This is a genomic window from Glaciimonas sp. GG7 (genome assembly GCF_052976905.1).
The window spans coordinates 57,672-115,342 of record NZ_JBRIIQ010000001.1; the positions used below are offsets into that span (position 1 = coordinate 57,672).

Annotated in this window: 49 protein-coding genes (2 of these 49 cut by a window edge); 18 read left to right on the forward strand and 31 right to left on the reverse strand. The window is 51.2% G+C overall.

Features of this window, described 5'->3' with window-relative positions; genetic code table 11:
- From ACVBEF_RS00245 to purL, 3 genes are all read right to left on the reverse strand, one after another.
- Positions 1–297 carry the 5' end (the start) of an rRNA pseudouridine synthase gene (locus ACVBEF_RS00245; protein ID WP_447121931.1) on the reverse strand. 441 nt of this gene lie to the left of the window's left edge, so 297 of the gene's 738 nt are visible here — the first part of the coding sequence; it begins with the start codon at positions 295–297; its stop codon lies beyond the left edge, outside the window.
- 5 nt (positions 298–302) lie between these two features.
- Positions 303–560, reverse strand: a complete 258-nt coding sequence (locus tag ACVBEF_RS00250) for a hypothetical protein (protein ID WP_447121932.1) — start codon at positions 558–560, stop codon at positions 303–305.
- Positions 561–689: 129 nt separating this feature from the next.
- A complete protein-coding gene (gene purL, locus ACVBEF_RS00255) occupies positions 690–4,712 on the reverse strand; it encodes a phosphoribosylformylglycinamidine synthase (protein WP_447122087.1) in 4,023 nt (1,340 codons plus the stop codon).
- A gap of 292 nt (positions 4,713–5,004) precedes the next feature.
- Between purL and ACVBEF_RS00260 the strand changes: the two genes are divergently transcribed.
- Positions 5,005–6,090 (forward strand): hypothetical protein, encoded by a 1,086-nt coding sequence (locus ACVBEF_RS00260; protein ID WP_447121933.1) that lies wholly within the window; start codon positions 5,005–5,007, stop codon positions 6,088–6,090.
- 295 nt (positions 6,091–6,385) lie between these two features.
- A complete protein-coding gene (locus tag ACVBEF_RS00265) occupies positions 6,386–7,342 on the forward strand; it encodes a hypothetical protein (RefSeq protein WP_447121934.1) in 957 nt (318 codons plus the stop codon).
- Between the two features lie 220 nt (positions 7,343–7,562).
- Here the strand turns inward: ACVBEF_RS00265 and ACVBEF_RS00270 are convergent, their stop codons facing one another.
- The gene (locus tag ACVBEF_RS00270) at positions 7,563–8,417 is read right to left on the reverse strand and encodes a helix-turn-helix domain-containing protein (protein ID WP_447121935.1); all 855 of its coding nucleotides are present in this window, start codon (positions 8,415–8,417) and stop codon (positions 7,563–7,565) included.
- Positions 8,418–8,549: 132 nt separating this feature from the next.
- Here ACVBEF_RS00270 and ACVBEF_RS00275 point away from each other — a divergent pair, with 132 nt between their 5' ends.
- A complete protein-coding gene (locus ACVBEF_RS00275) occupies positions 8,550–9,500 on the forward strand; it encodes a phytanoyl-CoA dioxygenase family protein (RefSeq protein ID WP_447121936.1) in 951 nt (316 codons plus the stop codon).
- Positions 9,501–9,548: 48 nt separating this feature from the next.
- Here the strand turns inward: ACVBEF_RS00275 and ACVBEF_RS00280 are convergent, their stop codons facing one another.
- The 3 genes from ACVBEF_RS00280 to ACVBEF_RS00290 form a co-directional block, all read right to left on the reverse strand.
- On the reverse strand, positions 9,549–10,568 hold the full coding sequence (locus ACVBEF_RS00280) for a zinc-binding alcohol dehydrogenase family protein (protein ID WP_447121937.1): 1,020 nt from the start codon (positions 10,566–10,568) through the stop codon (positions 9,549–9,551).
- Positions 10,569–10,769: 201 nt separating this feature from the next.
- Complete coding sequence (locus tag ACVBEF_RS00285) at positions 10,770–11,327, reverse strand: NADPH-dependent FMN reductase (RefSeq protein WP_447121938.1); 558 nt, start codon at positions 11,325–11,327, stop codon at positions 10,770–10,772.
- A 50-nt stretch (positions 11,328–11,377) separates the two neighbouring features.
- Positions 11,378–12,538, reverse strand: coding sequence for an AI-2E family transporter (locus tag ACVBEF_RS00290; protein WP_447121939.1), 1,161 nt, complete (start codon positions 12,536–12,538; stop codon positions 11,378–11,380).
- A gap of 224 nt (positions 12,539–12,762) precedes the next feature.
- Between ACVBEF_RS00290 and ACVBEF_RS00295 the strand changes: the two genes are divergently transcribed.
- Together ACVBEF_RS00295 and ACVBEF_RS00300 are read left to right on the forward strand one after the other, a co-directional pair.
- Complete coding sequence (locus ACVBEF_RS00295; protein WP_447121940.1) at positions 12,763–14,079, forward strand: FAD-dependent oxidoreductase; 1,317 nt, start codon at positions 12,763–12,765, stop codon at positions 14,077–14,079.
- A gap of 32 nt (positions 14,080–14,111) precedes the next feature.
- Positions 14,112–15,629, forward strand: coding sequence for an NAD(P)H-hydrate dehydratase (locus ACVBEF_RS00300; protein WP_447121941.1), 1,518 nt, complete (start codon positions 14,112–14,114; stop codon positions 15,627–15,629).
- Between the two features lie 85 nt (positions 15,630–15,714).
- On the opposite strand, the gene ACVBEF_RS00305 is transcribed toward ACVBEF_RS00300, so the two are convergent.
- Genes ACVBEF_RS00305 through ACVBEF_RS00315 form a run of 3 tightly spaced genes read right to left on the reverse strand, consistent with a single transcriptional unit; the run spans position 15,715 to position 18,360 of the window.
- Positions 15,715–16,773, reverse strand: coding sequence for an alkene reductase (locus ACVBEF_RS00305; RefSeq protein ID WP_447121942.1), 1,059 nt, complete (start codon positions 16,771–16,773; stop codon positions 15,715–15,717).
- A gap of 43 nt (positions 16,774–16,816) precedes the next feature.
- On the reverse strand, positions 16,817–18,010 hold the full coding sequence (locus ACVBEF_RS00310; RefSeq protein WP_447121943.1) for an MFS transporter: 1,194 nt from the start codon (positions 18,008–18,010) through the stop codon (positions 16,817–16,819).
- A gap of 53 nt (positions 18,011–18,063) precedes the next feature.
- Entirely contained in the window at positions 18,064–18,360 is a 297-nt protein-coding gene (locus tag ACVBEF_RS00315) for an ArsR/SmtB family transcription factor (protein WP_447121944.1), read from the reverse strand.
- A gap of 126 nt (positions 18,361–18,486) precedes the next feature.
- On the opposite strand from ACVBEF_RS00315, the gene ACVBEF_RS00320 reads away from it, so the two are divergent.
- A complete protein-coding gene (locus ACVBEF_RS00320; protein ID WP_447121945.1) occupies positions 18,487–18,624 on the forward strand; it encodes a hypothetical protein in 138 nt (45 codons plus the stop codon).
- On the opposite strand, the gene ACVBEF_RS00325 is transcribed toward ACVBEF_RS00320, so the two are convergent.
- A complete protein-coding gene (locus ACVBEF_RS00325) occupies positions 18,614–18,895 on the reverse strand; it encodes a DUF427 domain-containing protein (RefSeq protein ID WP_447121946.1) in 282 nt (93 codons plus the stop codon). The genes ACVBEF_RS00320 and ACVBEF_RS00325 overlap by 11 nt on opposite strands.
- 246 nt (positions 18,896–19,141) lie before the next feature.
- Here ACVBEF_RS00325 and ACVBEF_RS00330 point away from each other — a divergent pair, with 246 nt between their 5' ends.
- From ACVBEF_RS00330 to ACVBEF_RS00340, 3 genes are all read left to right on the forward strand, one after another.
- Positions 19,142–20,875, forward strand: a complete 1,734-nt coding sequence (locus ACVBEF_RS00330; RefSeq protein ID WP_447121947.1) for an ABC transporter permease — start codon at positions 19,142–19,144, stop codon at positions 20,873–20,875.
- A 10-nt stretch (positions 20,876–20,885) separates the two neighbouring features.
- A complete protein-coding gene (locus tag ACVBEF_RS00335; RefSeq protein WP_447121948.1) occupies positions 20,886–22,187 on the forward strand; it encodes an ABC transporter ATP-binding protein in 1,302 nt (433 codons plus the stop codon).
- 180 nt (positions 22,188–22,367) lie between these two features.
- Positions 22,368–23,678, forward strand: a complete 1,311-nt coding sequence (locus ACVBEF_RS00340) for a CitMHS family transporter (RefSeq protein ID WP_447121949.1) — start codon at positions 22,368–22,370, stop codon at positions 23,676–23,678.
- A gap of 46 nt (positions 23,679–23,724) precedes the next feature.
- Here the strand turns inward: ACVBEF_RS00340 and ACVBEF_RS00345 are convergent, their stop codons facing one another.
- The 4 genes from ACVBEF_RS00345 to ACVBEF_RS00360 form a co-directional block, all read right to left on the reverse strand.
- Positions 23,725–27,057 carry a bifunctional diguanylate cyclase/phosphodiesterase gene (locus ACVBEF_RS00345; RefSeq protein ID WP_447121950.1) on the reverse strand — a complete coding sequence of 1,111 codons (3,333 nt, stop codon included), beginning with the start codon at positions 27,055–27,057 and terminating at the stop codon, positions 23,725–23,727.
- Positions 27,058–27,796: 739 nt separating this feature from the next.
- The gene (locus tag ACVBEF_RS00350) at positions 27,797–28,234 is read right to left on the reverse strand and encodes a universal stress protein (protein ID WP_447121951.1); all 438 of its coding nucleotides are present in this window, start codon (positions 28,232–28,234) and stop codon (positions 27,797–27,799) included.
- Positions 28,235–28,304: 70 nt separating this feature from the next.
- Positions 28,305–29,027, reverse strand: a complete 723-nt coding sequence (locus tag ACVBEF_RS00355; protein ID WP_447121952.1) for a c-type cytochrome — start codon at positions 29,025–29,027, stop codon at positions 28,305–28,307.
- A complete protein-coding gene (locus ACVBEF_RS00360; protein ID WP_447121953.1) occupies positions 29,027–30,361 on the reverse strand; it encodes a cytochrome C in 1,335 nt (444 codons plus the stop codon). The genes ACVBEF_RS00355 and ACVBEF_RS00360 overlap by 1 nt, the downstream gene beginning before the upstream one ends.
- A gap of 531 nt (positions 30,362–30,892) precedes the next feature.
- On the opposite strand from ACVBEF_RS00360, the gene ACVBEF_RS00365 reads away from it, so the two are divergent.
- The 4 genes from ACVBEF_RS00365 to nadB all read left to right on the forward strand — a co-directional run bounded on the left by ACVBEF_RS00365 (position 30,893) and on the right by nadB (position 37,330).
- Positions 30,893–31,732: a universal stress protein gene (locus ACVBEF_RS00365; protein ID WP_447121954.1), complete on the forward strand. Its 840-nt coding sequence runs from the start codon at positions 30,893–30,895 to the stop codon at positions 31,730–31,732.
- Positions 31,733–32,336: 604 nt separating this feature from the next.
- A complete protein-coding gene (locus ACVBEF_RS00370; protein WP_447121955.1) occupies positions 32,337–34,013 on the forward strand; it encodes an MFS transporter in 1,677 nt (558 codons plus the stop codon).
- A 288-nt stretch (positions 34,014–34,301) separates the two neighbouring features.
- Entirely contained in the window at positions 34,302–35,513 is a 1,212-nt protein-coding gene (purT, locus tag ACVBEF_RS00375; RefSeq protein ID WP_447121956.1) for a formate-dependent phosphoribosylglycinamide formyltransferase, read from the forward strand.
- Positions 35,514–35,728: 215 nt separating this feature from the next.
- Positions 35,729–37,330 (forward strand): L-aspartate oxidase, encoded by a 1,602-nt coding sequence (gene nadB, locus ACVBEF_RS00380; protein ID WP_447121957.1) that lies wholly within the window; start codon positions 35,729–35,731, stop codon positions 37,328–37,330.
- A gap of 48 nt (positions 37,331–37,378) precedes the next feature.
- On the opposite strand, the gene nadC is transcribed toward nadB, so the two are convergent.
- On the reverse strand, positions 37,379–38,269 hold the full coding sequence (gene nadC / locus ACVBEF_RS00385) for a carboxylating nicotinate-nucleotide diphosphorylase (RefSeq protein ID WP_447121958.1): 891 nt from the start codon (positions 38,267–38,269) through the stop codon (positions 37,379–37,381).
- Entirely contained in the window at positions 38,266–39,405 is a 1,140-nt protein-coding gene (gene nadA, locus ACVBEF_RS00390; protein ID WP_447121959.1) for a quinolinate synthase NadA, read from the reverse strand. Before nadA ends, nadC begins: the two co-directional genes overlap by 4 nt.
- 224 nt (positions 39,406–39,629) lie before the next feature.
- Here nadA and ACVBEF_RS00395 point away from each other — a divergent pair, with 224 nt between their 5' ends.
- Complete coding sequence (locus tag ACVBEF_RS00395) at positions 39,630–40,184, forward strand: hypothetical protein (RefSeq protein ID WP_447121960.1); 555 nt, start codon at positions 39,630–39,632, stop codon at positions 40,182–40,184.
- Positions 40,185–40,265: 81 nt separating this feature from the next.
- On the opposite strand, the gene ACVBEF_RS00400 is transcribed toward ACVBEF_RS00395, so the two are convergent.
- Entirely contained in the window at positions 40,266–41,867 is a 1,602-nt protein-coding gene (locus ACVBEF_RS00400; RefSeq protein ID WP_447121961.1) for an ABC-F family ATPase, read from the reverse strand.
- A 198-nt stretch (positions 41,868–42,065) separates the two neighbouring features.
- Here ACVBEF_RS00400 and ACVBEF_RS00405 point away from each other — a divergent pair, with 198 nt between their 5' ends.
- A complete protein-coding gene (locus ACVBEF_RS00405) occupies positions 42,066–42,986 on the forward strand; it encodes an aldose 1-epimerase (protein WP_447121962.1) in 921 nt (306 codons plus the stop codon).
- Here ACVBEF_RS00405 and ldcA read toward each other — a convergent pair.
- From ldcA to guaB, 6 genes are all read right to left on the reverse strand, one after another.
- Positions 42,973–43,917, reverse strand: a complete 945-nt coding sequence (gene ldcA, locus ACVBEF_RS00410; protein WP_447121963.1) for a muramoyltetrapeptide carboxypeptidase — start codon at positions 43,915–43,917, stop codon at positions 42,973–42,975. The genes ACVBEF_RS00405 and ldcA overlap by 14 nt on opposite strands.
- A gap of 21 nt (positions 43,918–43,938) precedes the next feature.
- On the reverse strand, positions 43,939–44,442 hold the full coding sequence (tadA, locus tag ACVBEF_RS00415) for a tRNA adenosine(34) deaminase TadA (RefSeq protein WP_447121964.1): 504 nt from the start codon (positions 44,440–44,442) through the stop codon (positions 43,939–43,941).
- Between the two features lie 12 nt (positions 44,443–44,454).
- Positions 44,455–44,904: a 6-carboxytetrahydropterin synthase QueD gene (gene queD, locus ACVBEF_RS00420; protein ID WP_447121965.1), complete on the reverse strand. Its 450-nt coding sequence runs from the start codon at positions 44,902–44,904 to the stop codon at positions 44,455–44,457.
- 65 nt (positions 44,905–44,969) lie between these two features.
- A complete protein-coding gene (gene queE / locus ACVBEF_RS00425) occupies positions 44,970–45,605 on the reverse strand; it encodes a 7-carboxy-7-deazaguanine synthase (RefSeq protein WP_447121966.1) in 636 nt (211 codons plus the stop codon).
- A 327-nt stretch (positions 45,606–45,932) separates the two neighbouring features.
- Positions 45,933–47,510 (reverse strand): glutamine-hydrolyzing GMP synthase, encoded by a 1,578-nt coding sequence (gene guaA / locus ACVBEF_RS00430; RefSeq protein ID WP_447121967.1) that lies wholly within the window; start codon positions 47,508–47,510, stop codon positions 45,933–45,935.
- Positions 47,511–47,713: 203 nt separating this feature from the next.
- On the reverse strand, positions 47,714–49,174 hold the full coding sequence (gene guaB / locus ACVBEF_RS00435; RefSeq protein ID WP_447121968.1) for an IMP dehydrogenase: 1,461 nt from the start codon (positions 49,172–49,174) through the stop codon (positions 47,714–47,716).
- Between the two features lie 324 nt (positions 49,175–49,498).
- Between guaB and ACVBEF_RS00440 the strand changes: the two genes are divergently transcribed.
- Positions 49,499–49,999, forward strand: a complete 501-nt coding sequence (locus tag ACVBEF_RS00440; RefSeq protein WP_447121969.1) for a DUF4124 domain-containing protein — start codon at positions 49,499–49,501, stop codon at positions 49,997–49,999.
- A 44-nt stretch (positions 50,000–50,043) separates the two neighbouring features.
- Here the strand turns inward: ACVBEF_RS00440 and ACVBEF_RS00445 are convergent, their stop codons facing one another.
- Together ACVBEF_RS00445 and ACVBEF_RS00450 are read right to left on the reverse strand one after the other, a co-directional pair.
- Positions 50,044–50,403, reverse strand: a complete 360-nt coding sequence (locus ACVBEF_RS00445; protein WP_447121970.1) for an RnfH family protein — start codon at positions 50,401–50,403, stop codon at positions 50,044–50,046.
- Positions 50,403–50,852: a type II toxin-antitoxin system RatA family toxin gene (locus ACVBEF_RS00450; protein WP_447121971.1), complete on the reverse strand. Its 450-nt coding sequence runs from the start codon at positions 50,850–50,852 to the stop codon at positions 50,403–50,405. Before ACVBEF_RS00450 ends, ACVBEF_RS00445 begins: the two co-directional genes overlap by 1 nt.
- A gap of 66 nt (positions 50,853–50,918) precedes the next feature.
- Between ACVBEF_RS00450 and smpB the strand changes: the two genes are divergently transcribed.
- Positions 50,919–51,368 carry an SsrA-binding protein SmpB gene (smpB, locus tag ACVBEF_RS00455; RefSeq protein ID WP_447121972.1) on the forward strand — a complete coding sequence of 150 codons (450 nt, stop codon included), beginning with the start codon at positions 50,919–50,921 and terminating at the stop codon, positions 51,366–51,368.
- Positions 51,369–51,454: 86 nt separating this feature from the next.
- On the opposite strand, the gene ACVBEF_RS00460 is transcribed toward smpB, so the two are convergent.
- The 3 genes from ACVBEF_RS00460 to ppsA all read right to left on the reverse strand — a co-directional run bounded on the left by ACVBEF_RS00460 (position 51,455) and on the right by ppsA (position 55,372).
- On the reverse strand, positions 51,455–52,381 hold the full coding sequence (locus ACVBEF_RS00460) for an SPFH domain-containing protein (protein WP_447121973.1): 927 nt from the start codon (positions 52,379–52,381) through the stop codon (positions 51,455–51,457).
- A gap of 27 nt (positions 52,382–52,408) precedes the next feature.
- Positions 52,409–52,876, reverse strand: coding sequence for an NfeD family protein (locus ACVBEF_RS00465; RefSeq protein WP_447121974.1), 468 nt, complete (start codon positions 52,874–52,876; stop codon positions 52,409–52,411).
- 138 nt (positions 52,877–53,014) lie between these two features.
- Positions 53,015–55,372, reverse strand: coding sequence for a phosphoenolpyruvate synthase (gene ppsA / locus ACVBEF_RS00470; RefSeq protein WP_447122088.1), 2,358 nt, complete (start codon positions 55,370–55,372; stop codon positions 53,015–53,017).
- Positions 55,373–55,720: 348 nt separating this feature from the next.
- Here ppsA and ppsR point away from each other — a divergent pair, with 348 nt between their 5' ends.
- Positions 55,721–56,560, forward strand: coding sequence for a posphoenolpyruvate synthetase regulatory kinase/phosphorylase PpsR (gene ppsR, locus ACVBEF_RS00475; RefSeq protein ID WP_447121975.1), 840 nt, complete (start codon positions 55,721–55,723; stop codon positions 56,558–56,560).
- A gap of 7 nt (positions 56,561–56,567) precedes the next feature.
- On the opposite strand, the gene ACVBEF_RS00480 is transcribed toward ppsR, so the two are convergent.
- Complete coding sequence (locus ACVBEF_RS00480) at positions 56,568–57,353, reverse strand: TrmH family RNA methyltransferase (RefSeq protein ID WP_447121976.1); 786 nt, start codon at positions 57,351–57,353, stop codon at positions 56,568–56,570.
- A 128-nt stretch (positions 57,354–57,481) separates the two neighbouring features.
- Positions 57,482–57,671: the final stretch of a ribonuclease HII gene (gene rnhB / locus ACVBEF_RS00485; RefSeq protein ID WP_447121977.1), read on the reverse strand. The gene runs 452 nt beyond the window's last position; 190 of the gene's 642 nt are visible here — the last part of the coding sequence; its start codon lies beyond the right edge, outside the window; it ends in the stop codon at positions 57,482–57,484.

Here is a 57,671-nt window from a genome sequence, read left to right on the forward strand (position 1 = left end):
TGGCAAGCGCTTATCGGGGCTCAGCAATTGGGCAATGACCGAGGCGGCATCAAGCGCATCGGGCACCAACTCAATACCGGCAGGCAAATGCAACAAAATGGTGACAGGATCGACCGGTTGCAGCACGGCATTGGGCAGCAACGCCACTTGCTGTTGCGGCAGGACGCGGTAACCGGCCTCCTCAATGACGACGCCGTCCACTGTGACCCAGCCGCCCTGGATATATTGCTCGGCCTCGGTGCGGGAACAAGGGACTGCGTCAGCGAGATGTTTAGCGAGGCGAACGGATTCGGTCATCGAGATTACTTATTACCGTAAGGCGATTTAGCACGACCATGAAACTCTTCTGGCCGCGATTTGTTCTTGGTCTCGAAAATTTTCTTGGCGTCCAGCACGGCGTTCTCTTGCGTGCGCAGTTCGGGATGATCGTCGTGTAGGGTGAAGAAATCAGCGGCTTGTGCGCGCATGACGTGCTTGATGGCGGCGGTGTCGGTCTGTTCGTATTTTTCAGTTAACAGGGTGGTGACTTCGTCCAGATATTCTTCGTAGGTCATTGTCATGATGTAACTCCAATCAGTTGCTTAATTATTTCTTGAATCAAATAGGGCGGAAAAGCATTTTGCTCCCCCGCCCTACTGTATGCCTATTTTATCGCTGTGTTTTGCAGCTAGAAAATACAGCCCATCCACTTAACCAACCCAAGTCCGCGCATTACGGAACATCCGCATCCACGGCGAATCTTCGCCCCAGCCTTCAGGATGCCAGGATTGCTGCACGCTACGGAATACCCGCTCGGCGTGCGGCATGAGGGCGTTGAAGCGACCGTCTGCGGTGGTGACTGCGGTAATCCCTTGCGGCGAACCGTTAGGGTTGTACGGATAAGCTTCGCTGACCGTACCTTTGTTATCGACAAAACGCATGCCGACTATGGCCTTCTCGATATCGCCGGTTTGCGAGAAATCAGCAAAGCCTTCACCGTGCGCAATCGCAATCGGCGTTTGCGTACCGGCCATGCCTTGCCAGAAGATCGAAGGCGATTCTTCGATTTGCACCATCGAGAAACGGCCTTCGAATTTCTCCGATTTATTGCGGGTGAATTTCGGCCATGCTTGAGCGCCGGGAATGATGCCTTTTAAATTGGCAATCATCTGGCAGCCGTTGCAAATGCCCAGCGCAAATGTGTCGCTGCGGTTGAAGAAGGTTGAGAACTGTTCAGCCAGTGCCGCGTTGAACAAAATAGTCTTGGCCCAGCCTTCACCTGCACCCAATACGTCGCCGTAAGAAAATCCGCCGACCGCAATAAAGGCTTTGAAATCATCCAAGCGCGCACGTCCGGCGATCAAATCGCTCATGTGCACATCAACGGCGGTAAAGCCGGATTGATGCATAACGTAGGCGGTTTCAACGTGGGAATTGACGCCTTGCTCACGCAGAATCGCAACCCGTGGTTTAGCGCCGACATTAATAAACGGCGCTGCCACGTCTTGCTGCATATCGAAGGTTATTTTTGGTGTGATACCCGGGTCAAGCGTGTCGAGAATACGGTCGTATTCCGCATCCGCGCTGGCTGGATTGTCACGCAAACGGGCGATGCGCCAGCTGGTTTCGCTCCACAGACGTTGCAGCGCAATACGCGGCTGGTTATAAATGGCTTTAGCGTCGCGGGTGAATTCGATCACGTCGCGTTTATCCGGCTTGCCGATGATGTGGCTGCACGCGCCGAGGTTGTAGCTGCGCAGCACGTTCATGACGTCCGATTTTTGTTCGGCACGGACTTGAATGACGGCGCCGAGTTCTTCGTTGAACAAGGCGCGCAAGGTCATTTCATTGCGGCGTTCCGAGATTTGACCGACCCAGTTTTTAGAGTCGCCCCAATCTGCGGCGTGCTCGCTTTCCATCGTCAGGATGTCGAGATTGACGGAGAAGCCGACGTGACCGGCAAAGGCCATTTCGCACAATGTTGTGAACAAGCCGCCGTCCGAACGATCGTGATACGCGAGTAATTTATCTTCGGTATTGAGTTGTTGAATGGCGTGGAAGAACCCTTTGAGGTCTTCGGCGCTATCAACGTCGGGCGTTTCATTACCAATCTGCTGCATCACTTGCGTCAGAGCGGATGCACCCATGCGGCCCTTGCCACGTCCGAGGTCGATCAAAATCAATGCTGTATCGCCAGCATCGGTACGCAATTGCGGCGTCAGCGTGCGGCGGACATCGGTGACCGGCGCGAAGGCGGAGACGATGAGCGAGACCGGCGAGGTGACCGATTTATCGGACCCGTCATCCCTCCAGGTAGTGCGCATCGAGAGCGAATCCTTACCGACCGGAATACTGATGCCTAGCGCTGGACACAATTCCATACCGACGGCTTTGACGGTATCAAACAAGGCCGCATCCTGCCCCGGTTGACCGCAAGCGGCCATCCAGTTGGCCGACAATTTGATATCCGACATATCTGCGATCGGAGCGGCGGCGATGTTGGTCAGCGCTTCACCGACGGCCATGCGGCCTGACGCTGCGGCGTTAATGACGGCTAGCGGCGTGCGCTCACCCATCGCCATCGCTTCGCCCAGATAACCCTCAAAACTCATCGTCGTGACAGCGCAATCGGCTACTGGAATTTGCCACGGCCCGACCATTTGATCGCGCACCGAAGTCGCGCCTACAGTGCGGTCGCCTATCGTAATCAAGAACGATTTATCCGCCACCGTTGGCAATTTCAAGACGCGCTGTGAGACTTCGAGCAAATCCATGCCGGTGAGATCAACGGCGGGCAAGTTGGCGGCCACGCGCTGTACATCGCGGTGCATTTTTGGCGGTTTGCCAAGCAATACATCCATCGGCATATCGACCGGATTGTTGTTGTGTTGCGGATCGATGACCTTTAATTGACGCTCTTCGGTTGCCGTGCCGACGACGGCAAACAAGCAGCGTTCACGCTGGCAGAAGTATTCAAACAGCGGCAGGCTCTCAGGCGCAATCGCCATGACATAGCGCTCTTGCGATTCATTGCTCCAGATTTCTTTCGGGGCCATGCCGCTTTCTTCCAGTGGTATCTGGCGCAAATCGAAAATCGCGCCGCGCTTGGCGTCGTTGGTGATCTCCGGGAACGCGTTCGACAAACCACCGGCGCCGACGTCATGGATCGACAAAATCAGATTGGCGTCGCCCATTGCCCAGCAAGCATTAATGACTTCTTGTGCGCGGCGTTCCATTTCGGGGTTGCCGCGTTGGACTGAATCAAAATCCAGATCCGCCGTATTCGTGCCGGTGGCCATCGAAGAGGCTGCACTACCGCCCATGCCGATGCGCATACCGGGGCCACCCAATTGAATGAGCAAACTGCCAACCGGCAAGGCATTTTTAAACGTGTGTTTGTCTGAAATACTGCCGATGCCACCAGCAATCATGATCGGCTTGTGATAGCCGTGAACTGTACCGGCAACGTTTTGCTCGTAGGTACGGAAATAGCCGCCTAAGATCGGGCGACCAAATTCATTGTTAAACGCAGCTCCGCCCAGCGGTCCGTCGATCATAATTTGTAACGGTGAAGCGATACGGTCTGGTTTGCCGTAAATGGCTGTACCGTCTTTATCGGCAGCCGTCACAGAAATTGTCACGTCAGCCATGTTTTCCCATGCTTGCTGCGCCTCTGGCAGCAACAGATTGGAGACGGTAAAGCCGGTTAAACCTGCCTTAGGTTTGGCTCCGCGCCCGGTTGCGCCTTCGTCGCGGATTTCACCGCCGGCTCCGGTTGATGCGCCGGGGAAAGGCGAGATGGCGGTTGGGTGATTGTGGGTTTCAACCTTCATCAAAATATGCGTCAACTCTTCTGAGGCTGCATACACATTCCCTTCGGCAGCACCGCGTGCATAAAAGCGCGACACCGTTGCGCCTTCGATGATGGACGAATTATCGCTATACGCCACGACTGTGCCTTGCGGGTGCAATTCATGGGTATTTTTAATCATCGCGAACAAAGATTTGTCCTGCGCCTGACCATCAATGGTCCAGTCCGCATTAAAAATCTTGTGACGGCAATGTTCGCTATTGGCTTGCGCAAACATCATCAACTCAACATCGGTCGGATTACGCTCGGCGCGGGTGAAGGCGGCCATCAGATAATCGATTTCGTCGTCCGACAATGCCAGGCCAAGCTCCGTATTGGCGCTCTCCAACGCGGCTTTACCGCCTGCCAGCACATCAATCGACGCCAATGGGGTGGCTTGTAATTCTCGGAATAAGTCGCCAGCCGCTTCGGCGCTGCGTAATACGGTTTCGGTCATGCGGTCATGCAGCAAAGCGCTAATGGCCGCAATGCTGGCGTCGCTGAGTTTTTTGACGCCGCCCAGTCCCAACAAACCGGTTTTCAGATGAATTTGATACGCAATCCCGCGCTCGATGCGCTTGATCTGCGACATGCCGCAGTTACGGGCGATGTCGGTGGCCTTGCTGGCCCACGGAGAAATCGTGCCAAAACGGGGAATGACAATGAACTCCTCGCCACCGGCTGCGCCGTCAAATGGATCGCCGTAAGTCAGCAATGCTTGCAAGCGGGCTACATCGTCAGGACCCAATGCGACAGATGCATCGACAAAATGATCGTAACGACCGGTAACGCCGGTGATATTAGGATCAATTGCGTGCAATTGCGATAAAAGACGTTGGGAGCGAAAAGCAGGAAGGGCATTAGAACCCGGCAAAATCAACATGGCGATATGGAGGGGGTGGTGCAGCCAGAAGCTGCGGGTTAAATCAGAAGCCGCATTATACAGCGTAGGGAAGGCGCTGGCGCGTGGGTTGCGCAAGCAAACGCATCCGCAAAAAACTGTCCAAATGAACGTTTGCCCTGTGATCGCCAAGAGCCTGCTCAAGAGAATACCTGCACATTGCAAGCGTTAAACCAAATAATTTATAGGCATTTTGTGGAAGAAACAGACGGAGATTGTTTGTAGACTTCGGCGCTCAGTTTTTGACCACCTAACGAACTTAAAAAATATTCTTATGAATCCGATCCCTAACAGCCCAGCAATTCCACGTGGCCAGCATGAGATTGTCACGCCAGAGACACGAACAAGCATCGTAACGGACAACGCCTCGTCAATTGCTTCGAGCCTCGCCAATGTAAGCAATCCTCCTCCGACAGAAACCGTCAACGGGCAGCCACCTGACAATGCACTATTTCAGGATCTTTTCGCACCAGTTCGCGAACCTGCTGAAAGCGTTGCAAACTACGCGACCTCCACACCGCAATTCAATATCAATTTAGCGAAGGCGAACAATGCAGCCCCGCAAAATAGCGGCACATTTCCTACATCAGGTCGGGGGAAAGTAATGCCTAAGATACCCGAGCCTACGGGACATATCAGAGACTTCAGGATTAATCCAGGAGCAGGATTCCAACACCAATATAGCTCCCATAAAGAGCCCACCCCAATAATCGCTCTTAAAAAAGAGTTTAATCCAGCTCCTGGAAGCACTATCAGCATGGAACAACTGCAAGATAATTTCCATGTTGATCCCACCCAAGAGCATCAGTGCGATCGTTTTGGGCATTACAAAACCAAACCAGTTTTTGAAAATATCGAAACTCTACTTAATCCGTTTATACAAAAAAATTCTGCTCAATTAATTAATATAGATAATAAGAAATCTGCAGTAACCGCTGAACATGCTTTTCAATATTGCAAACTAAATGGGTATTGTGGAGAAGTACGCACGTTTGTAAATTTTGAATGGGGGCATGGCACCCCGGCTGAACGGGTACAAGAGTACATACAAGATTGCACTAAAAAAAATCCGAATTACTTACTAAAACTACCTTTATTATTTGTTAAAAATGGCGTCGGACATATTGCTAAAATTACCTCATGGGTGGAAAAAAATCCTAAAACAGGTATTTCAAGTGATCATCACCAAATAACTACTTATAAAAAAGACGGCAGCATCGACAACAAGGCGTCTACCAATCTAACCAGTCTTAATGATTGCGACGAAATGTGGTTATACGAAACTAGAAAACGGTTTCCAATAAAACAGGAAATGCAAAAACCATCTATGCTTGACAGAATCAAGAAATTTTTGGATTAATATTATATTAAAAACAACCTCAACCAGAAAACTAATGAATTTCGATGAAAAATATTAAAATTCATCTTTTAATTAATTATCAACATTAAAATAATGGGGGCGATATGAGAAATAGTATATCAGCGCTATTTTTTATGCCGCCTCTATTTCATTTTATAATTTTAAATTTTCTAAAATTATATTCAAGTAAATTAGTAATTACTATCAATTATTTAGGTATTAAATGAAAGAAAATACTCTCAATAGCTAGTAAAGTCCACAACGGATACTTTAACAAACTAATGGAGTTTTAAATATGTTCTCTGCAACAAGACCCAACACCCTCCCAATACCGTCACGCCAATGTAATACCGTTACATCTTCGACAGGTCCGATAGGTCCGACAACAAGGGAAGCATCAACCTTAGCTGCCGGATTAGCGAACGCAAGCAATACTTTTTTGATAGCCCAAACCAACAAATCATACCAATTCGATGTGGAAAAAGACGCCACATCTGACGCTAATAAACAAGCACCCTCTCTTAATTTTTGCCTTAAACATACTGATCTGGCTGAAAAACCAGACAATGCAGACAATACAGTGCATTTCGACGATCTAATACGTCATAAAGCAATTAGTTTAGAAACGTTACAACGCACTCCGACTGTTAAACCTGCATATTATCAGGATGATCCTTATTCAGAAAAAGCTTTACAACAGTTTGAGAAAAATAAAGTTTTTAAAGTTCCGATGGCCACATTAGCCTTTTTGACGGGAAAAGAAACTGATGAATTAAATAGTATAAGCGATCTAACACAGAATTCTAAATTAACTGCAGACGATATTGTTAAATTTCTAAAATATAATCAATACTATGGGAAACCAATTCCGTTTGTGGTGCATAAATCGGATTTATCAAAATCAGGAAGAGAAATTACAACTGATATGACTGAATCTCCGGATATACAAGTGTATGACTATCTTTTGAAAAATACGGTAAGGGATCCAACTAAAGCATTAGAATTGCCACTTTTGTATGTAAAAGAAGGTATTGGAAATATTGCAGTGGTTCAAGCATGGATTCCAAAATATATATACTCAAATGGAAATAAAATAGAAAACCATGAAAAAATTATGAAATGCAAGTTAATCAACTTTGAAGATAATGACGTTATAGACCATAGTAGAGCACATGCAATGTATATTTTACGCGATTGCGAACAAGTAAACTTATACGATACCGGCATACGATTCCCCCCGCTGGAATATTAATCACAATAATAAAATGCATAAGTATAATGAATGAGTTTGCAAAAATATAATTAGTAATATTGACTGGATTAAATATGGCGCACGCTCTTAATCCGGTCAACTCTAACTATGGTCTATATCTCAACAACTTCTCACAGTTAAGCAAGAACGTCCCCTGTCCCAGAGCAGGTAGTACGACAAAAAGGCGCTGCTACACATCAACAGTTATATGGTCTTTTTATTATCTATATCTCTGTTTGAAAGCACGCGGGCTAATGCCTTTCGCCCCACGAAACTGGCGATTGAAATGGGCCAGGTTGCGGTAGCCCGACTCTTGGGCTATCACACCGATCGCCTTGTCAGTCTGGATCAGTTGCTGGCAAGCGCTGCCAATGCGCAACTGGGTAAGATACGCCGTCACTGTCAAATGGGTATGACGTTTGAAGAAGCGATGAAAAGCTCCCACCGATAAGGCTGCGCGCTCGGCTAACAATGTCACTGGCAACTCCATCGGGAAATGTGCATGCATATAATCCAATACCCGCCCCATCCGCTGGCGTTGTATATCCAATGCGATGGAAGCGGATGCCACTGATGCCAACGGTTGCGCCTGCGCGTCTTGCGCTAGCAACAGCAGTAGTTCCAGCAGTAGCGGCAAGCGCTGCGCCGGGGCAAGTTTTTCCAGACGCAGCATTAAGGGTCGGACACTGGTCGCTGTCTCGGCCGAGAACTGCAATCCCCTGTCGGCCCGCTTGCCTAGCTGTAACAAGCCGCCCAGTTCCGGCAAGCTGGTTTGCAACTGCACTAACCAGTCTCGCGAAAACCAGACTACCACCGCCAGCATCGGCTGCTCGGGCGCGATCCGTTCGCTGGCCGACCAGGTATGTGGCAAATTCGGCCCAAGCAGTACCAAATCACCATCGTTGAAGTCCGCCAGATGATCGGCAACATAGCGCTGGCCGCGTGCATTCAAGGTCAGGGTGAGTTCGAACTCGGGATGGTAATGCCAGAGAAACGGTAGCTCAGGCAGTTCGCGCCACAACAACTGCCAGGACTGGCCGGGTGACAGAGTGAGATGTTCGTATTGCGGTCGCATTCTGATCTTTCGAAAGATAATTACGTCAGAATAGTATTAATAACGGAGTGTTGCAGCGAAATCATTGCGCTTCTGTCGTTAGAAAATGGGTTTCAGTCATCCGCTGCCTATAAAACCAATCAGGAGATATATATGCAACAACCTCATAACAAGCAACGCCCAAGCAACCCATCCGTGCTCTACCCCGATCAGGAACAACTACGCGACATCCAGAAAACGTTGCCGCTGCGCGTGTTGTCGGCTAGTGACTTTCTATATTGGCAAACCTATGGCTACGTGATCGTTAAACAAGCTGTCAGCATGGAGCAAGTGCAACGTACGGTGGATTTCCTGTGGGAATTTCAAGAGATGAACTGCAACGCACCGGATACCTGGAACCGCGCCCAATTACGCGATCACGAAATGAAAGAGCTCAACGGTTCTGGCATGGTCGAGGCCTATCATCACCAGACCTTATGGGACAACCGGCAAACGCCGCGCATCGTTGATGCCTTCGTCGATATTTGGGATCGCGAAGACCTATGGGTCACCCTAGACCGCGCCAACCTGAACACACCAAACCAAGGTGCGCGGCGTTTTGGCGGCTTTATCCACTGGGATGCCGACACTTCGCTCGAACCGCTACCGGTGAATGTTCAAGGTGTGCTGGCGCTGTCGGACACCACACCGGAAGGCGGCGGCTTTCAATGCATCCCCGAACTGTTCCAGCATTTTGAAGAGTGGCGCAAGAGCGCACCCAAGGACCGCAATCCGTTACGCCCGGATGTGGACTCGCTACCGTGGAAATTACAGTTCGTGCCGATGCAAGCTGGTGATCTGCTCATTTTTAACAGCTTGCTGGCGCACGGCATCCGTCCTAATACTTCGACCGATCAGGTACGGCTGGCGCAGTACATCGCCTATACACCGGCACGGGAAGAACAAACGCAATTGCGCGATTGGCGGGTGGCGAGTTGGGCGCAACGGACGCCGCCGGACGGCTATGCGTTTCCTGGCGACCCGCGTGAATGGGAAAACACACGCTATCCGTTGGCACAGTTGAGCGAATTGGGGGAGAAGATTTTGGGCAAGAAATCTTGGTAAAACGCGGTGACAAATAATGTCACGCCAACACCGTCTCTCCTTGCCGCTTTAAAAATCCCTCAACACAATCTTTCCAATCGCATGCCCCGCCTCCAACGTAGCGTGCGCTTGCCGCAGGTTGACTGCATTAATTGGCGTCAAAACCTGCCCTACCGTAGTAACAAGAACTTTACTGTCTATCAAACGGGCGACTTCGTTCAATAAATTGCCCTGCTCTTGCATGTCCGGGGTCTGAAACATCGCACGTGTGAACATGAATTCCCAGACGAAACCGGCGCTTTTTGTCTTGAGGAGATCGATCTGCAACGGTGCTGCGTTTTCGACTATGGTGCAAATCGTGCCTTGCGGTGCGATGACGGCGGCAGCCGTTGGAAAATGTTGATCGGTATCGTTAAGGATCAGGACGTAATCAACCGTCGCCAATCCCAGTGCTTGCAATTGCGCTGGGATATCGCCGAAGTGGTTAATGACATGATACGCGCCTAGTTCACGCACCCATTTTTCAGATGCTGGACGCGATGCGGTTGCGATCACGGTCAGCTCGGCAACTTTGGCGGCTAACTGAATCGCAATGGAGCCTACACCGCCTGCGCCACCTATCATCAGGATCGTTTTAGCAGGAGCGGGATGCAAAGAGGTCACCACGTGCAAGCGGTCAAATAAAGCCTCCCAGGCGGTGATGGCGGTTAATGGCAATGCTGCGGCTTGTGCAAAATCGAGCGTCAATGGCATGTTGCCGACGATGCGTTCGTCGACTAATTGATATTCGCTGTTGCTGCCAGGGCGCGTGATGTCGCCTGCATAAAACACTTTATCGCCGACCTTGAACAGGCTCACATCCGGGCCTACCGCTTCTACAATTCCGGCGGCATCCCAGCCTAAAACACGTGGCACTGATTCAACTTTGTCCTTAGGCGCACGCACTTTGGTGTCTACCGGATTGACGGCGATGGCCTTGATGTTGACCAGTAAATCGCGGCCTTGCGGCACTGGCTTGGGTAGTGTGACGTCAAACAGGGACTCCGGATGATCGATCGGCAAATAGTGGGTTAATGCAATGGCTTTCATGGGCGATCCTTGGAGTGAAGATTGAATGGCAGATCGGCAGGCGATTTGCTGGGAAGGGGCAATTTTTTAATAGGGATGGAAGTCATCAACAAATGGGGGTAGCACGCTGTGCCACCCCTAAGCCGCTCATTATGCGCGTTTGGCATGCTTTATTTTATGTACGGCCTGTTTTTGGCCTGCATCAACATATCACCCCCACTATTACTGTAATTTCAACGTCCAATCCTGCAGTGCCACCAACATCTTCTTAATAAATTCACGCGTAGGTGCATGAATCAGTGTGCCAGCACTATCGAAGCGATCGGCAGCGCTCCCGATCATCACTTCCGGACCATTCAACATTTTTAAATCGAGAAATACTGCGATCTGGCGCAAATGATATTGGGCGCGGGCGCTGCCGAGTGCGCCCGGACTGGCGCCCATGATGGCTGCAGGTTTACCTGCGAATGGTTGCTCCGGTGGACGCGAGGCCCAGTCGATGGCATTTTTCAATACACCGGGGACCGAATAGTTGTACTCAGGCGTGACAAAAAGAATGGCATCTGCGTTACGAATTTGCTGGCGAAAAAGTTCTACCACTGGCGGAAAGCCTTGCGCCTTGACGTCTTCGTTGTACAGAGGAAATTGGGAAATATCGGCTTGCGTAATATTGACACCGTCGGGCGCCAGTTCGATCGCGGCGCGTAATGCCGCCGTGTTGAACGAGCCATGGCGCAGACTGCCGGAAATACCGAGGATGTTGATTGCGGAATTACTCATGTTGTTGCTCCTTTAAAATGACAACGATTTAAAGATAGAACACACCACACTCACTCGCCCAACAACTCAGCAATAGGCGACAAGCCCTCCACATGCTCAGCGATGACTTTGATGATGACTACCATCGGAATACCGATCAACAAACCGGCAATACCCCATAACCATCCCCAAAATAGCAGCGCGACAAATACCGCAGTGGGATTCATTTTGGCAATTTTTCCGGTCATCCAGGTGGTCACTAAGGTGCCGACGATCGTGGCAATCCCCAGCGAGATACCCACCAATAACAGCATCATGGAAAAAGTCCCGAACTGCATGAAGGCAGCCAGACCGGTGGCGATAGCGATCAATAGCGACCCGAAGTACGGAATGATGTGCAATACGCCGCCGGCGACCGCCCATGCACCAGCGTTATCCAACCCGATGAGTCGAAATGCTATCCACATCAGCAAGCTCAATAACATATTGGTCACCAACAGCATGAACATGTAATGTTGAATCGCGGTATTGATCTGATCGAGAATGTGCACGGTTACTTTTTTTTGGCTTAATGTCGGCCCCGTTAGTCGGACTATTTTTCGCTTAAAGGTATCACCCGATTGCAACAAGAAAAACACCAGAAACAGAACCACCAGCACCTGTCCCAGAAAACCTACAGCGCCTAACGAGCCGGCCAGTAACCATTCGCTCAGTTTAGAGACCGGCGTAGGTGCACGCAGGGTTGGTTGACCGCCGGTAGCTTTCGCAATTTCGTTGGCTGCTGCCTGCATTTGATCTATCGTCGTTGGCTGGGTGCCACGCAACTTGGCAAGCCCTCTGGATAATTTATGCGAGGCTTCCGGTAGCTGCTCCATGATCGACTGAAACTCACCTCGCAAGGCGTTGGTGACGACTACGCCGCCGCCGAGGATGGCTGACAGCACAATGGCCGTAGCGACCACTCTTGGTATTTTTAAGCGCTGCAACCAGCCCACGACAGGACTGAGCGTATAGGCGAGAAAGATACCAAAAACCAAGGGCGTCAAAAATTTTTGCGCCCATTGCAGGGCAAAAATAAATACGATGGTCGTCATCATGGTCAATCCTGAAATGATCGGCTGAGAAACTGGCGCAACAGCATTATCAGGATCGTCGACGCGCGCTTCCGTGCTTGCTGCATCGAGAGCGGCCTCAGGTTTGGCGTCGTCGGGTTGGCTATTGTTTATTTGCATGGCGTGACCCACCTGATCGGCCCCTTTAAAAACTGGGGCGATGACACATTATCTGTCCACAATTAAGGATATTCAACGTTGCGGTCGTCAACCTTCATGCAAAGCGTTGCATTGATTCAAGGTATGATTCTGCTCGCCTCTTTTGGTGTAAGTGCGTGCCTCCGCGTTGTGCCTTCATCATGCGCCATGACGGTTGGGTCGTTATTGAAAGCAGTCGATTTACATTGAGCAAAATAGTGATGGATCAAGAGTACCGCAATCAAACGCTGCTAAAACCGCTGAAGCCGACCCGAAAACAAGTTGTCGTCATCGGCGGCGGCATCATTGGCATGTCTACCGCTTATTTTTTGGCCCAGGCCGGCCATCAAGTCGCCCTTATTGAGCAACGCCGTAACGTCGCCGAAGTGGCGACCTTAGGCAACTCAGGCATGCTGGCTACCGCCTCGACGACGCCTTGGGCCATTAACGGCATGCGTCGCCGTATCTTAAGCGGTGTATTTAGTCAGGAAGCGGCCACAATACTCAACGCACGTCTGAGTCCTTCGCTGTGGCGCTGGTTGTTGCACTGGACCTCCGGGCCAGAGTTGCAGCGTTACCAATTGCAATGTGAGCGGATGCAACGTCTGGCCTCTTATAGCCAGCACATCTTGCTACAACTACAACAACATCACCCACTCGATTACGAGCAAAGCCACGGCCTGCTCAAACTGTTTCGCACAGAAAAAGAACTCGCCGCCACCGCACCATTGCAGGCAATGTTATCTGAGCGTAACGTCGCCTTTAAGTTGCTCGATAGTGCAGCGGCGCAGACCTTGGAACCGGCGCTGGCCACCTCACGCAATATCGCAGGCGGGCTGTATTTTCCAGAATTGGCGTCGGGTAATTGCACTTTATTTACCAAACAATTGAAATCCCTGGCGATTGCTTCTGGCGTGCAATGTCACTTCGGTCTGAAAGTCGATGCCGTAGAGCCGCAGGATAGCCGGGTAGCGTTGAAGATCGGCAAGGATGTTTTGCATGCCGACGCGGTCGTCGTTGCCGCTGGGGTTGGTAGCATGGCCTTGCTCAAAAAACTCAGCATCAAAGTCCCCTTGCAAGCGGTCAAAACCTATACCGCCACGGCGGCGGTCAAAAATCATGACGCAGCCCCTACTTTAGCGCTGCAAGATGATGCCTATAACGTGACGATGGCACGCTTCGGCGAAAGAATCCGCATCGCCGGGATTGCTGAATTGGGCGCAACTGATACAACGATTGATGATAAGGCTTTGCGTACGCTATTAAAAGTGACCCAAGACTGGTATCCCGATGCGGCCAATTATCACAATGCGCAAATGTGGACCGGTCATATCCCGATGCTGGCCGACGAAGTGCCGTTAGTGGGCGCAACCGGTAGCAGCAATGTCTACATCAACATCGGGCATGGCGGCAGCGGCTGGAGCATGGCGTTAGGAGCGGCAAACATCGTCGCCGACCAACTATCGGGTCGCACGCCTGAGATCGATACAGATGGCTTGACGCTGGCACGCTATCGGCGTTGACGTTTAAACACTGAACCTTAGGCAGACTGATCATGACGACGCTCTACGCAAGCGCAGAAATTCGCACCATTGAACACGCGGCGCAGCAGCAATTGCCGCCGTATACATTGATGCAGCGCGCAGGCAAAGCCGCCGCCGATGCCGCGCTGGACCTGATCCCGGGCAGTGCCCATCGAGCGCGTATTTTAGTGTTAGTCGGCCCCGGCAATAATGGCGGCGACGCGTTGGAGGCGGCGGCCATCCTCACCAAGTCAGGCGCAGAAGTCGTCGCCTTGGTATTGCCAACGGATCGACCATACCCCGCCGACGCTGCCAATGCACTGAGTCGCGCAACCCGTGCGGGCGTGCATTTGATGCCGCCGGAACAATTCTTTACGATCGATAGCATTACGTGGTCCCTGGTCATCGATGGTTTACTCGGTATCGGACTAACCCGCCCGCTGGACGGTCCATTGCGCAGTCTTGTTGCGACCATCAACACCCTGCATTGTCCGGTGCTGGCGCTGGATGTGCCGACCGGACTAGATGCCGATACCGGGATGGTGGTCGGCCCCGACGGCATGGCCATCGTTGCGCATCACACGATCACGTTTATCGGCGACAAAACCGGTTTGCATAGCGGCGATGGCCCGGACTATGCGGGGTCGGTCAGCGTTGCTGGACTGGACATTCCTCCTGATCTTTTACCGCCGCCGCAATGCTGGCTCAACGGGCCCGACTTGTTCGCTGGCAATTTACGCCCCCGCGCACGTACTACCCACAAAGGTAGTTTTGGCAATGTCGCCGTGATTGGTGGCGCAGAAGGCATGGCAGGCGCGGCGATTCTGGCCGGACGCGCTGCGCTTAAATCGGGTGCTGGCAAAGTGTTTATCGGATTTCTGGATGCTGCGCCTGCTGTCGATAGCGGCCAGCCGGAGTTAATGTGTCGACATGCAACGGATATCGATCTGGCTTTGTCAACGTTGGTCGTCGGCACCGGGCTGGGCGTTTCTCAAGCAGCGCATGATCTGTTGGTTAACACATTGCAAGCGCAAAGCCATTTGCTGCTCGATGCGGATGCCTTGAATTTGATTGCGGGTGAGCCAGCGTTGCAACAATTAGTCGCCCAACGCCGACTTTCGGGATTGCTCACCGTCATGACCCCGCATCCTTTGGAAGCAGCAAGGCTGCTCGGCATGAGCACAGCAGAAATACAGGCTGACCGTCTGCGTGCCGCACGCAGCATGGCGCAGCGCTTTAATGCCGTAGTGGTGCTCAAAGGTGCTGGCAGTATCATCGCCCGCCCGGATGGCTACGCGGTGATCAATCCGACTGGCAATCCGGGCCTGGCAACCGGCGGCAGCGGTGATGTTTTATCCGGCATTTGCGGCGCATTGTTGGCGCAGGGTTGGTCCGATTGGGATGCTGCATTAGGGGCGGTCTGGCTGCATGGGCGTGCGGCTGATATTCTGGTGGCACAAGGATGTGGACCGATTGGCATGACTGCCGGAGAGTTGATTCCTGCGGTGCGCAGTGTGTTCAATGAGCTTACTGAAACAAGCAGCAAATAAGGCCGCTACAAAACAAAAAAATCGTGAACAGAATCAAATCTGTGCACGATTTTTTACGAGTACCTAAACTATAGGAAGGCTGGTTTTATGCTGCCAGCGCAGGATAGTCAACGTAGCCTTCCGATGTCGGAGAATAGAAAGTTTCCGATATAGGCGTATTAAGCGGCGCGTCCAGCTTCAAACGTAGTGGCAAATCAGGATTAGCGATAAACAACTGACCAAACGCGACAGCATCAGCCTCCCCTTTTGCCAGAATGTCTTGCGCTGCGGCTTTGGTCAGTTGCTGGTTCGCGATATAGACGCCACCAAACGCTTCTTTCAATTGCGGGCCCAGACGATTTGGCGTTTGGCCTTCGCGGGCGCAGATAAACGCGATGCCGCGCTTGCCAAGTTCGCGCGCAACATAGCTGAATGTTTCCAGCGGATTGGCGTCCCCCATCGTATGCAGGTCGCATCCTGGCGACAAATGCATACCGACCCGCGCTGCGCCCCAGACGTCGATACAGGCGTCGGTGACTTCCAGCATCAAGCGTGCGCGATTTTCCAGCGAGCCGCCGTAGATATCGGTGCGTTGATTGGTGCTGGTTTGTAAAAATTGATCCAGCAGATAACCATTTGCACCGTGGACTTCGACACCGTCAAAGTTGGCTGCTTTGGCGTTTTCTGCGCCTTTGCGATAGGCCGCAACGATGCCTGGAATTTCTGCCAGCTCCAACGCACGCGGTGTGACGAAGTCCCGCATTGGACGTAACAGGCTGACGTGGCCTTCTGCCGCAATCGCGCTTGGCGCAACCGGCAATTCACCATTGAGAAAACTAGGGTCCGAGATACGGCCAACGTGCCACAGTTGCAGCACAATCCGGCCACCAGCGGCGTGTACCGCAGCGGTGACTTGCTGCCAACCGGCGACTTGTTCGTCGGACCAGATGCCTGGCGTATCGGCATAACCGACACCGTGCGGCGTGACGGCGGTGGCTTCGCTGATGATCAGACCGGCGGAAGCGCGCTGCACATAATATTGGGTCATCAATGCATTCGGTACGCGACCGTCGCCGATAGCGCGGGAACGTGTGAGTGGGGCCATGATGATGCGGTTAGGCAATTCTAAATCGCCAAGTTTGATAGGGTCGAATAATGTAGTCATAGTTTGATAGCCAGTTAGGTTATTAAAAAAGGGAACGGTGGGATCAGCCCATCACTGTAGAAACTGTTGATATGGTTGCTGCTGTATTTTTCTCTGCACGACGCAAACATCGCACAGATATCTGCATTGCCACTACAGCGATCAAAGCAAGCCCGGCAGCGGCCAGCGGAATCGACTCCAGCCCCAGTCCATGACCGATTACCAGACCGCCAACCCATGCACCGAGGGCGTTACCGACATTGAAAGCGCCGATATTAAGTGTCGCTATTAAATTAGGTGCGGCCTTGCCAAATAACATCACGTTGACTTGTAAGCCGGGAACCGCCGCAAAGGTCACCATCGCCCAGATGAATAAGTTAATTTCCATCGGTATCAGCGCCACGCTGGTCCATCTCAGCGCCACCGTCACTAGTGCCATGACGAAAAAGATGGCAGTCAATGCAACACCCAGACGCCAATCGGCTAACCGTCCGCCGATATAATTCCCTGCTGTGAGGCCCAATCCAATCAAAAACAGGGTCCACGTGATACCACTTGGGGTGACGTGCGTGACTTGCTCAAGCAAGGGTGCAACGTAAGTAAACAATGCAAACATGGCCGCCGAAAAGAAGGTCGTTGTCGCCAACGCAGCCCAAATACCGGCACTGCGTAATTGTTTGAATTCGCTGCGCAAATCCGCCTTTTTCTCATCCTTATCTGTCGGCAACACGCGCGCTAATCCGATGAACGACAGCACGCCAAGAACCGCCACAGCCCAGAATGGAATGCGCCAACCAGCAAACTGACCGAGCGCAGTACCTAGCGGTACGCCAAGGACGTTAGCCAATGTCAACCCGGTAAACATTAATGCGACCGCAGAGGCTTGCCGATTTTCTGGCACGAGGCCAGCGGCGACCACCGAGCCGATGCCGAAGAAAGCACCGTGACAAAGCGCGGTCACCACGCGTGCAAACATCAAAAATCCATAATCCGCCGCCACCGCGCACATCAGATTACCGACAATAAATACCCCCATCAGGACGAGCAAAGCGCGTTTGCGTGGCAACGATGCTGTCGCCACCGCCATGATTGGTGCGCCGATCGCCACGCCCAACGCATATCCGCTAATCAACCAGCCAGCGCTGGGAAGGGAAACCGCGAGACTACGGGCCACATCGGGCAACAAACCCATGATGACAAACTCGGTAGTACCGATGGCAAAAGCGCTAAGCGCGAGAACAAGGAGAGCTAAGGGCATGACAAATCTTTATAAGAACTCAATATAAATGCATTGGAATGCATCACTTTTGGTTATAAATCACCATTCATATGCGCCAAAAACGTCTGAATAGTCTCTTCGTTACGACGATAAAAAACCCATTGCCCTACCCGCTTGACACTCACCAACTCGGCACGTTGCAACGTTGCCAAATGGGCTGATACCGTCGACTGGGACAATCCGGTGCGCTTATCAATCAGTCCGCAACAAACACCCATTTCCAGCGGATATTCCTGCTCGGAGAAATATTCATTGGGCGTTTTGAGCCACTGAAGTATTTGCCGCCGAACAGGATTGGCGAGGGCTTTATGTATGAGGTCGAAGTTCATGGATGGCAGGTTGTGTAAGGTTGGCTTAAGTCTTATCGTCTTTTACAGAAACAAATATTGTCATATCCAGAAATTAATATCGCAATATTACGATATTAATGAAAACATTGCTGAGCATGGCGAAAAATGATCACACGCGTGCATGTGCGGGAAGGTAAATATCAAAGCGCGCAGAAGGTAGCGCTCTGTTTTGCACGCTCCACGCTGGCCTTAATGTCATTGATCAAGGCAGAGTGGGCGGCTGCTGAAAAAACTACGGCGTGACTTTTACACCCTTCCAAAACGCCAGACGCCCACGAATGTCTTTTGCTGCGTCTTTGGGCTCAGGGTAATACCACACAGCATCCGGGTTAGTGTTGCCCTCCACCTCCAGCGTGTAGTAATTGGCAGTGCCTTTCCAACCACACACCGACGTTGTGTTACTTGGCTTCAAAAAAGCCGGATTAACGGATGCTTGTGGGAAATAGTGATTTCCTTCGACAACGACGGTATCGTCCGATTCGGCGATGACGATGGCATTCCAGATAGCTTTCATTTTTTGTCCTGAGTCGTGATGGGGAGGTTGGTGAGCAGATATATGGTAGCGGCTTATTGTAACTTTTTTAACTTTTCAAAACTATGTCATCAGATTGCAATATTCCCTTGTTAAGGTGCATGCCGGATGGTGAAAAAATATATTATGTCGATCTGGGAGCTTACAGCAATCAAATCAATAACCGTGGTGCGATTTAATGTAACCAAGCAATGTAACCAAGAACTTTAGTAATCAGGAATTCCAGGCATGACATTAAATGTTCAAGCATTACCTTTATCAAAAAGACTGACCCCGAATCGCTGGGATTTTTTGGTTTTCCCCCTCGTTATCGGCATCATTGCCTTCAGCGGAATCGGCGTGAAGGAAACGCTGGCACCGTTATCAAGCCTGACGACCAATGTGGTCACGCTCGACCCCGGCAACCTGCCTGAATATGCCATGCGCACGACCTTGCGGATGTTGGCCGCCATGGCTGCGTCGCTGTTGTTTTCGTTGATCTACGCAACCATTGCCGCTAAAAGCAAACGGGCCGAAAAAATCCTGATCCCGGCGCTCGACGTCCTGCAATCGGTACCGGTACTGGGCTATATCTCATTTACGGTGACTTTTTTCATCGCACTTTTTCCCGGACGCGTGATCGGGGCCGAACTGGCGGCTATCTTTGCCATCTTCACCAGTCAAGCGTGGAATATGACGTTCAGTTTTTACCAGTCATTAACCACCGTTCCTGATGATTTAAAAGAAGTGTCGCGCAGTTTTCACCTATCTGGATGGCAACGCTTCTGGAAGCTCGAAGTTCCCTTCGCCATCCCCGGCCTGATCTGGAACATGATGATGAGTATGTCCGGCGGCTGGTTCTTTGTCGTCGCAGCAGAGGCCATCACGGTCGGCAACAAAAGTATTACCCTGCCCGGCGTAGGCTCCTATCTGGCACTGGCAATTACCGAGCGTGACCTGAGTGCGGTCGGTTGGGTGATTGTGGTCATGACCCTGGTGATCATTGCCTACGATCAATTATTGTTCCGGCCTTTAGTCGCCTGGGCCGACAAATTCCGCATGGAAAACACCACCGCGCAGTTTTCGCCATCCTCATGGCTACTCAATCTGGTGCAACGCACCCGTTTGATCCAAGCAATACTGGCCCCGTTTGGACGTCTGTTTCGCCGCGTGATCACGGCCCGTTTGCGTTTAACACCGGGCACCACCAGCGGCAAGAAAATCAAGCAAGCGCCGAGTAAACTGGTGGACTTCGTATGGAATGCTGCGATTCTGCTCATCGGTTGCTGGTTGGTGTGGCAAGTGGTTGCCTTTGTCGGCAAGGAGGTCAGCCTCGGCGAAGTCGGCACTGTTCTGCTGCTGGCCGTCTACACCTTGCTGCGCGTGATATTGCTTATCGTGATTGCCTCTCTGGTGTGGGTCCCGCTAGGGGTCTTAATCGGATTACGGCCGCGTCTGGCTGAAAAAATTCAACCACTGGCACAGTTTCTGGCCGCCTTTCCGGCCAATCTGCTGTTTCCGGTATTTGTGATTTTGATTGTGCGTTTTAATGGCAATCCTGATATCTGGCTCAGTCCGCTCATTGTGTTGGGGACCCAGTGGTACATCTTGTTTAACGTGATCGCCGGTGCAATGGCCTATCCGAACGACTATCGCGAAGTGGCCGCGAATTTTAAAATTCGCGGCTGGCAATGGTGGCGTAAAGCCATGCTGCCGGGGATTCTGCCGTATTACGTGACCGGCGCCATTACGGCCTCGGGCGGTGCCTGGAACGCCAGTATCGTTGCAGAGTCAGTCTCCTGGGGCGACACCAAACTTATCGCCCACGGCTTGGGTTCGTATATTGCGCAGTACACCGCCGCTGGTGACTTTCCCCGCATCATTTTAGGGATCGCCGTCATGTCACTGTTTGTCGTGCTGTTTAACCGCATGCTGTGGCGACCAATGTACAAATACGCCAACAACAAATTAAATGCTGAATGAGCTAAATCCGATGCCAAAAATAACTGAAAACCAAATCCTGAATGTGAACCGTGTCCGGCGCGGCTTTGCCAAGTCGCAGGGCGAATTATTGGTGCTTGATGATGTCAGCATGACCTTGCATGAAGGCGAAATCGTCGGCCTGCTAGGACGTTCGGGTTGCGGAAAGTCGTCTTTATTACGCATCATTGCTGGCCTAATCAAACCCACCGGCGGCGACGTTACTTATCGCGGCGAACCGGTCCATGGACCGGCCGACGGGATTGCGATGGTATTTCAGACCTTCGCCCTATTCCCCTGGCTGACCGTTCTCGACAATGTCGAAGCCGGTCTGGAAGCACTCGGCACGCCGCCCGCCGAACGGCGCAAACGTGCGCTGGCAGCGATTGATCTGATTGGTCTGGACGGCTTTGAAAACGCCTATCCGCGCGAACTCTCGGGCGGCATGCGACAACGGGTCGGCTTTGCCAGAGCGCTGGTGGTGGACCCTACTTTGCTGCTGATGGACGAGCCTTTTTCGGCCCTTGATGTACTCACAGCAGAGACCTTGCGTACCGATCTGCTCGACTTGTGGAACGATGGTCGTTTGCCGATCAAGTCGATCTTAATCGTCACCCATAACATCGAAGAAGCGGTCTTTATGTGCGACCGGATTTTGGTGCTATCGTCCAATCCGGGCCGCATCATTGCCGAGATCAAAGTCCCGTTTGCCCATCCACGTAACCGACTCGATCCGGCCTTCCGTCAATTGGTCGATGACATCTACGCCAAAATGACGGCCAGATTGCAACCGGCGTCCAGTCGCAGCAGCCCTTTGCTGGAACTCGGCAGTCGCTTAACACCGGTATCGACCAACCTGATGGCGGGTCTATTAGAAACGCTGGCCGCAGCGCCTTACAACGGTCGCGCAGACATGCCGGATATTTCAGCGCAACTACATCTCGAAGTGGACGATTTGTTTCCCGTTGCCGAAGTCCTGCACTGTCTGGGATTCGCTGAAATGAAAGAAGGCGATATCACCCTCACCACACTCGGTATAGAGTTTGCCGAACACGGCGTCCAGCAACGCAAACAAGTCTTTGCACAACAGTTGCTACGCCAGGTCCCTTTGGCGGCGCGCATCAAAACTATTCTGCAAGAACGAAAAGGCCAGCGCGCCCCGCGTGCACGTTTTCAACAAGAGCTGGAAGATTATCTGAGCGATGACGCGGCTGAAGAAACAATCGACGCGATTATTCGCTGGGGACGCTACGCTGAAATATTTTCGTATGACGATAAAAGAGAGATATTTAGTCTGGAGGATATTGCTAGTTAACCTACTGCCACGCGTCATCACATGTCTGATACAGCAGCGCATCCCTCTCATTTGTACGCCATCTGAACTTTTTACCTATAGACGCATCTCAGAAGCCCGATTTTCGGGCTTTTTTTATTCCTATTGCAGAGCAATTGATGCGCTGAAAGGATAAATCCCTCACGTTATAAGGATGCGCCAGTGCTTACATTTATCGGACTATTCACTATATTGACGCTTGTCCTGCTGCTGTTTAAAAAAGTCGCACCCATTGTCGGCCTTGTAGTGATCCCGTTTGTTGGCGCGCTACTAGCTGGATTTCCTCTTCCCGAGATCGGTGGGTTCTACGTCACCGGTTTGTCCAAGGTCGCACAGGTCGCTACGATGTTTATCTTTGCCATCACCTTTTTTGGTGTGATGCAAGATACCGGACTGTTCCGGCCAATGATACGTGCCATGATTACCCTCACCAGGGGCAACGTTATTGCCGTGGCCATCGGTACTGCAATACTGGGCATGCTGGCACATTTGGATGGCGCTGGCGCAACCACATTTTTGTTGACGATTCCCGCCTTGCTACCGCTGTATCGCAAACTCAAAATGAGTCCGTATCTGATGTTGATGTTGCTCGCCATCGGCGCGGGCATTTTCAATATGCTGCCGTGGGCCGGGCCGCTTGGACGTGCCTCAGCGATCACAGGCATTGAAGTCACCGCGCTATGGCGACCATTGATCACGATACAGGCGATTGGTGCTGTGCTGCTGGTCGCCCTGGCAGCATTTTTGGGGATCGCTGAACAACGTCGCATCCGGGCTGGCAAACTGCACCGAGACGACGTCAATGGGTATGCCGAATATGCCGTAGATGACCAACTGTCAGCAGAAGCAGAGGCACTTTTGCGCCCCCGTCTGATGTGGCTCAATACCGCTCTCTTTTTAGGCGTACTTGGCTCTCTGGTGATGGGAGTCCTGCCCGCGGCGTATATTTTTATGATTGGCTTATCGGTCGCGCTGATCCTCAATTACCCGACTGTTGACGATCAGGTAAAACGGATCGCCTCCCACGCACAAAATGCGTTAATGATGGGCGGCATTATCCTCGCCGCCGGATCATTTTTAGGCATCATGGACGGCAGCGGCATGCTCAAATCCATTGCAACCGATCTCGTATTAGTGCTTCCCGCATCGATTGTTCCGCATCTGCATATTCTGCTGGGTTTCTTTGGTCTGCCTATGGAACTCATTTTGAGCACCGATGCGTACTATTTCGGCCTGCTGCCTGTGGTCGTGCAAATCGTCTCCGAGCATGGCGTGCCGACTGAAAATATCGTCTACGCGCTCACCATTGGCAATATTCTTGGGACGTTTATCAGTCCGTTTTCGCCCGCCTTGTGGTTGGCGTTAGGTTTGGCGCAGATCGAAATCGGTCACTATATTCGCTACGCTTTATTCTGGATGTGGGGATTTTCGATTGTGCTATTTGCGATTGCTTTCGGGCTTGGTCTGTTTTGACGGTCAATACACTGTAAAAAGCCCGGGTTCGGGCTTTTTCTCTCCATCAAATCAAACTCAACGTCGTCTTTCCCGATTTTTTGCTCCGATTATGCGCAAGCAAAAACATCTCGTACTGATCAATATGCAAAGGCTTGCTAAACAAATAGCCTTGATAATCATGACAACCATGATCGGCGAGGAAGTTCATCTGGGCTTCGGTTTCCACGCCTTCGGCAATCACTGTTAATCCAAGGCTGCTTGCTAAGGCAATAATACTTTGGGCAATGACGGCATCATTGGGGTCCGTCAGGATGTCTCGGACAAAAGACTGATCAATCTTCAATTGATCCAACGGTAGTCGCTTCAGATAATAAAGAGACGAATAACCGGTGCCAAAGTCATCTAACGAAAAACGCACGCCGCGCTCTTTCAATGCGGTAATCTTGGCGATGGTGGCCTCCACATTGTCGACCATCAGACTCTCGGTAATCTCCAGCTTTAGCAGGTATGGATTTGCACCGCTTTGGTCCAGAACTTTGAGCACCGTTTCCACAAAATCGACATGCCGAAACTGCCGTACGCTGACATTCACGGCGAGGATCAATTGCGCCGTTTCGGGCTGTGTGGCCCAGGTTGCCAGTTGCGCGCAGGCGGTTTCTAACACCCACATCCCCAGCGGCAAAATGAGTCCGGTATCTTCGGCCAACTGAATGAATTCGCCGGGCAGCACCAAACCACGTCGTGGATGCTGCCAACGCACTAATCCCTCAGCCCCGGTTACAGCACCGTCGCCATTCATCTGAGGCTGGTAGTAGAGCAAAAATTCCTGATGCAGCAAGGCTAGCCGCAAATCGACTTCCATGACGGCACGCGTATTGACTTCAGCCTCCATCTCGATATCGAAGAAACGCATAGTGTTACGTCCGGCGGCCTTGGCTTGATACATCGCCAAATCTGCATGCTTCAATAAATCTCCAACTGAGTCTTGTTGGTTGCTGAACTGCGTAATACCGATACTGGCAGTACCGTGATGTTCAATTCCGGCGATCTGGTAAGGATGACTAAGAATAGCTAGTATTTTTTCGCCAACCGTCTTTGCTTGCGCTGCCGCTATCGCCAGCGAAGCGTCCAGCCCTGGCAGCATGACGACGAATTCGTCGCCCCCCAAACGGGCCACGGTGTCACTCGCCCGTACGCATGTCCCAAGACGCAATGCAGCTTGTTGCAGCAACAAATCGCCAGTGTCGTGCCCGAGGGTATCGTTGATCGTTTTGAAGTTATCGAGATCAATAAATAATAATGCGCCCGTACGGTTATGTCTGTTTACCGTCAACGCTTCTTGCAGTCGATTGATGAGGAGTAACCGGTTAGGCAGCAAAGTCAGAGGATCGTAAAAGGCCAGGTGCTCAATGGCACTTTCTGCAGTCTTGCGTTGGCTGATATCCGTGTCGATGGCAAGAATCGACTGCGGTTTACCGGCGGCGTCTCGCACCAGCGTCCAACGAGTTTCTACGGTGAGCTTTACGCCGCTCTTACTTGGTTTGAGGATCTCGCCGCTCCATTCGCCGCTATCGATCAGATTGCTATAGGCCTCATTAAAGACGGCCAGATAATTAAATTGCCGATCTTGGATTGGCAGACCGAACACCTCTTCCTGGGTCCAACCGTAGAGCCGTTCGGCGCTCTTATTCCAAAACAAAACGCGGTGGTCCATTGCACACACAATAATCGCGTCTTGCGCCTTGTCGAGCAGCGATGCCTGATCCCGAATCTGTGCATCGGCACGGATGCTGCTAATGCCAAAAGCCAGATCGGCCGCCATCTCCTTAATCAGTTTAATTTCATCGGCGGATACAGCGATGACTTCTTCAGAATATAAAGCCAGCAAGCCGAAGGTTCCGCTTTTGTCCGACAGCGGCAAAAAGATTCCACCACGAGAACTTGCATGCTGCGCATCGACCTGCCACGCGAATAAAGTGGCATCTCGTCCCATGTCATCAACGATGATCGGTAAGCCGCCACGAATGGTGCGCCCGGTAGGTCCTATGCCAGATGGCACATCGTCAGCCCAACTAAGATTAATCTGATTGAGGAAAGCGCCGTCGTGATGATTGCCAGCATAGGATTCAAGCGTAATGGACTTCGCTGCATCATCTTGGGCATACCCTACCCACGCGGTCCGATAGCCGCCGATATCGACAGCGATGCTGCATATTTGAAACAGTAAGTCATGTTCGTTTTCCGTTCGAATAACGGCTTCGCTACAGCGACTGAGCATTTGAAGAGCACGATTGGAACGAATTAAATCCAGAGCCTCTTTTTTACGCTCAGTCACGTCGGTGACGACCCCCGTCATCCGTATTGATTTGCCGCTGGCATTAAGTGCAAAATGCGCGTGCAAATGCACCCATCGCATCTTGCCCAATGCGGTCACAATCCGAAATTTGATGTCATAGGGAGCGTTATTGCGTAAATGTTTTTGTGCCGATGAGCGTACTAGATGAAGATCTTGCGGATCGATAAATTGCAACAGGTCTGACGCAGTGCGTGCAATGCCATCGTCCACCTCCTCAAACAAGGCCAGCAGACGTGGCGAGCAATACACGCTATTTGCGCTGATATTCCAATCCAATAAACCGTCGCCAGTACTTTCCATAGCAAGGTGCAAGCGTTCTTCGCTGATTTTGAGCGCTTGTTGAACGCGTTGTGTTTTCCTGAGAATAGCACGCGATATAAGGCTGCCTATCACCGTCAAACAGATACCAATTACCAAGGTTCCCAGTAACAAAAGACGCTGCACTTTGCGCGCTGTCTCTCCCATATTGAAAGAAAAATCGGCTTCCAATTGATTCAGAGACAGATTAATTGCCTTGATGCGCTCGCGGGAGGCGCGAGAGGACGCAGCGTTATATTTATTGGAAATCGTCTCATCATGGAGCTGTTCTGCCAGCGCAGTCAGACCTTCTATCCGATGATCAGCTTCGGCCCAAATCGACACGACCACATCCATAAAATTGACGTGGCGAAAACGTAGAAACAAGCGAATCATGCCTGGGATGTCATCCGGATGGTTCAGCGCTTGAAGAAAATCTTGCCGCACTATGTTCAAATCGGGCGCAGGTTTCTCCAACTCTAACCGTGCTTCGCGATCCCCTTGTGGGACCGCGATGGCGCTCAGAAACGATTGATATTGTTGCTCATCGCGAGTGGTCGTGTATTCCAGCAAGTAAGCAACCGCATCTTTCTGCGCCTTTGAGTACAGTCCCTCTCCTGCGACATAACCGCGCACCGACGACAGCATATCCATGCTGAAGGCCGCCAATACGACTAACAACACGGCAGTGACTAGCAACGGCCAGGTGACTTTGATCCAATGCCCGCTGGATTCATTTTTCAAAAACGTACTTAGTTGATGCATAAAAGACGTTGGCTTATGAAAATGAAAATGTAAGTTATAGGGCTAAAGTGTCTTAAAAATCCCTAAGGAAGAGTTTTAAGAATCGATACAGAATGTATCGAGGCAGGATTTATCATAGGCGCAATTGTTTCCAAGGTGTAACTTTTATATTTAAAATGCCTATAAAGTATTTGTTAAATGTACAAACTGCATGAATTGCACAAATTGTATGAATTGACGATTATCGCCCATTATTAATATTTTTCGTTATATTTTTACAACAAAAAAATGCGTATGCTTCGCTAGCAATGCTGTCTTGAAAAGTGACGCTGTCAAAACAAGGACTTCGCATTACACAGCCCTTTTCATTGGGCGCTCATTACATCTTCAATCGAAGGCGATACAAAAATCGCTTGAGTAACTGATGTTACGCGGCCTGAAGTAGCTCCCTTCTCCCGCTGGCCGGAGAAGGGAGCTAAACAATCATTTGCAATTAAGCCTGCGTAACGTCGGTTAAGGGAAGCTCTTAAAACTGTAGCGAGCGGATCAAGGTGGGATTGACAATGTTTCAACCTGCAGCCGCCCGAATCTACGGTGAGCGTCGGAAATTCGAGATTGATTCACGCACCAGGTTTTTAGAACTTACCTTAAATAAGACCGCATAACTGCGTAGACCAGAGCGTCCCAACCCAGACAGTACGACTGAGGCAACGACGTATAAACAGTTGTGCGGACTTACTTAGCGGTATACCAGCACAGGTATCTGACTATGCATCAATACCTTCTGCGTCTCGCTTCCCATAAGTAGTCCTTTCATCCCTTTTTTGCCATGGGAGGCCATGGCAATGAGATCGCAGTGCTTATCTTTAGCAGCCTTGATAATTTCTTCATACGGGTGGTCACTACTGACGTAAAACGTATCGCATTGCACCCCGGCCCGTTTTGCCGCAATGTCAATCCGTGCAAGATATTCGTTGACCTCGACGATGCATTGCTTTTTGAATTGCTCTCGGGTGTCTTCCAACATCTCTACCTGATAAGTGAAAATATGAAATGCGGGAATCACATGCATACCCGTAACGGCCGCACCGCTACTTTTTGCGAACGCAATACATTTTTGAATCGCGCTGTTCGAAGCTGCAGAACCATCTGTGGGCAAAAGAATATGCTTGAACATTTTTTTCTCCTCGAAAATAGGCCAAATATGAAATGACGATCACATATCGGCATTTCGCCATCTGTCACGCTTATTTGCGCGCTGGCATAGCCTCCAGCCAGGCAGCAACGCTTTCCATATTCTCGGTTGTCATCGCGTGCGTGATATTTTTCATCACCTCGCCTTCCGGTCGTTGTTCGGTTCTTTGAAAGACCATCAATTGCTTGACGATGTAGTCCGCATGCTGACCGGCTATGCGCGGGAACTGTTGTACACCCTCGCCATTAGCACCGTGGCATGCGACACAGGCAGGCGTGTTGCTTGAGGTAATACCATGTTCAAAAATCGTCTGGCCGTCTTTAAGCAAGGTCGTATTGCGCCGCACTCCCGGAGCGGGCTTCTGTACCGAGAAATAAGTAGCAAGTCCGTCAATCTGCACATCCGTCAATCGGGCACTGATGCCCCACATATACTCAAACCCTGCTGGATCCGAACGGCCATGCCCTTTGAAGGATTTAAGTTGTTCTACCAGATATGGTTGCGTTTGCGCGGCCAGATGGGGGAAGTTCGGCGAAGCAGAAATCCCCTGGACGCCATGACAATTGGAACAAACTTGTAACGCAATTGTGTTGGCTGAAATAGTGGGATCATCCAGTGCACGTGACCGTTCGACCGGTGAACAAGCAGCAACGATGCTCATCGCGATCACACTCAAAAATAGAGAAAGCACTGTTCGCTGAGCCCACTTGTCGCGCCCCCTCACAGATATTCCAGCGATACGCATTCCGGGTTCGCCATCGTCGGGGCTGTTCATCAGTAGGCTCCCCACGCATATAAAAAGAAGGTGTTGTTATCTTTCGGATTGCGGCCTGCCCCATCGTAGTTAGTTGTCGTGCCGTGGAAGCGGTTAAAGATAAAGTATTGCGCCCCAATACGCAGGTATTGCACCGGCGTCCAAAATACCTCCGGTACCCAGCCGCGCGTATCGGGATTGGCGGCGACATCCGGGTACAAAGTCGTATCCGAGGTCCCGGTCGTACTGAAATAACTCAAGCTGGCGCCGTACTTTGCCTCATACACATAGCTGCCTTTGAGCCTGAGTTGCTTGAGGGTATTGGAAGCATTGGCGGCAATCCCGGTCACGTCGCCATTACCGATCGTCTCCCTGATATAGCTCAACTGCGCTGTGACCGTATGCGGGTCCAACAGATACTGATATTGGGCATCTATCCCACGGTCACGATAACGGGTAGTCGGGCCGGTCGGATGCAGATTATCGGGATAGATTTGGACATTCATGGCAAACATACCAACCATTGCGCTATGCGGTCCCCATTCGTGGCTAAGCGCCAGCCGTAAATAAGGATTCGTACCGCGCAATTGGGTCTGATCCTGCTGCGCCGTGCCTTGACTTAACAATGACCAGACCCCATTCGCAGTTTGATACCCGGCCAGCTCTGCATAGAGCATCTTGTTCCAGAATACATAAGCACCAACACCGGCAGCCTGCGCGCCTAACTGGGAAATGATGGGGGTGGCGTCCGGTCCGGTGACCCCGAATCGTGTTGGGACATATTGCCACCAGGCCGGAGCGGTATTCCACGGGTCGGCCAGAGAAGGATTGTTGTTCAGAGTGAGCCCGACGATCAGATCCCGATTCGGATCGATGAAACGGTCGGCGTAGCGCACATCGGCATTATCGGAAGTCCACTTGCCTTGCCATTTGCCGGTATTCTGATGTTGGTTATCGTAGTTGTTATAGGTCTCTTGTACAAATACCCCGATATTGTCAGTAACCTTGCCAGCGACGAACACGCTTCCGGTTTGAAACAGTGCCACCGCATCCTTGGCAAACGCCACATCGCTGTCGGGGTTCGCACTTTTGGTAAAACTACCGACCGCCATCACCGATAGAGGAATGCTGCGTGTCCCGATGGTGTAACCGGTCAGCTTAAACAGTCGCCCATACGGCGTCAGCTCAGGAAACTGGCCACCGGCGTGGCAGGCCACACAATTTTGCCCGGTTTGCCTTGCAAAAGAGGGCAGCGCATAGGCTACCGACACGATCAAAAGGCTTTGCAATACAAAAATCGTAGCGATCAAATGAAAATACCGTAATTCCAGATGGCGTGACATGAATGCATGCATCGGAAAACCCATCCCTTCTCATCGTCTTTGAGATGCGTATTAAAAAATGCCGAATGGCGCTTATAACAATCATCAATTATCACGCTGCATCTGAGGTCTTCAGACACATCAGAATTTGATTCTATCGATATCACTCTCAGGAAAAATTGATGCATATCAATTAGTTGATAAATAATTATTACTTGATGAATGCCCGTCCTAATCGTTCGCCTGGTACTGATCGTCTGATCTGGCAGTCTGTAGCACAGGACATAAAGTATTGATTTACATCAAATACCTCCGAACTATCCACTATTTCAACAGTGCGGTTATGGACGCAATGGACGTTACTGCCTACTCTGAAGATGGTTGATGATTGATTCGTTTTCCTGATAAAAACGACCATTAACCTATTGAACCTGGAAACGGCAGTTGGCCGCTTCAAGACACGTATGAGTGATTGAATAAATTAAATATTTTTACAATAAATACTGTCACCTGTCGGGTGGTCACACTACCAACTACCGTTTCGCGGTTGAAAGAAGGTACGACATGTCCTATAAAACCATTCTCGTGCATGTGGACCAATCCAGGCACGCTCCCGAATGCATCAGAGTTGCAGCAGGTATTGCGATAACTCAAAACGCACATTTGATTGGGGCAGCGATGACAGGCATATCGCCATGGGTCTACTCAAGCATGGTCGCCGACGCAGGTGGCTCAATGGCAACCGTCAATCTGGATTATTTGGAAGAACGGGCGCAACGAGGACTGACGGAATTTGAAGCCATTGTGCAAAGTATTGGTGTGACGTCCTACGAAAGACGTCTGATCGACGATGATGCAGTCGCCGGTCTCAGTTTGCAGGCGCGCTATTGCGATTTGGTGGTTATCGGACAGACCGATGTGCATGATCCATCGGCAGACGTGATGCCCGACTTTCCAGAAAATATTGTCATGAATTGTGGTCGCCCCGTGCTGATCATTCCCTATATCGGCCACTTCGACAAAATCGGGCAACAGGTGTTGGTGGCATGGAACGGCCGCATGGAGGCAACACACGCGCTGACCCAGGCAATCCCGTTACTCAAGCGCGCGCAAAATGTAGAGATAGTGGTATTTAATCCCGATAAAGAATTCGGAGTACACGGCGAGCAACCGGGTGCCGACATTGCGCTTTACCTGGCCCGTCATCACCTCACAGTAGAGGTATCACAACAGAAAACTGTTATGGATGTCGGTAACGCATTGTTGTCTCACGCAGCCGACGTTGGTGCCGATTTGATTGTGATGGGCGGTTATGGCCACTCGCGTTTTCGCGAGATTATTCTCGGTGGCGTGACCCGCACCATATTGCAGAGCATGACCACTCCACTCTTGATGGCCCATTAAATACCCAGAGTCTGTCGGACTGACTGAGCTAAAAAATCAGGAGGACGGCCCGACAGTCTACAGAATGCTTATTGAAGTATCCGCTTCATTCTGGAAAAGGCAGTTGGAGGGCATGAGTGTGCGTTTTCCGGTTTTCTGGCCAAGTCCGACGACGTGGCAGACTGCATTCTCCAAGGAGAAGTAACGAAGCCAGGGAATAGAAAAAACGCACACTCGTGCCGGTAGCGTAGTCACCCGACAGATGACAGCATTTATTATGAAAATATTTCATTTGTTCAATCACTTATAAATACCTTGCAGCTGTCAACTGCCGCTTCCAGGATCATAGCCATGTCAAAACTGGCTCAACATCTTGCCAACAACTCCTACCTCCACTTCATCAGCGCAAAAAGAGAAAAACTACTTTCTCGAACCGAAGGCAGGTATTGCACTGACATTCGTAATTTCTATTTCAGTCAGCTATTAGCGAGCCGATACATTTTCTCTCCTTGTAAGTTTCTGTAAGTTTAAAGCAAGATTTGCGTAAGGTTATACCTGCACACTCCAATCGTCCAAACGCATATAAAGCGTTGGCTTAAACAAAACAAATAATCAGGAGACAAGTATGGCGACCAGTATTGCAGCAGGGAGAGCCCCTTCACGCGGTATCACGGCAGAGGAGCGCAAAGTTATTTTTGCATCTTCCCTCGGTACAGTATTCGAATGGTATGACTTTTATTTATACGGCTCGCTGGCCGCTATTATTGCCAAGCAGTTTTTCGCTGGCACTGACCCTAATACAGCGTTCATTTTTGCCTTGCTGGCCTTTGCCGCCGGTTTTATCGTGCGCCCGTTTGGCGCATTGGTATTCGGTCGCTTAGGCGACATGATTGGCCGCAAATATACATTTTTGGTCACGATTCTGATCATGGGGGCGTCGACCTTCATTGTCGGGATTTTGCCAAATTACAACTCGATTGGGATTGCTGCTCCGATCATCCTGGTCGCTTTGCGCATCTTGCAAGGCCTCGCATTGGGCGGTGAGTATGGCGGCGCAGCCACTTACGTCGCCGAACATGCACCGGATGACAAACGCGGCGCTTTTACTGCCTGGATCCAAACCACGGCGACGCTTGGTTTGTTCTTGTCATTGCTCGTGATTCTGGGCGTACGTACTGCCGTCGGCGAAGAAGCATTTGCTGACTGGGGCTGGCGCATTCCGTTCCTGGTATCGATTGTTTTGTTAGGCGTATCAGTCTGGATTCGTCTGTCCATGAGCGAGTCACCGGCATTCACAAGGATGAAAGCTGAAGGAAAAGTTTCAAAAGCACCACTGACTGAAGCATTCGGCCAGTGGAAAAACATGAAAATCGTGATTCTGGCGTTGTTTGGTTTGACTGCCGGTCAGGCCGTCGTCTGGTACACCGGCCAGTTCTATTCGCTATTCTTCCTGACACAAACCCTGAAAGTTGATGGCCCGACGGCAAATATTTTGATCGCACTAGCGCTCCTTATTGCCACGCCATTCTTTTTGATTTTCGGAACGATCTCGGACAAAATTGGCCGCAAACCAATCATCATGGCAGGTTGCCTGATCGCTGCATTTACCTACTTCCCGATCTTCTCTGGCCTGACTCATTATGCCAATCCAGCATTGGAAGCAGCATTGAAGAGCGCACCGGTCATCGTCACAGCTGATCCTGCGACATGCCAGTTCCAGTTCAATCCAACCGGCACCAAAAAGTTCACGTCATCATGCGACATCGCCAAGGCCAAGCTATCAGCCATGTCGGTGAACTATGAAAACGTCGCTGGCGCACCAGGTACTGAGGCAACAATTAAGATAGGTGACAAAATCCTCACTTCGTACAATGCCGCCCCGCTATCGAAAGCAGATGCTACGACGCAGGACAAAGCCTTTTCCGCTGAATTGTCTGCCGCTATTAAAGGGGCTGGATATCCAAGCAAAGCTGACCCTGCTCAAATCAATAAACCGATGGTATTGTTGCTGCTGTTCATCTTGGTGCTCTACGTGACGATGGTGTACGGTCCAATTGCAGCGATGCTGGTAGAAATGTTCCCTACCCGTATTCGCTACACATCCATGTCCTTGCCGTATCACATCGGTAACGGTTGGTTTGGCGGTCTGCTGCCAACGACTGCCTTTGCCATGGTTGCTTACAAAGGGGATATTTATTACGGTCTGTGGTATCCGATTGTGATTGCACTGGCAACCTTCGTCATCGGTGTCCTGTTTGTTAAAGAAACCGTGCATAACGACATCTATGCAGATGAGCGCTAGATAAAAAGAAAAAGGCATAGGAGGCTGTTGCAACAGATACGTTAAGTTGCAGCAACAACATCCTTTGTCAATTCCTTCAGAGATTTAAGCCGATCGGGTTACCGGACCTGATCGGCTTTTTTATTTTTGTATACCGTCTCTTGCCATGTGTCTGGAATCTGTCACGCACTAGAGGCAGACGCGACAGTCGGGCCCCAACCTCTCTTTGCTCTGAACATTGGCATTTATCACTGTCCAAAACTGCCAGTATTTGCTATCGTCACCAACCCTCTATCGAAGCCTGAGAATATGAAGCCATCTGTCCGTATCGGTACACCGCTATCCCCTTCTGCCACCAAAGTCATGCTGCTAGGATCGGGCGAGCTTGGCAAGGAGGTCATTATTTCGTTGCAACGCCTTGGGGTAGAAGTGATCGCTGTAGACCGCTATGCGAATGCCCCCGGCCAGCAAGTCGCGCATCGCTCGCACGTCATCAACATGACCGACGGCGCAGCACTGGAAGCACTGATTGCGCTGGAAAAACCAGATTTGGTAGTACCCGAAATTGAAGCCATTGCCACAGAAACACTGGTGGCGATGGAAGCCGCTGGCAAAATCACCGTGATCCCGACCGCACGCGCGGTATGGCTGACCATGAACCGGGAAGGTATTCGCCGCCTCGCCGGAGAAACCCTTAGCCTGGCAACCTCGCCGTATCGCTTCGCCAACAATCTCGAAGAACTCAAAGCTGCTTGCGACGCGATCGGCTTTCCTTGCGTGATCAAACCGGTGATGTCATCGTCTGGCAAAGGCCAGTCCAAGATCGATAGTGCAGACGAGATTGACGCAGCTTGGGCGCATGCCGCTGCTGGCGGACGCGTCGATGCCGGTCGCGTGATCGTCGAAGGCTTCATTGACTTCGACTATGAAATCACCTTGCTAACCGTGCGTGCGCTGGAAGCTGACGGCAGCGTCAAAACCCATTTCTGTGAACCCATCGGTCACGTTCAAGTACAAGGCGATTATGTCGAATCATGGCAACCGCATGCCATGCATCCAGACGCACTGGTCCGGGCACGTGATATCGCCAAAAAAGTCACCGATAACCTCGGCGGACTGGGTGTCTTTGGCGTTGAATTATTCGTCAAAAATGACATGGTCTGGTTCTCCGAAGTCAGCCCGCGCCCGCACGATACAGGCATGGTCACGATGGCCAGTCAGGTGCAAAGCGAGTTTGAATTGCACGCCAAAGCCATCCTTGGCTTGCCGGTCAATGTCGCGCTCCACAGCCCGGCAGCCTCGGCGGTGATTTATGGCAAACACGACGCCAAAGGAATCGCCTTCGAAGGCGTCGCCGACGCCTTACGTGAACCTGGTGTTGACATTCGTTTGTTCGGCAAGCCGGAATCGTTCGAACGCCGCCGTATGGGGGTAGCGCTCGCCACCGCCAAGGACGTCGAAAGCGCACGCGTCAAGGCTAAGCAAGCGGCGGCTAAAGTCAAGCCGGTTATCCCGAATTAATACGCGGCAATGTACTATATCCGCGTCGCTCACACTGACGCGGATCGCAATCAATACCGGCCAATTCACATCCCCCACAGCCAGCAATCTCACGCCATTTCCCTCGCGCAAAACCCGATTGACTAAGGCACAGCAAAGCGTTGCCGATTACGCTACACTTATTCACCTTTTCCTCTCGCCGTTCAGAGCAATCAGCATTTCTACACTCCACTATTATGAAATTTGATGTTGCCATTATCGGTAGCGGCCTGGCAGGCCTGTCTGTTGCGCTCCATCTTGCAGAAAAAAGTAAAGTAGTGGTGGTCTCAAAACGGGCACTCCTCGACGGTGCCAGCAACTGGGCCCAAGGAGGCATTGCTGCGGTACTCGATTCCGGCGATAGCTACGAAGAACATATTTCCGACACCCTCATTGCCGGTAGCGGATTGTGTGACGAAGGCGCGACGCGGTTTATCGTTGAGCACGGGCGTGAAGCCATTGAATGGCTGATCGAACAAGGCGTGCCATTTACGCTCGACGCCAGCGCCGAAATGGGGTTTCATCTCACGCGAGAAGGCGGTCACAGCCAGCGCCGCATCATTCACGCCGCCGATGCAACCGGGCACGCGGTTCAAGTAACGCTAGAACAAAAAGTCCGGGCGCATCCCAACATTACGTTGCTGGAAGACCATTACGCCATTGACCTGATTACCGCGCAAAAAATTAACGGCAAAGAAACTGCTCCACAATGCCTTGGTCTCTACGCCAAAAACGTCAAGACTGGTCAAGTCCTGACCATCAGCGCGGGCCACACGGTCATGGCTACCGGCGGCGCAGGAAAAGTCTATCTCTACACAACCAACCCCGACACCGCCACTGGCGACGGCATTGCGATGGCCTGGCGTGCCGGTTGCCGCGTCGCCAACATGGAGTTCATCCAGTTTCATCCGACTTGTTTATATCACCCGTTCGCCAAATCATTTTTGATCACCGAAGCCATCCGCGGTGAAGGCGGTTTGCTGAAACTACCTGACACAGAAGGCGAAGACGCCGGCAAACGTTTCATGCCCGAGCATGATGAGCGTGCCGAACTCGCCCCACGCGATATCGTAGCTCGGGCGATTGATTTTGAAATGAAAAAACGTGGCCTTGATCACGTCGATCTCGATATCAGCCACAAATCACCGGCATTTTTAAAAGAGCATTTCCCGACCATTTATGCACGTTGTCTGGAGCTTGGCATCGATATCACCACGCAACCGATCCCGGTCGTGCCTGCGGTGCATTTTACCTGCGGCGGCGTAGTCACTGATCTCAATGGCCGCACCGATCTGCCCGGCTTATATGCAGTTGGCGAGACCGCTTACACCGGCTTGCACGGTGCCAACCGGCTGGCTAGCAACTCGTTATTGGAATGCGTCGTCATCGGTCGCGCCACCGCTAAATATATCGAGCAGCAACCCAAACCGCCATCCAGAGCGCTACCGGCCTGGGATGAAAGTCGCGTGATAGATGCAGACGAAGAAGTCGTGATCTCCCATAACTGGGATGAGTTGCGTCGCTTTATGTGGAATTACGTCGGCATCGTGCGCACCAACAAACGGCTGGAACGGGCGCAGCATCGAATCAGACTATTGAAGGAAGAAATTGATGAGTATTACGCCCACTTCCGCATTAGTCGCGATTTGCTGGAGTTGCGTAATCTGGTGCAAGTCGCATCGCTGATCGTCGAAAGTGCGCTGTCACGACGCGAAAGCCGGGGGCTGCATTACAGTCAGGATTATCCGCACACGCTGGCTAAGGCGTTGCCGACGGTATTAACGCCGGATCGGCTTTAAGTTCGAAAGCGCGTAGGTGTTAACCTACGCGCTTTTGCAAAAGAAACCTTAATCCAACACCCTCAACGAATAATCGGCAGCCCGAACATCCTTGGTCAGGCTACCAATCGAAATCCGATCCACGCCAGTCTCGGCGATGGCCCGTACAGATTCCATATTAATCCCGCCCGAAGCCTCCAATAACGCCCTGCCCGCAGTCAAGCGCACCGCATCGCGCATTCCATCGAGACTGAAATTATCGAGCAGGATTGAGACAGCGCCTGCCGCCAGCGCTTCATCGAGCTGTACCAAATCTTCCACCTCAACTTGTATCGTGACTCCGGCATTGAGGCTTTGTGCTGCTTGCATAGCAGGGGTAATACCACCGGCTGCGGCGATGTGATTTTCTTTAATCAGAATCCCGTCGTAGAGCGCCAGTCGCTGATTGTGACCGCCGCCCACCCTCACCGCGTATTTTTGCGCCAGGCGTAAGCCGGGTAAGGTTTTGCGTGTATCGAGTATGTGAGCCTTGGTGTGGGCGATCAGGTTAACATAGCTGCGCGTCGCAGTGGCCACGCCAGATAATAATTGTAGAAAATTGAGTGCACCGCGTTCGGCAGTGAGCAAACCGCGTGCTGGGGCTGTGATCTCGCACACCGCGCTATCGGCGCGCATCAGATCGCCTTCGGCATAGTGCCAGACGATGCCAATACGGCTATCAAGGCGCTGCATTACTGCCTCAAACCAAGGTGCGCCGCACAGTACCGCCTCCTCCCGCACAATGACGCGCGCTTTGACCATTGCATCGGCTGGGACCAGCATGCCGGTGAAGTCGCCGCTGCCAACATCTTCGGCAATCGCCGCGCTGATATTGTTCTCAAAGGCGCTTTGCAGTGCCGGATCAAAGGGCGCAAAACGATTTATTAATATGCTGCGGGTATTACTAGTAGCGATAATCATGCCGGACCAATTCCTGAAAAAAGTGTTTGTTCTTGCGCCAGATCGCCCGACGGACGTGTGTTAGCTTTGCGCTCGGCGGCAAAGTCGAGCATGCGATCAATGCAGATCACGGCCTTGCGGCTGACCTCGGCATCAACGTGGACTTCATTACTGCCCGATTCGAGCACATCGGCCAGATTCTGCAAGCCGTTCATCGCCATCCACGGACAATGCGCACAACTTTTGCAAGTCGCGCTATTGCCAGCAGTGGGTGCGTCGATAAAACGCTTGCCCGGTGCGGCCATGCGCATTTTGTGCAAAATGCCGTTGTCAGTGGCGACGATGAATACGTCCGCGTCCAGCGTCTGGGCCGCGGCGATCAATTGTGAAGTGGAGCCGACCACATCGGCCTGATCCACCACGTCCTGCGGCGATTCGGGATGCACCAACACCTTTGCCCCCGGATGTTCGCGCCGCAAGAGTTCCAGCTCAATGCCTTTGAATTCGTCATGCACCAGACAAGAACCCTGCCACAGCAACATATCGGCACCAGTCTTTTTCTGGATGTAGCCGCCCAGATGTTTATCCGGTGCCCACAAAATCTTTTTGCCCTGCGCATGCAGATGGGCCACGATATCGAGGCCAATCGATGACGTCACCATCCAGTCGGCACGGGCCTTTACCGCCGCGCTGGTGTTCGCATAGACCACCACCGTGCGGTCTGGATGAGCGTCACAAAACGCGCTGAATTCATCGGCAGGGCAACCCAGATCGAGCGAACAGGTCGCATCCAGATCGGGCATCAATACCCGTTTGTGCGGGCTAAGGATTTTGGATGTTTCGCCCATAAACTTGACCCCGGCAACCACCAGGGTCTGCGCCGCATGATCGCGACCGAAACGTGCCATTTCCAGCGAATCGGAGACGCAACCACCGGTTTCTTCCGCTAAATCCTGCAAATCGGCATCGACATAGTAATGCGCGACCAGCACTGCCTGCTTCTCAATGAGGAGGCGTTTAATTCGGGCCTTTAAGGCCGTTTTTTCTTCCTGCGTAGGCGTCGCGGCAACGCGGGCCCAAGCTTGCGAAGTGCAGCTACTGCCTTGCGCCATTTGTGGCAGCTCGAATTCAACGGTTTTAATAAGTGGGGATGGCATGACGATGAACCTGCTAATGAAAGAAAAGGTAGAGAAAAAAGTAGAGAGAAAATTAGAGAAAAACGCCTAAAACAAGGAGATCAACGAGACCAGAAAACCTGACTCTACCCAATGACGGAGGGTAATTTTACTGCCAATGCAGCATCGTTGCTGCGGTATTGCTTTATTGCCACTGAGAATAATCTGCCGTAATATATCTTAACAATAATCACTAACAATACGCGATGACACTGTTTGACAAAACCCCACGTGGCAGGGAAGAAATCGCGACAAGAAGCAACGTTCTGACGGCACGTCTACGCACCTTACTGTTGTTGGTTGATGGTAAAACTGACAGCCCTTCTCTGTTGCAGAAAGTTGCCGGACTAGGACTGGCGCAAGAACATCTTGAGGCGTTACTGGAGGCGGGCATGATTGCACCCCACGCCATCCAACTCGCACCGGCTCCTGCCGTCGATGCCAGCGCTGCGGTGTCTCCTCCGGCAGCGAATACAACAGTACCTACCCAAACCACTGTGCCGATCGGTGCCAGCCAATTTGAAGCTGTCTATGGGTTCTACAACGAAACCATTAAAAGCGCACTCGGCCTGCGTGGTTACGGCTTGCAACTCAAAGTTGAACGCGCCAGCTCCATTGATGAGTTCAAGGAATTACGCCAGCTTTATCTGGAAGCGGTACTTAAAGCAAAAGGCAAGGAGGTCACCCGTAGTCTGCGTGACCGGCTCGATAGTTTGCTCTATCCCGGGCAATCCGGTCCCAACTCAATCTTGCTCGACTAAAGCGCATAAAAAAAGCGCACCTTCGTTTCGGTGCGCTTTTCTTGTCGCCTGCTTTCTTACAATCGCAGGCTAAAAAATCAATTACTCAATACCCTGGCTGCTCAAATAATCCTCATAGTTTCCACGGAAATCAACGACTTCATTTTCTTTCACTTCAAGAATCCGGGTTGCCAGCGATGACACAAATTCACGATCGTGCGAGACAAAAATTAGCGTCCCGGCATATTTATCGAGCGCAATATTAAGCGATTCGATCGATTCCATATCCATATGGTTCGTTGGCTCATCCATCAACAAAATATTATGGCGGCCCAGCATCAATTTACCGTAGGTCATGCGGCCTTTTTCACCACCGGACAAGACTTTGACTGACTTCTTGACATCATCGCCGCTAAACAGCAAACGACCCAAAATCGAACGTACTGCCTGATCATCGTCACCCTCTTGCGTCCAGGCACCCATCCAATCGGTCAGGGTAATATCGGCGGCGAAATTTTCAGTAGGATCTTGCGGCATGTAACCGACATTCGCGTTTTCCGCCCACTTCACCAAACCGGTATCGGGCTCTAAAGTACAGACATCGGTGCCGCCGATACTACGCAGCAACGTCGTTTTACCAGCGCCGTTGGCCCCGATAATTGCAATACGCTCGCCCGCCTCGACCATGATGCTGAAATTTTTAAACAAGGTACGGTCATAACTCTTGCTAATACTTTGGACATCCACGGCCAGACGATGGAGCTTTTTCTCGCCATCGAAACGGATAAACGGATTAGCGCGGCTAGAGGGTTTGAGATCTTCAACCTTGATTTTTTCAATCTGTTTAGCGCGTGAAGTTGCCTGACGCGCCTTGGACTTGTTCGCTGCAAAACGTCGCACAAAGTCTTGTAACTCAGCAACTTTATCCTTGGCTTTGGCGTTCACTGACAATTGCTGCGCGCGCGCTTGGGTAGACGCCAACATGTAGTCATCGTAATTACCCGGATACACCTTCAATGTGCCGTAATCCATATCGGCCATATGCGTGCACACCTGATTCAAAAAGTGACGATCATGGGAAATAATGATCATGGTCGAATTGCGCTGATTGAGCACATCTTCGAGCCAGCGAATAGTGTTGATATCGAGGTTATTGGTCGGCTCGTCGAGCAGCAAAATGTCTGGATTCGAGAACAGCGCCTGCGCCAGTAATACGCGCAGCTTCCAGCCCGGTGCAACATTGCTCATCGGACCTTTATGCTGATCCATCGCCACGCCGACGCCGAGCAGCAATTCACCGGCCCGCGATTCGGCGGTATATCCGTCGTATTCTGCAAATTTAGCCTCAAGCTCAGCGGCCTTCATATAGTCGTCGTCGGTCGCTTCAGGATTGGCGTAAATCGCATCACGCTCGGCCATCGCCGCCCACATCTCGGTGTGGCCCATCATCACGACATCCAGCACGCGCATGTCTTCAAATGCAAACTGATCTTGACGCAATTTACCCAAACGCTCATTTGGGTCCAGCATCACATTACCGCCCGACGGCTCCAGATCGCTACCTAAAATCTTCATGAAAGTCGATTTACCGCAACCGTTAGCACCAATCAAGCCATACCGATTGCCATCGCCGAATTTGACTGAAATGTTTTCAAACAACGGCTTGGCGCCGAACTGCATCGTAATATTTGCTGTAGATAACACGGAAAAGCCTTTAGGACCAGATTAAATAACCGCGTATTTTACCAGAGCGCTAGCCCTGAGGCCTTAGGCCTGAGATAAGAAAAACTATTTTTCATGATTTAGGTATCACTTTGTCAAAATTATTCATCATTGTGTCCATAGCGCAAGTGTTAGCATCGTAGACCGAATTCCCACCTGCGATTCCTTCTCCTCTCACAAATGACCACTAGAAACCTGCAGGATGCCCACACCCTCCCGATCATTACGCTGGAGTCGGCAACACAACGGTTGCAATTACTACCCACATTAGGCGGCAGCATTGCCGCATGGGAATGGCAACACGCACAGCAGTGGCATCCGCTCTTACGCGGCTGGGACGGGCAATCGAAGGATTGCACTGCAACTGCATGTTTTCCGCTAGTCCCTTGGTCAAATCGGATTACCGAAGGCGAATTCACGCATCAAGGCCGGCATTATCCGGTCTCAGCAAATCGCGCTGGCGAGCAGTATCCGATTCATGGCGACGGCTGGCAGCAGAAATGGCGCGTCAGTAAACAAACTGCCAGCAGCATTGAATTGACGCTGAAATCAGAGCGATTTAACGGCAATCCGCACGTCTATCGCTGTACGCAAACATTTACTTTATTGGACGATGGACTATCTATCGCCTTAGCTGTCACCCATTTAGGAGCCGAGGCGCTGCCTTACGGGCTGGGCCTGCACCCCTACTTTCCCCGCAACGCTGCGACCAGCTTCCATGCGCACACTGCCGGTGTGATGCTCTCCGGGAATGACTGCATTCCTACCGCGCATACCAGCGTGTTTCCACAGACGTGGGATTACAACCGGCCAGCCGCGATGGACGGGCCGTTGATTGACAATTGTTTTACGGGATGGGATGGCAAGGCGGTGGTTAGTCAGCCTGAGCGCGGCTTACAAATAACGATGACGTCAGATCACTGCAATGGCTACGGTTTGCTGTATCGGCCACCGGGTCAGGACTTTTTTTGTTTTGAGCCGGTGACGCATCCGATTGATGCTTTTCACTTATCCGGCAAACCGGGACTGATGACCTTGGCGAAGGGACAAACCCTGGCCATGCACACCACATTTAACGTCAGCGAGATCAACGCAAACTAAGCGCACTTTTGATCATCAATTGAAAGCCAGCAGCGCCTGAAACCAACTTGGCCTGACTACCCACCGGTAGCGTCACTTTGTCGCGCATGTGACCAAACGGCAGGCCAGTCAGTATCGGTACGGCGATGTGGGCGCGCAAATACGCCAGCATGGCGTTGAAGTCGTAACCGTTATCGTGCTCGGCCAGTCGATAATGTGAAAAATTCCCCAGCACGATCGCCTGTTGGCGGCCCAGAATCCCGGCATATTGAAGTTGTAACAGCGTGCGCTCGATCCGATACGGGTGCTCACCGATGTCCTCGAGAAACAAAATGCCATCTTCAATGTGCGGCAAATACGGCGTACCGATCAAATGGTTGAGCATCGCCAGATTGCCGCCCCACAAAGTGCCGCTGACGTTGACATCCGGATTGCCTTCTGCAGCAACCTCCACGGTCTGCTCCGTCTGGCGCAGACTGTGCCAGAAATGCGTCATCGTGAATTGACTCAATGCGTCGCCACCGAAATCGCCACACAGCATCGGCCCGGCAAAACTCTGAAAACCGGTTTGCGCCAGCAATGCCAACTGAAATGCGGTGAAATCGCTATGGCCGACGAACAGTTTTTTACTCGCTGCAATTCTTTGAAAATCCAATAGCGGCAACAAGCGTGACATGCCGTAACTACCGCGCACGGCCATGACGATCTGGACTTGCGGATTGTGCATCGCCGCATACATTTGCTCTACCCGTGCGGCATCTGTGCCGCCGAAGCGCTGATATTTTTCGGCCGCATCGTAATAGTTATAGACCACGCAATCCTGCTTTTGTAGCGCAATGATGCCGCGCGCCAGGACCTGTTCATCGAGCGCGTAACCGCTTGGTGCAATCAGCGCCACGCCAATTTTTGCTGCTGGCGTATCGCCCTGCAAACTACTATTTTCTTGATTCACAGAAGCGCCTTGGGTCATTGTTTACGTTAAACAGCTCAGGATTTTTTGTTGCGCCAGCGCCAGACGACGTTCGGCAAAAAACTGCTTGAGCAGCGCTCCGCATGAATCGGCCAGAACACCGCCGCTGAGTACCGTGTGATGATTGAGTTTTTCTTGCTCAAACAGATTGAGCACCGAGCCGCAAGCACCGGTTTTAGGATCGGTCGCACCATACACCACCCGCGCCAGTCGCGCATGCATCATCGCCCCCGCGCACATCACGCACGGCTCCAGCGTGACATACAACTCGCACCCCGGCAGTCGGTAATTGCCAAGCACCGCAGCGGCGGCGCGCAAGGCCATGATTTCGGCATGCGCAGTCGGGTCGTGCTGGCCAATCGGCTGATTAAAGCCGGTTGCAATGACCACGCCATCCTTCACCACCAGCGCCCCGACCGGCACCTCGCCAAGCGCCCATGCTTTATGCGCTTCTTCAATCGCTTGCTGCATGTAGATGGCGTCGAGAGAATTATCTGGATTATTCATGCGCAGTTCAGATCACCGATCTTCAGAAATCTCAGCCCAGCAATTCGGGGTTTCGTGGAGCACCAGCTTTTGCAAATGCAGGCCGGTCCCGTAATGATCTGTGTAGGCGGCTTTAAGAATATCGTAGGCGGCGCGGGCCAGGTTTTCAACGGTAGGAATTCGATCAATTACCACCGTTTTGTGGTCCGGCAAGGTCGCCAGAAATTCACGCACCGCGGTATCTTTTTCATACACGATAAATGCGTGATCCCAGACATCGACCAAATGCTGTTTAGCCAGCGTTTTGATATCCGAAAAATCCATGATCATGCCGTTGTCAGAGCTACCTTCAACTTCAATGACCGCGCCAACTAGCGTAATTTCAAGCGTGTAACGATGGCCGTGCAAATTGCGACATTGGCTTTTATGGTCCGGGATGCGGTGTCCTGCATCGAATTCGAGTTTGCGGGTAATAGTTAACATATTGTTGGCTGCTTAAATGATCAAAAAATCCGTTGTGATCGCGCAGCGGATTCTAAAAAAGTGGGTTAAGGAATGTGCAGAAGTTTATGCGTCTGCAAGCTCAACTTCCACTTTGGATTGCGCTTGCAGGTGTCAATCGCGCGTTGCAGATTATCGGCCAGTAACGGGCCATCCATCGCCTGCAAATAGAAATGCTCGAAATCAAGCGATTCATATGTCGCCAGCGATTGTCCGAGTTGGGGAATGACGACTTTCAATTCATTGCCCTTGAACACTTTCAGGACAGAACCCATTTTGGGGCTGACACAAATCCAGTCAACGCCGTCTGGCACTTCTATCGTGCCATTGGTTTCAATAGCAATTTCAAACCCTGCTGCGTGCATGCTGGCGATCAATGCCGTATCGAGTTGCAGCAACGGCTCGCCGCCGGTAAACACCACAAATTTACTCTGCGTATAAGTCGTCGGCCAAAGTGCATTGATCGTGCCAGCCAGCGCATGGGCATCCTTAAACTTGCCACCGCCTTCGCCGTCAGTGCCGACAAAATCGGTATCACAAAACTGGCAAACCGCTTTGCTACGATCTTCTTCGCGTCCGGTCCATAAATTACAACCGCTAAAGCGACAAAATACCGCTGGACGCCCGGCGTGCGTACCTTCGCCCTGAAGGGTATAAAAAATTTCTTTGATACTGTAGGTCACGGTGCTTCTCGCAAAATGGCTGGATAGAAGTTGAAACTCTGGCAATTAATTATCTAAAATAAAGCTACCAGTGAAAAAAGCGCAGAGTCTGCCGACGCCGCGCCTTGCTAGTCATTCTTATCGATTTGTGGGTGGCATATTGCCGTTAAGGTCGCTATTTTAGCGTACAAAGGGCGCTCTAGCTAAATGGCGGCATCTTTAAATTGGTATCAAAAATACACTTTTCTGCAACGCAGGGCGATCATTATCTGGCTGATAAAAGCCCGCGTGTAAGCGGGCTTTGTGGTGTTTGGTGCTGTTTAATTCAGGTTGATTCTCATCCCCGAATCATTCCCATTCAATCGTAGCCGGTGGCTTACCTGAAATGTCATACACCACACGATTGATACCACGTACTTCGTTAATAATCCGATTCGATACACGACCAAGCAACTCGTGCGGCAAATGTGCCCATTGCGCAGTCATGAAGTCTAGCGTCTGTACCGCGCGCAATGCGACTACGTATTCGTAGGTACGTCCGTCACCCATGACGCCGACTGATTTGACTGGTAAAAATACGGCGAAAGCCTGACTGGTTTTGTCGTACCAGGATTCGTCGCTATCGTCCTTAGTGTTGCGTAGTTCTTCGATGAAGATTGCGTCAGCGCGACGTAGCAGGTCGGCAAATTCTTGTTTGACCTCGCCTAGAATCCGTACGCCTAAACCGGGGCCGGGGAACGGGTGTCGGTAGACCATTGCGTGCGGCAGGCCGAGAGCTACACCTAGTTTGCGGACTTCGTCTTTGAAAAGTTCGCGCAGGGGTTCTAGTAGTTTCAGGTTAAGTGTTTCTGGCAAGCCGCCGACATTGTGGTGGCTTTTGATGGTGACGCCTTTTTTACCTTTGCCGGCACTTTCGATGACGTCGGGATAAATGGTGCCTTGGGCTAGCCATTTGGCATTTTTCAGCTTGGCTGATTCGACCTGGAACACTTCGACGAATTCGCGGCCGATGATTTTACGTTTAGCTTCGGGGTCGGTGATGCCTTCGAGGTGACCCATGAACTGGGCGGTAGCGTCTACACGAATGACTTTTACGCCGAGGTTTTCGGCGAACATTTCCATGACCATTTTGCCTTCGTCTAAACGCAGCAAACCGTGATCGACGAATACGCAGGTCAATTGATCGCCGATGGCACGGTGGATCAATGCGGCGGCTACGCTGCTGTCAACGCCGCCGGATAAGCCGAGGATGACTTCGTCTGTGCCGACTTGTTGGCGGATGGACTCCACCGCTTCGGCGATGTAGTCGGGCATATTCCAGTCGGGCTTGCAGCCGCAGATATCGACGACGAAACGCTTGAAGATGGCTTCGCCCTGGACAGTGTGGGTAACTTCGGGATGGAATTGGACGCCGTAGAATTTCCGTTCTTCATCGGCCATACCGGCAATCGGGCAGTTTGGCGTGGAGGCCATGAGCTTGAAACCGGGCGGGAGATGATGGACTTTGTCGCCGTGGCTCATCCAGACTTTTAGCATGGCGTGGGCTTCTGGGGTGACGAAGTCGCTGATGTCGTTGAGTAATGCGGTGTGACCGCGGGCACGGACTTCGGCGTAACCAAATTCGCGCACTGTGCCCATTTCGACCTTGCCGCCCAGTTGTTCGGCCATTGCTTGCATGCCGTAACAGATACCAAATACCGGCACGCCTAGCTCGAATACGGCTTGCGGCACGCGTGGGGTGTCGCCATCGGTGACGCTATTTTGGCCGCCGGAAAGAATCACACCGGCAGCGCCGTAGTTGCGGATGAATTCGTCAGAGACGTCGTACGGATAGACCTCGGAGAACACACCGGCGTCACGCACGCGACGTGCGATGAGCTGGGTTACCTGGGAGCCGAAATCGAGAATGAGTATCTTTGAGTGCATGATGTGCGCCTAAATAGCTTGGTTGTATATGTAAAGCCGAATCGAGAATCTGATCAATCTACTGCTAAACGTTGGTGATAGCTGATCTGCGCGGTGCAGTAAGCGTAAAACTACGCGCTAAAACCACAAGCGCCACGTGCAGTTAAACCACACGTGGCGCAAAATTTATCGCAGGCGCAAAAGTCTGTCCGTGAGCACGATGATCACTCCGTCCGATAGTTCGGCGCTTCCTTGGTGATCTGCACATCATGAACGTGCGACTCGCGCATACCGGCTGAGGTGATTTGCACGAACTCAGCCTTGCTTTGCAAGTCTTCAATCGTCGCGCAACCGCAATAACCCATTGAAGAACGAACGCCGCCGATCATTTGATACAGGATCGTCAAGACGCTGCCTTTGTACGGTACGCGTCCTTCGATACCTTCAGGGACAAACTTGTCGGCTTTACTGGCCGAATCCTGAAAGTAACGATCAGCGGAGCCGTCCGACATCGCGCCCAGACTGCCCATGCCGCGATACGATTTGTAGCTGCGCCCCTGGAACAGAATAACTTCGCCGGGTGCTTCTTCCGTACCAGCAAACATGCTGCCCATCATGACTGTTGAGGCACCGGCTGCAAGCGCTTTGGCGATATCGCCGGAGAACCGTACGCCGCCGTCGGCAATCACTGGTACGCCTGTGCCTTTGAGGGCAGCGGCAACGTTGGCGATGGCAGAAATCTGCGGCACACCAACGCCAGCGACGATGCGCGTGGTGCAGATTGAGCCGGGACCGATACCGACTTTAACGCCGTCGGCACCGTGTGCAACTAAGGCCAAAGCGGCTGCGGCGGTGGCGATATTGCCGCCGATGACGTCAACGTCGGGGAAATTCTCTTTGACCCATTTGACACGATCGAGCACGCCTTTGGAGTGACCGTGTGCAGTGTCTACTACAATCACGTCAACGCCAGCCTTGACTAACAATGCAATACGTTCTTCGTTATCAGCACCAACGCCAACGGCAGCGCCAACGCGCAATTTGCCGTGCTCATCTTTCGATGCCAATGGATGGGTCGTAGATTTTTGAATATCTTTGACAGTGATCAGGCCGCGCAACTCAAATGCGTCGTTGACCACCATCACGCGTTCCAGACGATGCTTGTTCATCAGACGCTTGGCTTCGCTGAGATCGGCACCGTCTTTGACGTAGACCAGACGTTCGCGGGGGGTCATCTTGGCGCGGACTTCGGCGTCCAATTCTTCTTCGAAGCGAAGGTCGCGGTTGGTAATGACGCCGATGAGGCTGGTGCCTTCAACCACCGGAAAACCACTGATGCCATGCTGTTCGGACAACGCTATCACGTCACGAATACGCATGGTTGGCGGGATCGTGATCGGATCGCGCACCACGCCCGACTCAAACCGCTTGACCTTGGCAACCTCGCGCGCTTGCTCTTGCGCGGTCAGGTTTTTGTGAATAATGCCTATGCCGCCTTCCTGCGCCATCGCGATGGCCAAACGGGCTTCCGTCACGGTATCCATCGCCGCCGACAGTAGCGGGATGTTTAACGCGATGTTGCGCGTCAAGCGTGTCTTGAGGGTGGTGTCTTTGGGGAGGATGTCCGAATAAGCCGGAACTAACAGCACATCATCGAATGTGAGTGCATTTTCAACTAGACGCATAGTTTTTCCTATAGGCGCAAAAGGGAATTATACAGAAATACCGGCAAGTAGTTACCCGCGTGTGGGGTTTTAAAGAAAAGCTTTTGCAAAATTGTTTCAGTACTGCACTTATCAACATTCAAAGACTAAGATAGTGCGATTTTTATGCGGCAGGAATAGCCTTCCAGGGACTGTTTCGCGTTAGTGATTTTGCTGCAACAACAATTTTTTCAAAAATCAGCTACAGATTGACACCGTAGTCAAAGCATGGCGAAATCATTGAACTGTATTTTCAACAATTTTTAGACGCTCTCGGTCCCTTTTCGCGTGTATCCAAGGAATGAAATGACCCCAATTCGTGTGAAGCAATTTCTTCTCGTCACTACTACGCTATGCATACTGAGTATAGCCAGTGCCGCTTTAGCACAATATGTATGGCTAGATGAAAAAGGAAATAAGCAATATTCAGATATGCCGCCGCCAACGTCAGTCCCTGCCCAACGCATACTCAAGATGCCGGGTACATTTTCGATACCGCCTGCTGATACCAGTACAACGCTGGGCAATGCCGTAAACAATACGCCTACAACTCTTGCCGAACAAAACGCTGCGTTCAATAAACGCCAAATTGATCAGGCCGAAAAAGATAAAAAAGCGTCCGAGAGTGCTAAAGAAGCGGCTAGTAAAGCCAAGAACTGCGACATCGCCCGTGCCTATCAACGCACACTTGACTCCGGCATACGCATGGCGCAACTCGACAACAATGGGCAACGCGCGTTTCTGAACGACGGCCAACGTAAGCAAGCATCCCGCGATAACAAGCAAGTGTTGGATGACTGCAAATAAAACGGCTCCCTTTCTCGATCCAATAAAAAAACCCGCTGATCTGCTCAGCGGGTTTTTTTATCAGCGGCTAACTTGGCCTCTTCCTCAATCTTGTTCACCCGTTTTCGCCTTGAATCCTTGGGATCAGCAATTAATCCTCGATAAATTTCAATCCTATCCAAATCACGGGCAACGGTATCCAGTGTTTTCAGCTTACCGAATATACCAACACGGCACAGGCTCAGGTCAATTTCGTAATCCTCCAGCAAACCGCTGCGGGCAATAGCATCCTGCAGCGAAGACCCTTGGGAAACGGTCAGTGTGCGGATGGGTTGGCCAGTTGGCGTCGCATAACAAACCTGAATGCGGATCGAAGGAACGGCAGTCTCTTGACCTGTGGCATTAGTTTCTGGCGTTATCGTCATCACGGTAACTCAGGGGCATTTCCGTAGACAGTTTCAGCGCGCTTGCAAAACGAATCCACAAAACTGTTAGCGATCATGCTGAACACCGGCCCGATGAGTTTATCAAGAATTTTATTCGAAAATTCGTAGTGCAAATCGAATTCAATTTTGCACGCATCGGCGCGGAGAGGCTTGAATACCCACGTTCCGTCCAGATGTTTGAACGGCCCTTCCACTAACCGCATCTTCATAGCAACGGGCGCGGTGTTGATATTTTCGGTGGTAAATGACTGCTTGATCCCGTGATAGTGTATGTTGAGGGTCGCAATTAATTTGTCGTTATCGCGCTCGCGCACTTCAACGCCACCGCACCAAGGCAGGAACTGCGGGTAATCTTCAACCCGCTCGACTAACGCGAACATCTGTTGGGCGCTATATCCCAGCAATACCGTTTTATGTACAACTGCCATTAAATACCAACCATTTGATAGAATCACAACCTGAAATTTTAACCGACCTACGGCACTTTCTACTACATGAGTATTATTGACAACAAAAAAGCTTTTCACGATTACTTTATCGAAGAACGTTTTGAAGCCGGCATGGTTCTCCACGGCTGGGAAGTAAAGGCTATTCGCGCCGGGCGCGCTCAGCTAAAAGAAGCCTACGTGATCATCCGCGATGGTGAAATCTATCTGTTCGGCGCGCACATCAGCGCACTTCTGAGCGCCTCTACCCACGTTCACCCGGAAGCGGTACGTACGCGCAAATTGCTACTGCATGCCGAAGAAATCAAACGACTGATTATTAAAGTTGAGCGTTCAGGCTTTACAATGATCCCGCTCAATTTGCACTATAAAGGTGGCCGGGTTAAATGCGAAATCGGACTCGGTAAAGGTAAGAAGCAGCATGACAAGCGCGATACAGAAAGACAACGAGACGGTGAGCGGGAAGTTCAGTCGGCGATGAAGCAGCATCGACGTTAATCTTTGCATCATCAATATCGTTGCCCCAAAAAACAGCGCCAGCAAAATGTCTTTTGCTGGCGCTTTTTATTTACCGGTTGCCCGGGTCAAGGTTTCTTTGGAGTACCTTGGGATTTCACTACTTGCATCGCAGTAGCAATCAAGCCACTCATATCGCCCATATTTCCTGGAACGATGATGGAGTTATTCGTCTTCGCTAACTGGCTAAAAGCGGCGACATATTGCTCGGCCACCTTCAGATTTGCAGCATCCGTGCCACCCGGCTCTTGCAATGCGGCTGCCGTTTTACGGATAGCTTCTGCACTCGCTTGCGCAATCGAAAGAATCGCTGCCGCCTGACCTTCAGCACGATTGATAGAGGCTTGCTTTTCACCCTCTGACTTGGCGATTGATGCTTCACGCTCACCGGTGGCGATATTAATTTGCTCTTGCTTACGACCTTCGGAGGCGGCGATCAATGCGCGCTTTTCACGCTCTGCGGTGATTTGCGCCTGCATCGCGTGCAAAATTTCTTTTGGCGGAGTTAAATCTTTAATCTCGTAGCGCAACACCTTCACGCCCCAGTTCGCTGCCGACTCGTCAATGGCGTTGACGATTGTGGTATTGATATGATCGCGCTCTTCAAAGGTTTTATCCAGTTCCATTTTACCGATCACCGAGCGCAAAGTGGTTTGTGCCAATTGGGTAATCGCTGCGAGGTAATTTGATGAACCGTAGGATGCACGCATTGGGTCCGTGATTTGGAAGTACAAAACACCGTCTACTTGCAACTGAGTATTATCTTTAGTGATACATACTTGCGGGGGGACATCGAGGGGGATTTCTTTCAGAATATGTTTGTACGCAACGCGATCGATAAACGGCAACACGATACTGAGTCCCGGGCCTAAGGTTGCGTGATACTTACCCAATCGTTCAACGACCCAAGCGTGCTGCTGCGGTACGACTTTGACTGTTTTCATGACAAAAACAATGGCAATAAAAAATATAACTAAAGATACGCTTCCGAACATAGTGGATCCTTCTCTGTTGTTTATTGACTACTTATTTAAATGACTCGCCACAATTAAGCGACTGCCACGTATTTCGGCAATGATGAATTGACCTGCATGGGCGTTTTCTCCCGGAGCCAACTCAACATCCCACAACGCACCACGATACTTAACCCGCGCCGTATACAGTCCAGCCTTGTCAGCATCATCGCTAACGCTTTCAGCGTGCCAAAGATCGACATTAATTGTTTGCCCGATATCGAGATTGATATTACGGTCCCGTGCTGCATTGACCTTTCCGCGTTTACCGAATCGGCTGCGACGCACAACGACAGTACCGGCTACTGCGACGATGGCAGCGATCACGAATTGCCACTCCAGACTCACGCCCACCGACGCGGCAATCGCGCCTGCACCCATACCAACGGCGACCATCAGCAAATAGAAAGTTCCGGTAAATAGCTCCGCGAGCACTAAAACGCCGCCTAACAGCGCCCATCCTACCCAAGCAGTCATTTATTTCCCTTCTGCAATTGTTCGATTCGTTAGTCTAACGCACAAATAAAAATACGAGCATGTTAATGCTCGCATTTAAAGGCTACTCACTCAATAAAACAGAGGAAAATAGCAGATTATGACGTCAAGATAGCAACATTATTGCGCTGTAGCCAATTTTTTCCAGGTATCGATGACCGTATCCGGATTGAGTGAAATCGACTCAATCCCCTGCTTCATCAACCACTCAGCAAAGTCAGGATGATCGGATGGTCCCTGACCGCAAATACCAACGTATTTGCCTTTGGCCAGGCATGTCGCGATCACTTTACTTAACAATACTTTGATCGCCGGATCACGCTCATCAAAGTCAGCGGCCAATAATGCCATACCGGAATCGCGATCCAAACCTAACGTTAGCTGTGTTAAATCGTTTGAGCCGATTGAGAAACCATCAAAATGTTCAAGAAACTCTTCGGCCAAAATTGCGTTGGACGGTACTTCGCACATCATGATGACGCGCAAACCATTTTCGCCACGGACAAGACCGTTTTTACCAAGCAGGCCGATGACTTTTTGAGCTTGGCCGACCGTGCGTACAAACGGCACCATGATCTCGACATTGGTAAGGCCCATGTCTTCGCGCACACGTTTCATTGCCTGGCATTCCATTTCAAATGCTTCGGCAAAATCGCTGGACAAATAACGTGCAGCGCCACGGAAACCCAGCATCGGATTTTCTTCATCGGGCTCATAACGCGAACCACCGATGAGTTTTTTATACTCATTGGACTTGAAGTCGGACAAACGCACAATCACGGTTTTAGGCCAGAATGCGGCGGCAATAGTAGCAATCCCTTCAGCTAATTTATCGACATAAAAAGCTTTCGGCGACGCGTGTCCGCGTGCGACCGATTCAACAGCCTTCTTCAGATCAGCATCAATGTTTGGGTATTCCAGAATTGCCCGCGGGTGAACGCCAATATTGTTATTAATGATGAACTCAAGACGCGCCAGACCAACGCCACTGTTGGGAATCGACTGGAAGTCGAAAGCCAGTTGCGGATTGCCGACGTTCATCATGATTTTTAACGGCAGCTTTGGTAACTCGCCGCGTGCAACTTCAGTTACTTCGGTTTCTAACAAGCCGTCGTAGATTTTCCCTTCATCGCCTTCTGCACAGGAAACCGTTACGAACGTGCCATCTTTCAGGACATCGGTTGCGTCCCCACAACCAACAACCGCCGGGACGCCCAGTTCACGCGCAATAATTGCTGCATGGCAAGTACGACCGCCACGATTAGTGACGATCGCAGCGGCCCGCTTCATAACCGGTTCCCAATTTGGATCGGTCATGTCGGCGACCAACACATCACCTGGTTGTACGCGCTCCATGTCAGCGGCGTCATGAATCACGCGAACCGGACCGGCACCAATTTTTTGCCCGATGGCACGGCCAGTCGCCAGTACATTGCTGCTGCCTTTGAGTTTGAAACGCAGCTGCGCGTCAGTCGATTTCTCTTGTGACTTTACGGTTTCAGGACGCGCTTGCAATATATATAACTTACCGTCACGACCATCTTTACCCCATTCAATATCCATTGGGCGCTGATAGTGTTTCTCGATGATGGTGGCGTATTTGGCCAGTTCGACGATTTCAGCGTCGTTGAGCGAATAACGATTGCGCAACTCAATCGGTACATCGACGGTACGTACCGAACGGCCCGCTTTTGCTTCGCCAGTGAACTCCATCTTGATCAGTTTAGAGCCGATATTGCGACGAATAATCGGCAACTTGCCTAGTTCGAGCATGGGTTTATGGACGTAGAATTCATCAGGATTAACCGCGCCCTGGACCACGGTTTCACCTAAACCGTAGCTCGATGTAATAAATACAACATCCTTGAAGCCAGATTCGGTATCGAGCGTAAACATCACGCCAGCCGCACCGAGGTCCGAGCGCACCATGCGCTGCACACCCGCCGATAAGGCAACTTCAGCGTGCGTAAAGCCTTTATGGACCCGATACGAAATGGCACGGTCGTTGTATAACGAGGCAAATACGTGCTTCATTGCCTCTAGTATGTTTTCAATACCGACCACATTAAGAAAAGTCTCTTGCTGGCCTGCAAACGATGCATCCGGCAAGTCTTCGGCTGTGGCTGACGAACGCACAGCAAATGACATTTCGCTGGAAGAGTCTGCGACCAGGCGCTGATAAGACTCTTGAATTTCCTGCTCCAGACGTGGCTGGAACGGCGTAGCAACGATCCATTCACGAATTTCAGCACCGGCTTGCGCTAATGCACGCACGTCCTCAATATCCAATGTTGCAAGGCGATCAGCGATACGCTGGGCCAGCGATATGCCACCATTTGCGCTATAAGACAGAAAGTCACGGAAAGCCTGTGCTGTCGTAGCAAATCCGCCGGGAACCCGTACGCCAGCGGTAGCAAGCTGACTAATCATTTCACCCAATGACGCATTTTTGCCACCGACGGAATCCACATCCGTCATTCGCAGATTTTCAAAGGGAGCAACGTAAGCAGCTCCCTGAGTAGCATCCATCTGTATTGCATTAGACATAACAACCTCTAGTTTGATGATAAGAAATCTTCACAGTGCATCGCGCGACCTTTAGCTTTTTGTTATTCTTCGTCAGGACAGGCTTTATTTTCCATTGGGCGCCATTTTATGCCAATTCGCATAACAAGTGAGAACAAGACGCGTAACAGCATGTTCTGATTTGGAGCGATTTTTGACACTTTTCTAGCTGAGTGGTTGACAGCTATGAGGGTTGTCGTGATGTGGTCTGCAAATTATCTTTTAACCGTTTTTATTTCTTCTTAATTTTCTATACACATCATGTCAGAAGCCCCTACGCTCCCACTACCGGCCGCGAATCGCACTGTTTTTTTTGTCTCCGACGGCACCGGCATCACTGCCGAAACATTCGGCCACTCGGTACTGACACAGTTTGAACTACGCTTTAAACAAGTGCGCCTGCCATTTATCGACACGCTCGACAAGGCATATGACGCCACACGCAGGGTCAACGAAGCATTCATAGCCGATGGGAAATTACCGATTGTTTTTTCAACACTCGTTAAAACTGATTTATCGAAAGTGATTCAGCAGGCTAAAGCCATGCATATGGATTTGATCCAGACGTTTGTTGAACCGTTAGAAAAAGAGTTGGGTATTAAATCGTCCCACACCATCGGACGCAGTCACAACACGGCAAATTCGGAGGAATACAAAAACCGGATCGAAGCAATTAATTTTTCGCTGGCCCATGATGACGGTCAATCAAATAAGAATCTGGCAGATGCAAACGTTATTTTAGTGGGGGTGTCGCGCTCAGGCAAAACGCCGACGAGTTTATATCTGGCGATGCAATACGGGATTAAGGCGGCAAACTATCCGCTTATCCCAGAGGATTTTGAACGCGAAAAACTGCCGAGCGGCCTCATACCATTCAAGCAGAAGATTTTCGGCCTGACTATCTTGCCGGAGCGGCTGTCCGAAATTCGCAACGAACGCCTACCCGGCAGCAAATATGCCGCGCTAGCGAATTGCCGTTATGAAATTAACGAAGCTGAGGCAATGATGCGGCGGGAGGGCATCCGTTGGATGTCATCGACCACCAAATCGATTGAAGAGATTGCGGCGACGATTTTGCAGGAAATCAAAACGGAAGCATAGATATTGTTCAGGACTGTGTTTGCCGGACTTGTTCAAAAAAACAAATAGCGGCAGCCGCAGCGACGTTGAGGGACTCCATCTGGCCCAAATGCGGAATCACCACTTGCAGACTAGCCTGAGCTAATAAATCTTCAGCTACGCCCTGCCCTTCATGGCCGAACAACCACGCCACAGGCGCTTTCAAATCAGCTTGAAAGATACTTTTTTGCGCATAAGAACTGGTCGCCAGAACTGGTATCTGCGCGTTGGCCACAAGCGCTGAAAGATCCACATTTTCAAAAATTTCTAATAAGAAATGTGCACCCATGCCTGCGCGCAACACTTTCGGCGACCAGGAATAGACCGTTCCTGATGAGCAATAAATTTGTTTGATGCCAGCGGCGGCTGCACTACGCAGAATTGAGCCGAGATTACCCGGGTCTTGCAAGTTATCAAGTAAAACTGCCGATTGCGTCATCGCTGCCGGCATTGGAAATTGCGGCGTATCAATAACAAGTAAAAGACCAATTCCATTTTCAACCTGACTAAAAGCATTGAACAATGCATCGGGAAAGACCACGCACTCAACTTGACCTGCATCACATCTTGCCATCAACGCCCTGGCTTCGGGATTCTGTAGGGCGCTCTCGCTTGCAATACACTGCGTAGGAAAACCGCCATGCTGCAAATAAGACTCAGCTAAATGAATGCCATCGAGCAGCGACTTCACCATCTTTCTTCGCGTTTGTGAGCGAGTGGCGAGTAATTTCAATTCTTTGTACAAGGAATTGGATGAGGAGGTAATTAATTTCATATTTGCGAAATGATAGAAAGGATTTAAGTAAGGCCGTATAATTATTTAGACTAGACACCCCCGACGCAGATACTACGGCTGTACGACAAGGGGGGGGTAACGACGTATAAACGATTATGCGGTCTTACTTACTGCACCAATGTGATATTCAAGCTCAGTAATGCGCGTACCGGCGCATAAGATTTCCGATGCACTGGCGATACGCCATGAAGGCGCAAGCGCTCCATATGGAGTACGGTTGGATATCCCTTGTGTTGATCGAAGGCATACATCGGATACTGCGCATGCAAAACCAGCAAGGCATTATCCCGTGCAGTT

Coding starts and splice junctions, on each gene's coding strand:
- ACVBEF_RS00250 (WP_447121932.1), bottom strand. CDS start 560: ATGACAATGACCTACGAAGAATATCTGGACGAAGTCACCACCCTGTTA.
- purL (WP_447122087.1), bottom strand. CDS start 4,712: ATGTTGATTTTGCCGGGTTCTAATGCCCTTCCTGCTTTTCGCTCCCAA.
- ACVBEF_RS00260 (WP_447121933.1), top strand. CDS start 5,005: ATGAATCCGATCCCTAACAGCCCAGCAATTCCACGTGGCCAGCATGAG.
- ACVBEF_RS00265 (WP_447121934.1), top strand. CDS start 6,386: ATGTTCTCTGCAACAAGACCCAACACCCTCCCAATACCGTCACGCCAA.
- ACVBEF_RS00270 (WP_447121935.1), bottom strand. CDS start 8,417: ATGCGACCGCAATACGAACATCTCACTCTGTCACCCGGCCAGTCCTGG.
- ACVBEF_RS00275 (WP_447121936.1), top strand. CDS start 8,550: ATGCAACAACCTCATAACAAGCAACGCCCAAGCAACCCATCCGTGCTC.
- ACVBEF_RS00280 (WP_447121937.1), bottom strand. CDS start 10,568: ATGAAAGCCATTGCATTAACCCACTATTTGCCGATCGATCATCCGGAG.
- ACVBEF_RS00285 (WP_447121938.1), bottom strand. CDS start 11,327: ATGAGTAATTCCGCAATCAACATCCTCGGTATTTCCGGCAGTCTGCGC.
- ACVBEF_RS00290 (WP_447121939.1), bottom strand. CDS start 12,538: ATGCAAATAAACAATAGCCAACCCGACGACGCCAAACCTGAGGCCGCT.
- ACVBEF_RS00300 (WP_447121941.1), top strand. CDS start 14,112: ATGACGACGCTCTACGCAAGCGCAGAAATTCGCACCATTGAACACGCG.
- ACVBEF_RS00305 (WP_447121942.1), bottom strand. CDS start 16,773: ATGACTACATTATTCGACCCTATCAAACTTGGCGATTTAGAATTGCCT.
- ACVBEF_RS00310 (WP_447121943.1), bottom strand. CDS start 18,010: ATGCCCTTAGCTCTCCTTGTTCTCGCGCTTAGCGCTTTTGCCATCGGT.
- ACVBEF_RS00315 (WP_447121944.1), bottom strand. CDS start 18,360: ATGAACTTCGACCTCATACATAAAGCCCTCGCCAATCCTGTTCGGCGG.
- ACVBEF_RS00320 (WP_447121945.1), top strand. CDS start 18,487: ATGATCACACGCGTGCATGTGCGGGAAGGTAAATATCAAAGCGCGCAG.
- ACVBEF_RS00325 (WP_447121946.1), bottom strand. CDS start 18,895: ATGAAAGCTATCTGGAATGCCATCGTCATCGCCGAATCGGACGATACC.
- ACVBEF_RS00330 (WP_447121947.1), top strand. CDS start 19,142: ATGACATTAAATGTTCAAGCATTACCTTTATCAAAAAGACTGACCCCG.
- ACVBEF_RS00335 (WP_447121948.1), top strand. CDS start 20,886: ATGCCAAAAATAACTGAAAACCAAATCCTGAATGTGAACCGTGTCCGG.
- ACVBEF_RS00350 (WP_447121951.1), bottom strand. CDS start 28,234: ATGTTCAAGCATATTCTTTTGCCCACAGATGGTTCTGCAGCTTCGAAC.
- ACVBEF_RS00355 (WP_447121952.1), bottom strand. CDS start 29,027: ATGAACAGCCCCGACGATGGCGAACCCGGAATGCGTATCGCTGGAATA.
- ACVBEF_RS00360 (WP_447121953.1), bottom strand. CDS start 30,361: ATGCATGCATTCATGTCACGCCATCTGGAATTACGGTATTTTCATTTG.
- ACVBEF_RS00365 (WP_447121954.1), top strand. CDS start 30,893: ATGTCCTATAAAACCATTCTCGTGCATGTGGACCAATCCAGGCACGCT.
- ACVBEF_RS00370 (WP_447121955.1), top strand. CDS start 32,337: ATGGCGACCAGTATTGCAGCAGGGAGAGCCCCTTCACGCGGTATCACG.
- purT (WP_447121956.1), top strand. CDS start 34,302: ATGAAGCCATCTGTCCGTATCGGTACACCGCTATCCCCTTCTGCCACC.
- nadB (WP_447121957.1), top strand. CDS start 35,729: ATGAAATTTGATGTTGCCATTATCGGTAGCGGCCTGGCAGGCCTGTCT.
- nadC (WP_447121958.1), bottom strand. CDS start 38,269: ATGATTATCGCTACTAGTAATACCCGCAGCATATTAATAAATCGTTTT.
- nadA (WP_447121959.1), bottom strand. CDS start 39,405: ATGCCATCCCCACTTATTAAAACCGTTGAATTCGAGCTGCCACAAATG.
- ACVBEF_RS00395 (WP_447121960.1), top strand. CDS start 39,630: ATGACACTGTTTGACAAAACCCCACGTGGCAGGGAAGAAATCGCGACA.
- ACVBEF_RS00405 (WP_447121962.1), top strand. CDS start 42,066: ATGACCACTAGAAACCTGCAGGATGCCCACACCCTCCCGATCATTACG.
- tadA (WP_447121964.1), bottom strand. CDS start 44,442: ATGAATAATCCAGATAATTCTCTCGACGCCATCTACATGCAGCAAGCG.
- queD (WP_447121965.1), bottom strand. CDS start 44,904: ATGTTAACTATTACCCGCAAACTCGAATTCGATGCAGGACACCGCATC.
- guaA (WP_447121967.1), bottom strand. CDS start 47,510: ATGCACTCAAAGATACTCATTCTCGATTTCGGCTCCCAGGTAACCCAG.
- guaB (WP_447121968.1), bottom strand. CDS start 49,174: ATGCGTCTAGTTGAAAATGCACTCACATTCGATGATGTGCTGTTAGTT.
- ACVBEF_RS00440 (WP_447121969.1), top strand. CDS start 49,499: ATGACCCCAATTCGTGTGAAGCAATTTCTTCTCGTCACTACTACGCTA.
- ACVBEF_RS00445 (WP_447121970.1), bottom strand. CDS start 50,403: ATGACGATAACGCCAGAAACTAATGCCACAGGTCAAGAGACTGCCGTT.
- ACVBEF_RS00450 (WP_447121971.1), bottom strand. CDS start 50,852: ATGGCAGTTGTACATAAAACGGTATTGCTGGGATATAGCGCCCAACAG.
- smpB (WP_447121972.1), top strand. CDS start 50,919: ATGAGTATTATTGACAACAAAAAAGCTTTTCACGATTACTTTATCGAA.
- ACVBEF_RS00460 (WP_447121973.1), bottom strand. CDS start 52,381: ATGTTCGGAAGCGTATCTTTAGTTATATTTTTTATTGCCATTGTTTTT.
- ACVBEF_RS00465 (WP_447121974.1), bottom strand. CDS start 52,876: ATGACTGCTTGGGTAGGATGGGCGCTGTTAGGCGGCGTTTTAGTGCTC.
- ppsA (WP_447122088.1), bottom strand. CDS start 55,372: ATGACGGATGTGGATTCCGTCGGTGGCAAAAATGCGTCATTGGGTGAA.
- ppsR (WP_447121975.1), top strand. CDS start 55,721: ATGTCAGAAGCCCCTACGCTCCCACTACCGGCCGCGAATCGCACTGTT.
- ACVBEF_RS00480 (WP_447121976.1), bottom strand. CDS start 57,353: ATGAAATTAATTACCTCCTCATCCAATTCCTTGTACAAAGAATTGAAA.